This window comes from Clostridium sp. D5 (assembly GCF_000190355.1).
Classification (GTDB): Bacteria; Bacillota; Clostridia; order Lachnospirales; family Lachnospiraceae; genus Faecalicatena; species Faecalicatena fissicatena_A.
The window spans coordinates 252,534-310,204 of sequence record NZ_GL870812.1 but is presented as its reverse complement, the minus strand read 5'-3'; the positions used below and the strand labels follow the sequence as shown (position 1 = coordinate 310,204).

The following is a 57,671-nucleotide window of genomic DNA, read 5'->3' as shown; positions in this document are numbered from 1 at the left end:
GCCAGTCACAGCTAAAAGCCATTTACAAGGACAACGCCGATACCATAGTCGGCAACTGCGACACCACGCTTTTTCTTGGCGGCAAGGAGAAAACGACGCTCAAAGAAATATCGGAGATTTTAGGGAAAGAAACCATTGACAGCTTCAACACGTCCGAAACCAGAGGGCGGGAGCTTTCGCATGGGCTGAACTATCAGAAATTGGGAAAGCAGCTTATGACGGAAGATGAAATCGCGGTCATGGACGGAGGGAAATGTATCTTGCAGCTACGCGGGGTGCGCCCGTTCTTTTCGGACAAATTCGACATAACGAAGCACCCGAAATACAAGTACCTTTCCGACGCAGACCCGAAGAACGCCTTTGACATGGAGAAGCACTTGCGCCGCCGCCCCGCTATCGTCAAGCCCGATGAAGTCTTTGACTATTACGAGATTGACGCGGCAGATTTACAGGAGGACGCAGACAATGAATGAGCGTTCCCCAAAGGAGAAGCCGCGCCTTGTGCTGATTATGGGCGGGCGCATGGAGCAGCAGCGCGAGGAAGCGAAACGGCGGGCTGAAATCCGGGAATTTATCGCAGCTTGTGAACGGCTCTACGAAAAGAACCGCCAGAGAGAAAGGAGGGATTGCGATTAAAGGAAGAAATACAGGCTATGAGATACGCGCCCCTTGCGTCATGGAAATGTGGATAACAGGCTATTCCGCTATGGAAAACGCCATTCACAGCACATGGAAAAGCAAAGGGCAGCTTTCCCACGTCCTGCAAACAGCGTTTCCCACAGCTCCATAAGACAGCCAGTTACCCACATTCCCACAACGCCGACGACTACGGAAGCCCAACCTATCCTACCTGTCATTCAAAAAGAGATTTTTTAAGGAGCTGACCTAACATCAAGAACGTAAACACAGGCTACATGATACGCGCCCCCACTTTTCCGGCGCAGCACACAGCGGCAAGAGCCGCGCCCCTTACAACTGAATACCGCCGCGCCGCAGACACTTAGGCGGCGTGGGGAACCCGCCCAACCCGGCGGGCTTATGACCGCGGCAGTTATCAAAACTGACCGCCGTTTTTTATGCCCTTTTTCGGGCAGCCGCACACGCGGCAAGAAAGGAGAACTTTATGGCATTTTTTAATTCGGCAGTAGGCGTTTTGCAGACCCTTGTTGTAGCTCTGGGAGCCGGGCTTGGTATCTGGGGCGTGATTAACCTCATGGAGGGCTACGGCAACGACAATCCCGGCGCGAAAAGCCAGGGCATGAAGCAGCTCATGGCGGGCGGCGGTGTCGCCCTTATCGGCATGACCCTTGTACCGCTACTTTCCGGCTTGTTCGGTTAAGAAGCGCGGGTAAAGGCTTATGCAGAGCATACTTGACGCGATTAACGAATGGATAAAGGAAATCCTCATAGGAGCCATAAACGGTAATCTGTCAACTATGTTCGGGGACGTGAACGAGAAAGTCGGCACTATCGCCGCCGAGGTAGGGCAGACCCCGCAAGGGTGGAACGCGGGTATCTTCTCCATGATACGGACGTTATCGGAGAATGTAATCGTACCCATTGCGGGGCTTGTCATTACCTACGTCCTATGCTATGAGCTTATCAGCATGGTAACGGAAAAGAACAATATGCACGACGTTGACACTTCCATGTTCTTCAAGTGGGTGTTCAAGGCTTACGTCGCAGTCTACCTTGTGACGCATACCTTTGACATCACTATGGCGGTGTTCGATATGGCGCAGCACGTTGTTTCCGGCGCGGCGGGGGTTATCGGCGGCAGCACGAACATTGATGTTGCCGCCGCCCTTGCTTCCATGCAGAGCGGGCTTGACGCTATGGAAATCCCCGAACTGCTCTTACTTGTCATGGAAACAAGCCTTGTGAGCTTGTGCATGAAGATAATGTCCGTACTGATAACCGTTATCCTCTACGGGCGCATGATAGAAATTTACCTTTACTGTTCGGTATCGCCTATCCCGTTCGCAACAATGACTAACCGGGAATGGGGACAGATAGGGAACAACTACCTAAAATCCCTGTTCGCGCTTGGCTTTCAAGGCTTCCTCATAATGATATGCGTCGGCATTTACGCCGTACTGGTGAACAACATGATAATAGCGGACAATCTGCACAGCGCGATTTTCTCCCTTGCAGCCTATACCGTTATCCTCTGTTTCTCCCTGTTCAAATCCGGCGCACTGGCGAAGTCGATTTTCTCCGCGCATTAGCGGCGTGTCAAGGGCAGGGTGGAGATTTTCAGAGCGAAGCGGCGAAAATACTACCCGACCTTGACGCGGGAGAACCCCATAGAATAGGGACGGGCAAAGGGCATAGATTGACCTTTGCCTTGATTACCCCTATGGGAACTTACAGCAGCAAAAAAACCAGAGAAAGGAGGTTTCCACTTGGCGTATGTACCCGTACCCAAAGACTTATCCAAAGTCAAGACAAAAGTAGCTTTCAACCTTACCAAACGGCAGATTGTATGTTTCGCGGTAGCCCTCATTTTGGGCTTGCCGCTTTTCTTTCTGCTCAAAGACAGCACAGGCACAAGCCTTGCGTCTATGGCTATGATTGCCGTCATGCTGCCCTGTTTCCTCTTTGCCATGTATGAGAAGCATGGACAGCCCCTTGAAGTGGTGATAAAAAACATCATTCAGACAAAATTCATAGCCCCCAAAGAACGACCATACAGGACAGACAACCTTTATTCCGTCTTAGAACGGCAGAGAAAACTTGAAAAGGAGGTATCAGCGATTGCAAAAGGAAACACGAAGAAACAGCGCGGCGGGAAACGCACACGCAAAGGCTAACCCGCCCCGCAAGCTCACCCGCGCCGAGAAGAAGCAGATTGCGGAAATCATCAGACAGGCAAAGGGCGACGGGAAAGCGCATACCGCGCAGCAGACAATCCCCTATATCCAGATGTACCCGGACGGTATCTGCAAGGTTACGGAACGTAAATACTCAAAGACCGTCGCCTTTGAAGATATTAACTATCAGCTTGCACAGGCAGACGACAAGACCGCCATTTTTGAGAACTGGTGCGACTTCCTCAACTACTTTGACGCTTCCGTTTCGGTGCAGCTCTCTTTCATCAATCAAGGGACGCAGCGGGGCGAAGCGGAAAAGGCGGTCAATATCCCGGCACAGGACGACGCTTTCAACTCTATCCGCAGCGAATACGGGGATATGCTGCAAAACCAGCTTGCAAAGGGCAACAACGGGCTTGTCAAAGCAAAATACATCACCTTTGCCATTGAAGCCGACAGTCTGGGCGCGGCGAAATCCCGCCTTGCCCGTATCGAAACGGACGTACTTAACAATTTTAAGCTCTTGGGCGTAGCCGCCCGCCCCATGACAGGCTATGAACGGCTCAAAATGCTGCATGGCATTTTCCACCCGGAGTGCGGGCAGTTTGCCTTTGATTTTTCATGGCTTGCCCCGTCCGGGCTTTCCACAAAGGACTTTATCGCCCCGTCCTCTTTCCGTTTTGGCGAGGGGCGTTACTTCCGCATGGGGCGCAAAATCGGCGCGGTTTCATTCCTTGAAATCCTTGCCCCGGAATTAAACGACCGTATCTTATCGGATATTCTGGACTTGGAAACGGGCGTTATCGTCAATCTGCATATCCACAGTATCGACCAGACCGAAGCCATAAAGACAATCAAGCGGAAAATCACCGACCTTGACAAAATGAAAATCGAGGAACAGAAAAAGGCGGTACGCAGCGGCTATGACATGGATATTATACCGTCCGACCTTGCCACTTTCGGCAGCGAAGCGAAGAACCTCTTACAGGACTTGCAGAGCCGCAACGAGCGTATGTTTCTGCTCACGTTCCTTGTGGTGAACATGGCAGACACAAAAAGGAAACTGGAAAATGACGTGTTCGCGGCGGCGGGCATTGCACAGAAGAACAACTGCGCCCTCACCCGCCTTGACTACCAACAGGAAGCGGGGCTTATGTCCTCTGTACCGCTTGGGGAGAACCTTATCGCCATTCAAAGGGGGCTGACGACTTCAAGCACAGCTATCTTTATCCCCTTTATCACACAGGAGCTTTTCCAGACGGGCGCGGCTTTATACTACGGCTTGAACGCCCTTTCTAACAACATGATACTCTGCGACCGCAAGCAGCTCAAAAACCCCAACGGCTTAATCTTGGGTACGCCGGGAAGCGGGAAATCCTTTGCGGCAAAGCGGGAAATGACAAACGCTTTCCTCATTACGGACGACGATATTATCATCTGCGACCCGGAAGCGGAGTATTTTTCCCTTGTGCAGCGGCTTGACGGGCAAGTGATACGGTTATCCCCTACGGGCAAGGGCATTGACGGGAAGCCCCAGTATGTGAACCCTATGGATATTAACCTCAATTACAGCGAGGACGACAGCCCCCTTGCGCTGAAATCCGACTTTATCCTCTCCCTCTGCGAGCTTGTAATCGGCGGCAAGGAGGGCTTGCAGCCCGTCGATAAGACCGTCATTGACCGCGCCGTTCGGAACGTGTACCGTCCGTTCCTTGCAGACCCCGACCCGGAGAAAATGCCTATTCTGGGCGACCTCTACGACGAGCTTTTGAAGCAGCCGGAGCCGGAAGCGGCGCGTATCGCGGCGGCGTTGGAGCTTTACGTTTCCGGGAGCCTTAACGTGTTCAACCACCGTACCAACGTGGAGCTGAACAACCGCCTTGTCTGCTTTGACATCAAGCAGCTTGGGAAGCAGCTCAAAAAGTTAGGTATGCTCATTGTGCAGGACCAGGTATGGAACCGCGTCACCGTCAACCGGGCAGAAAGGAAATCCACCCGCTACTACATGGACGAATTTCATCTTCTCTTGAAAGAGGAACAGACCGCCGCGTACAGCGTGGAGATTTGGAAGCGTTTCCGTAAATGGGGCGGCATACCCACAGCCATTACGCAGAACGTCAAAGATTTGCTTGCTTCCCGCGAAGTGGAGAATATCTTTGAAAACTCTGATTTTGTCCTCATGCTCAATCAAGCGGCGGGCGACCGGGCTATCCTTGCGAAGCAGCTCAACATTTCCCCGCAGCAGATGAAGTATGTCACCCACACCGAAGCGGGCGAGGGGCTTATCTTCTATGGAAACGTGGTGCTGCCCTTTGTAGACCGCTTCCCGAAAGACACCGAGCTTTACCGGGTAATGACGACGAAGCCGGAGGAAGTGGGCAAAGCATGAACGGGCTGAAAACTGACACAATCATCAACCGGGACGCGCTCTATGCCTTGCGGGAGCTTCCAGAGGAAAGCGTACACTGTTGCGTCACAAGCCCGCCCTACTATGCACTTAGGGATTACGGGCTTGACGCGCAGATTGGGCGGGAGGACACGCCGGAGCAGTACATTGACAGGCTGACCGAGGTTTTCCGCGAGCTGCGCCGGGTACTGCGTTCTGACGGTACTTTCTGGCTGAACATTGCGGACACCTACTGCGGCACAGGAAATAAGGGCTACCATGCAGACCCGAAGAACCCCAAAGGGAGGAACGGGCAAGCCGTATCAATCGCAAGACAGGCGGCGGGCTGCAAGCAAAAGGATTTAATCGGTATCCCTTGGCTCTTGGCTTTTGCCCTACGCGCTGACGGGTGGTATTTAAGGAGCGATATTATCTGGCAGAAAGAAAACCCCATGCCGGAGAGCGTGAAAGACCGCCCTACCCGCTGTTATGAACATATCTTTCTGCTTACAAAGTCAAAGAAGTATTTCTATGACGCAGCCGCCATAGCCGAGCCGTTAGCCCCCACAACGGCGGCGCGGTACCGCACCGGGCGCAGCGCGGGACAGAAATATGCGGACGAAATACCCGGACAGGGGAAAGTACAGGGGCTTAACCGGGCGCGAAGCGGCAGCTACTACGACGAAGCCCTCATGCCGACCATGCGGAACAGGCGGGACGTGTGGCTTATCAATACCGTTCCCTACAAGGGCGGGCATTTCGCCGCGTTCCCGCCAAAACTTGCCGAAACCTGTATCAAGGCGGGCTGTCCGAAAGGCGGCGTTGTGCTTGACCCCTTTTTCGGCAGCGGCACGACGGGGGCAGCCGCAAAGCAGCTTCACAGGCATTATATAGGCATTGAGATAAACGCCGAGTATTGCGCCCTTGCAAGGGCGCGGATTGGAGGGACAGAAAAATAAAACAGTATCGAGCGCGTGAGAAAGTCACGCAGAAAATGACCCGCGAGGGGGCTGTCGAGGTAAACGCCGCCACCGGGAAAAAGAAACGTATCAGCAAGCGGATAAGGGACGCGGACTTTGCAAAGACCGAAGCACCGCAGCAGCCGGAACAGGCAGCGCAGACCATACCGGGCGGCGCAGCTCCCACGCCCACAGCAGCCGCGCCGCCGCTTCCCCATGCGCCGGGGGCAGAACGGGAACAGGACACCGCCGCAGCCGAGCGCGTCTTAGAGCGTATCGACGGGGCGCGTACCAGAAAGGCGAGCGAAAAGGCGGCGAGGAAAGCACAGGCAGAAGCCAAAGCAAAAGAAAAATCTTCCCGCTTGCAGTTTACCGACGAGGAACGGGCAACGCCGGAGCTTGAAAAGTATATCCGAAAATCAGACAAAGCAGCCGACCGTCTGGACGCTGCAAAGGCGGCTATCCCCAAAGAAAAGAAACTTGTACGGGAGCGCACCTTTGATGAAGCCACCGGGAAAGGCAAGACCCGCCTACGCTTTGAGGAACGGGAAAAGCCCACAGGAAAGAACAAACCCCACAATAACCCGCTATCCCGCCCCGCACAGGAAGCGGGTATTTTCGTCCACAACAAGATACATTCCGTTGAAAAGGACAATTCCGGCGTTGAGGGGGCGCACAAATCCGAAGAACTGGCAGAGCGCGGCGTAAAGTACGGGGCGCGGAAAGTCAAGGAGGGCTACCGCAGCCACAAGCTGAAACCCTACCGGGCGGCGGCAAAGGCAGAGAAAGCGGCGTTCAAGGCGAATGTGGATTTCCAGTACCACAAAGCCCTGCATGACAATCCGCAGATTGCGGGCAATCCCCTTTCCCGCTTCATGCAGAAGCAGCAAATCAAGCGGCAGTATGCAAAGACAGCAAGGAAAGGCGGCGCAAAAACGGCGCAGAAAGCCGCAGAGAACACCCGCAAGGCGGCAAAAAAGACCGCCGAGGAAACAAAAAAGGCAATCGCTTTTGTAGGGCGGCACCCGGCGGGCGTATGTATCGCCGTTGCCGCGCTGCTCTTATTCATCATGGTATCGGCGGGGCTTTCCTCTTGCGGTTCCATGTTCTCCGGCTTGATGAACGGCATACTTGGGACTTCCTACACGTCGGAGGACAGCGACCTTGTGGCGACGGAGAACAATTACGCCGCAAAGGAAAACGAGCTTCAGCAGCAGATTGACAATATCGAAAGCACCCACCCCGGCTATGACGAATACCGCTATGACCTTGACAGTATCGGGCATAACCCTCACGAATTAGCGTCCTACCTCACCGCCCTTTTACAGACCTACACCCCGCAGAGCGCACAGGCAGAACTAAACCGCGTCTTTGCCATGCAGTACACCTTGACGCTGACGGAAGAAACGGAAATCCGCTACCGCACAGAAACAAGCACCGACCCGGAAACAGGGGAAACGACCACCGAGGAAGTACCCTACGAATACCATATCCTCAACGTGAAGCTGACGAGCAAGCCCATTTCCGGGATTGGGGCGGAACTTCTAACGCCACAGCAGCTTGAAATGTACCGCGTCTATCTGGAAACAAGCGGCAACAAGCCGCTGATTTTCGGCGGCGGCTCCCCCGATATGGGCGCGTCCGAGGATTTAAGCGGCGTACAGCTTGTAAACGGCACACGCCCCGGCAACACCGCCGTTGTAGACCTTGCAAAGCGGCAAGTCGGCAACGTGGGCGGGCGACCCTTTTGGAGCTGGTACGGATTTAACAGCCGCGTGGAATGGTGCGCCTGTTTCGTTTCATGGTGCTACGGACAGACGGGGCTATCGGAGCCGCGCTTTGCCGGGTGCCAGTCACAGGGCGTACCCTGGTTCCAGTCACGCGGGCAATGGGGCGCGAGGGGCTATGAGAATATCGCCCCCGGCGACGCTATCTTTTTCGACTGGGACGGGGACGGGAGCGCAGACCATGTGGGGCTTGTTATCGGAACGGACGGGGAGCGCGTCTATACTGTCGAGGGAAATTCCGGTGACGCCTGCAAGATAAAGAGCTATCCCGTTAATTACTCCTGTATCAAGGGCTACGGGCTGATGAACTGGAACTAAAAGCAAACATAACACTGAAAATCTGAAAGGAGAAATTGATTTATGGCTATGAACAAAATTGAACGTATCGACAAAGAGATTGCAAAGACCCGCGAGAAAATCACCGAGTACCAGAACAAATTAAGGGGGCTTGAAGCGCAGAAAACCGAAGCGGAAAACCTGCAAATCGTACAGCTTGTGCGCTCCATGCGCCTTTCCCCGCATGAGCTTTCCGCTATGCTTTCCGGGGGCGGTATTCCGGGCATGGAAGCCGCGCCGGGCTACCCCGCAGAACCCGCAGACCATGACAACGAAGAAATGGAGGACACCGAGAATGAATAAGAGCAAATTTATCCGCAGCTTTTTTGTGCTGCTTACCACATTTATCTGTATGGGCGGCTTTTCCGTCACCGCCTTTGCACAGACCCCGGAGGGACAGGACGACACCGACGACAGCGGCGTTGTCTACGAGGAACCCGAAAGGGAAGAACCCCTTACCCCGGACGGGAACGCGACCCTTGTAGACGATTTCGGCGGCAACAAGCAGCTTATCACCGTAACGACCAAAAACGGCAATTACTTTTATATCCTCATTGACCGGGACGACGAGGGCGAGAATACTGTACATTTCCTTAATCAAGTAGACGAAGCCGACCTCTTAGCACTTATGGAGGACGGAAGCACCGAAGCAGCCCCGCCCGCCGTTTGCAGTTGCACCGAGAAATGCGAAGCCGGGAAAGTAAATGTGAGCTGCCCCGTCTGCAAGGAGAACATGACCGCTTGCAGCGGCAAGGAAGCGGAGCCGGAAACCGAAGAACCGCCGGAGCAGCCCAAAGAAAAAGGCAATGCGGGCGGGCTTGTGCTTTTCCTTGTCGTGGCACTTCTTGGCGGCGGGGGCGCGTTCTATTATTTTAAGTTTATGAAGCCGAAGCAAAACGTCAAGGGCGGCACCGACCTTGAAGATTTCGATTTTGACGACTACGACGAGGACGAGCCGGAGCCGGACGAGGGGGACGGGCTTTCTGATGAAGAACAGGAGGACGAGGAAGCATGACCCTGTTTACCGACAATCCCTTTGAAAAGATGATGATACAAAGACCGGGCGGGCGGCGTGACAATGCGCCGCCCGTTCCCCATTCCCCGGCTTGCGCTTCCTGTCCGTACAAAGGGCAGCTCCCTTGTGTGGGCTACTGTCTGAAACAGGTACAGGAGAAAAAGGCAAGTGAGCCGGAACGCTGAAAGGAGGATTTTTTCATGGCACTTAGACTTGTGATTGCAGAAAAGCCGAGCGTGGCGCAGACTATCGCCGCCGCGCTTGGCGTTAAGGAAAAGAAAGACGGATATATCGAGGGCGGCGGCTGCCTCATTTCATGGTGCGTCGGGCATTTGGTACAGCTTGCGGAAGCTGCCGCCTACGGGGAGCAATATAAAAAATGGAGTTTTGAGAGCTTACCCATTCTGCCGGAGGAATGGCAGTACGCCGTTGACCCGGACAAGGGAAAGCAGTTTGCGACCTTAAAGGAGCTTATGCACCGCGCCGACGTTTCGGAAGTGATAAATGCGTGTGACGCGGGGCGCGAGGGGGAGCTGATTTTCCGCTTTGTCTACGAAGTGGCGGGCTGCAAGAAGCCCATGCGCCGCTTGTGGATTTCCTCAATGGAGGACGGGGCAATCAAGGCGGGCTTTGCTTCCCTCAAAGACGGGCGGGAATATGACGCGCTCTTTGCGTCTGCCCTCTGCCGCGCAAAGGCTGACTGGCTTATCGGCATTAACGCCACCCGGCTTTTCTCATGCCTGTATGGAAAGACCTTGAACGTGGGGCGCGTCCAGACCCCGACCCTTAAAATGCTCACTGACCGGGACGCGGCTATCTCCCATTTCCAGAAAGAAAAATACTACCATGTGCGCTTATGTCTATCCGGCGCGGAAGCGGCAAGCGGGAGGATTTCAGACAAGGCAGAAGCCGACGCGCTGAAAGGGGCTTGCGAAGCGGGGAAAGCGGTATGTGTTTCCGTCACCAGAGAGAAAAAGAGCGCAGCCCCGCCGAAGCTCTTTGACCTTACCTCTTTGCAGCGGGAAGCAAACCGCATTTTCGGCTACACCGCGAAGCAGACCCTTGACCTTGCACAAGCCCTTTATGAAAAGCGGCTCTTGACTTATCCGAGGACGGACAGCAGCTACCTCACCGACGACATGGGCGGCACCGCAGCGGGCATTATCGCGCTGCTCTGCGAAAAGCTCCCCTTTATGGCGGGCGCAGACTTCACGCCGGATATTGCAAAGGTAACAGACAGTAAAAAAGTATCAGACCACCACGCAATCATTCCCACTATGGAGCTTGCAAAGGCTGACCCGGACGCGCTGCCGGAAAGTGAGAGAAATATCATCACCCTTGCGGGGGCGCGTCTGCTCTTTGCCACCGCCGAGCCGCATATCTTTGAAGCGGTTACGGCGGTTTTCTCATGCGCTGATACGGAGTTTACGGCGCGGGGAAAGACGGTTCTTTCTGACGGGTGGAAAGAGATTGAACGCAGATACCGGGCGACATTGAAACAGAAGCCCGACCCGGAGGACGGGGAAATCGAGGGCGTGACGCTGCCGGAGCTTTCCGAGGGACAGGGCTTTGAAAACCCCGCCGCAAAGGTAACGGAGCATACCACGACCCCGCCGAAGCCCCACAGCGAAGCGTCGCTTCTCTCTGCTATGGAGCGAGCCGGGAACGGGGACACCGACCCGGACGCGGAACGCCGGGGGCTTGGCACCCCCGCCACCCGCGCCGCCGTCATTGAAAAACTGGTAAAGGGCAGCTTTGCGGAGCGCAAGGGCAAGCAGCTTATCCCCACGCAGAACGGAGCCGCCCTTATATCAGTGCTGCCGGATATGCTGACTTCCCCGCAGCTTACCGCAGAATGGGAAAACAATCTGACGCAGATAGCAAAGGGAGCCGCAGACCCCGGCGAATTTCTGTCCGGCATTGAAGCTATGGCGCGGGAGCTTGTGCAGACACACGCCGCCGTACAGGAGGACAAAAAGAGCTTGTTCAGAGAGGAAAAGCCCTCTATCGGCAAATGCCCCCGGTGCGGTTCCCCCGTCCATGAGGGGAAGAAAAGCTACTATTGCAGCAACAGGGAATGTGCCTTTGTGATGTGGAAGAACGACCGTTTCTTTGAGGAACGCAAGACCGCTTTTTCCCCGAAGATTGCCGCCGCGCTCCTTAAATCCGGCAAGGCGAATGTGAAGAAGCTCTATTCCCCGAAAACAGGCAAGACCTACGACGGAACTGTCGTTTTGGCTGACACTGGCGGGAAATACGTCAACTACCGTATCGAAGTGCGGAAGAACTAAAAACTGGAATAGCAAGCATAGGAAGCGGGTACCCACTTCCGTAAATCCCCGTTGCGACGCTGCCGCGCCGGACGGGGATTTTGCTTGTTGGGAAGTTTCCCAAACCCTCTTTTGCGGAGGGCTTCACCCTCAAATAATTTTCAAAAATCTTTGGCAGAAATGCGGGCGTACCCGTAGTAGACCATGCAGCCAAAAAATGCAGCTTATGACGCTGCCGCAGAGAAAGGAGGTTTTTCACTATGGCAAGTTTACGGGACACCGTAAAGGACTATCAAGACGAGCTTAGGGACGGTATCGCATGGGTGGCGTTCTGGAAACAGGGGCGTTCATGGAACGCGGAATATTTTCATCTTGATATGGACGATACGCTCTACCCGGAGGACAGGAGCCGGTTAGAGGAAATCAAAAGCACCGACCCCGCCGCCGTTATCTTAAACGGCTACTACTGCGGGCATTTAGGCGGGGACATGAGCCTTGACGAGCTGACCGCCGGAGTGCGCTACCACTACGAAAACAGCATGAACGACATTGACGCTTTTATCGGGGCGCATGACGACAGGCTTCCCCCGGAGGTTATCGAGGAAGCGAGGGCAGCCGCCCATGAAGCGGGGCTTCCCTTTTCCGAAAAGCCCTACCGGGACGGGGCGGATTTTAACCCCTATGTATTTGACGGGAGCATGAGCATTGAAGATTTTGAGCTTATGCACCGCATGATTGAAAAAGAAAGGAGCGAACAAATGGCAGAACCGATTTTAAGCGGCTATCTTTCCAATCTTGGAAAGTACACCGAGGGCAGACCCGCGGGCGAATGGGTGACGTTCCCCACGACTGCCGAACATCTGAAAGAAGTCTTTGACCGTATCGGGATTGACTTCAAGCACTATGAGGAATGGCATTTCACAGAATTTCAATCCACTATCCCCGGCTTGACGGAACATTTAAGCGAGTATTCCCACCCCGACGAGCTGAACTATTTAGGGAAGCTCTTGGAAATGCAGTTTGACGACGACAGGGAAAAATTCATTGCAGCCATTGAATACGGCGACCATGCCGACAGCTTACAGGACATTATCAACCTTGCACAAAACCTTGACTGCTACTGGATTTATCCGTCCGTCCACAATGAAGAAGAATACGGGCATTATCTGGTTGATGAACTGGAAGAACCGGAGCTATCCGACGAAGTGAAACGGTATTTCATGTATGAGGAATACGGGCGCGACGCTTCCATTAACGACGACGGTATGTTTACCGAAAAGGGCTATATCTACAACAACCGCAACACCTTTACAGAATGGTACGACGGGCGCGACGTTCCACAGGAATACAGGGTAACGCCGCAGCCCCCGCAGCCGGAAAGACCCGACCCGTCAAAGGTAGAAATGGACGCAGCCGCGCCGGGGCAGAGAATGACACCGACCGCAGAGCAGCCACAGGAGCCGCGTCCGGTTATCCCTATCGTGCTGACGAGCGAGAAGCCCGCCGAAAAGCTCAAAGAGATTACCGACCGTCTGGAACAGGGCATTGCGGAACTCTTTGACAGCGAGCGTTACCGGGAATATCTGAAAGTCATGTCAAAATTCCATAATTACAGCTTCAACAATACGCTGCTTATCGCCATGCAGAAGCCGGACGCTTCCCTTGTGGCGGGCTTTTCCGCTTGGAAGAATAATTTCGGGCGTAACGTGATGAAAGGGCAAAAGGGAATTAAAATCATTGCCCCGTCGCCGTTCAAAATCAGACAGGAAGTGGAGAAGATAGACCCACACACGCAGAAGCCCATAATCGGCAAGGACGGGAAGCCCGTCACCGAGGAAAAGGAAGTCAAGATACCCGCCTACAAGGTGGTATCTGTCTTTGACGTTTCCCAGACCGAGGGAAAGGAGCTGCCGGACATTGCGGTGGACGAGCTGACGGGCGACGTTGACCGCTACAAGGATTTTTTCGCAGCCCTTGAAAAGACTTCTCCCGTTCCTATCGCCTTTGAGAATATCGGGGGCGGCTCTCATGGCTACTACCACTTGGAGGACAAGCGCATTGCTATCAACGAGGGCATGAGCGAATTGCAGACCTTAAAGACCGCCATTCACGAAATCGCCCATGCGAAGCTGCACGACATTGACCTCAACGCACCAAAGGACGAGCAGCCCCGCGTTGACCGCCGCACCCGCGAAGTCGAAGCGGAAAGCGTCGCCTATACCGTCTGCCAACATTACGGGCTTGACACGTCGGACTACTCTTTCGGCTATGTCGCCGGGTGGAGCAGCGGGCGGGAGCTTTCCGAGCTGAAAAGTTCCCTTGAAACAATCCGCAGCGCAGCCGCCGAGATTATCAATTCCATAGACGAGAACTTAGCGGAGCTGCAAAAGGCACAGGACAAGGAGCAGACCGCCGGACAGGAGCAGACCACCAGAGAGGGACAGGAAGCCGCACCGCAGCCGGAAGCCCCGGCAAAGGCAGATACAGCCGGGAAAGAGCAGCCGGAAGCAGCCGCACCGGGAAAATCCGGCGCACAGGAAAAGGCGGGCGCAGCCCCGAAAGAAGCCTTTACCCCGGAAACGATTTACAGAGTGCGCCGGAACCCTTACAGCGACAGCCGGGAAAACAGCCACCTCTTGCAAGCCTATGTGACACAGGAGAACGGGCGGGCGAAAATGGGCGACGTGCTTTATACGGGAACGCCGGAGAAATGCCGCGAGCTTATGGGGCAGCTCAAAGGCGGCGAGCTGACCGAGGGCGACGTAAAGCAGCTTTACGCAAAGGCACAGGAAACGGCGCAGACCGCCGGACAGGACAAGGACACCTTTTCCATTTACCAGATAAAGGGCGGGGACGAAACAAGGGACTTCCGCTTTGAGCCTTACGACCGCCTGCAGGCGGCGGGGAATGTGGTTGACAGGGCGAACTATGAGCTTGTCTATACCGCGCCCCTTGCGCCGGAAACTTCCCTTGAAGATATTTACACCCGTTTCAATATCGACCACCCCAAAGACTTTAAGGGACACAGCCTTTCCGTTTCGGACGTGGTAGTGCTTCATCAGAACGGACAGGACGCGGCGCATTTCGTTGACAGCGTAGGCTTCCGGCAAGTGCCGGAGTTTTTACAGGAGCAGAAGCAGCTTACCCCGGACGACTTGGAAACGGGCGAAACTATCAAGACACCGAGGGGGACTTTCCATGTAACCGCCATGAGCCGGGAGCAGATAGAAACCGCCGGATATGGCTTTCACCACCAGTCGGACGACGGAAAGTATCTGATTATGGGGAACGGGACGCGGGCGTTTGCCGTTGCCGCAGAGCAGCCGGAAAAGGAAAACCCGTTGAAGTACGTCGAGGACACCGTAGAGCAGAACGACAACAGCTTTGACGGTATCATCAACAACACCCCTACCGTTGACGAACTGGAAGCAAAGGTTAAGGCGGGAGAAACAATTTCCCTTGTTGACCTGGCTAACGCGGTCAAAGCCGACAGGGAGCGCGGCAAGGAAGCGAAGCCGGAAAAGAAGCCCTCTATCCGGGCGCAGCTTAGGGCTGACAAGGAAAAGGCGCAGAAGAAAAACGCAAAGCAGAAATCACAGGATTTGGAAAGGAGCTGACCCATGCCGGAACAGAGTAAATTTGAGGACGTGGATTTGTTCGCTTCCCTCAATGCGGTTATGAAGCAGAACACAGGCTTTTACCAGAGCGACTTGGAGATTGACAAGGAGATTATCGCAAAGGCGGCGGCAAGCCCCCGCAAGGAGGACAAGACCCTTTTGTGGTTCTGCCGCCCGTCCGGGACGCATTGCTTTAGGGAGCGCGACGTTTTCCTCAAAGACACCGCGCCCCACAACACATGGCGTTTCTACATGGAGCAGACGAGCGACCGCGTCCTTGCCTATGCAATCGAGCTGACGGGAACGGAGCGCGGGAAAATCAAGGGCAATCTGTACGAACTGGACTACGCTAAACACTATGAGCGCGTCAAGGAAAAGGAGCTGCCCGCCGATACGGTGAAGCTGATTTATGAGCATGGGGAACGGGAGATACCCGCCGGACAGTTTTTCAACGGCAATCCCGATTATGAGCTTGGGAAGTTTGAACGCTTTGAAGCCGTACCAAACGACCCGGACGCGCTGCAATCGCTCTTACAGGAAGAACGGCGCAGCCGGGAGCAGCTTCCACAGGGGGATTTCAAGGCGCATATCGCCGCATTGCGGGACGGGCTGATTGAAACGGAAGCGCGACGCATTGTGCGGGAAATGAAGCGGCACTATGAGCCGAACAGCCCCAACAAGACCCATTTCATGGTGGAGCTTTCCCCGGCGTTCATGCAGCTTGCAGCCACAAAGGACACTGACCGCCTTTTCTCCATGCTGCCTTACAAGACCCTTTCCTTTTCCAAAATCGAGGGCAGACATGGGACGTATGCGCTGATTGGCAAGGGGGAGAACCGGGACAGGGAGATAAGGAAGCCCCGCCCCTCTGTCCGGGCGCAGCTTAAAACAGACAAGGCAAAGACCGCCCCGAAAAAGGCGGCGGCGAAAACAAAAAATCACGATTTGGAGGTGTGAACATGACAAAACTGACCGTAGAGGAAACAAACCTTTTGAGCATTTACAAGACCGGGAGCCGACAGGGGCTTATCGTCGCCATGAACGCCGCGCTGCCCTTTATGGACGGGGAAATGCGGGGCTTTGCCGCCCGTACCCTTGCCAAAGTGGAGCGCATGGGCGAAGCGGAGTTTGCGGAGCTTCCCATTTACGCCGCTGATGAAGCATGAGCGAGATTAAGCGGCTGACGCCGCCCCAGAGCCGGAAAGTAAATGCGCTTGTGCGCCGGACGTGCTGCAACTGCGATAACGGGAACTGTATCTTACTGGACGACGGGGACGAGTGCGTATGTCCGCAGCTTATTTCCTATTCGCTTCTCTGCAAGTGGTTCCGGGTTGCGGTGCTTCCCGCCGACAAGTTGCTCTATGCGGAGCTTTACCAGACCGGGGACAGGAAGAAGTGTACCGAGTGCGGCGCGTTCTTTGCGTCAAGCTCCAACAGCGTCAAATACTGCCCCGACTGCCGGAAGCGTATCACCCGCAGACAAGCCGCCGAGCGCATGAGGAAAAGACGCGCCCCTGTTACGCAGTAGGCGCGGAAAATCCCTTGATTTACAGGGCTTTCCGGGCGTGAAAATCAGATAGGCGGTACTTTATACCTTTACCCCCGAAAATGGCGTTCTACTGCGTAACATTCACAAAAAAAGCACCCATAAAAAGACAGGGCGCGGAAGTCATATACTGGCTTTCCGCGCCCTGTTCTTTTTTTGCCCTTATCCGCGCTCTGTTCCCTTTTCCCGTTCCGGCTGCCTGTCTGCCTGTAAAATGCTGTCAATGTTCTGCTTGATTATATCGTATTCCCGGACTTTCTTTTTCAGCTTCCCATAGTCGGCGTAAAGGGCTTCTTTCTGCGCTTGGAGGGCTTCATATTCCGATTGCAGCGCGGCGAGGTTCGGGAGCTTCGCAATGCCCGACGCTTTCAGCGACCTTGCGGCGGCTTCATGTAGGATAATCGCCTGTTCCTGTCCGGCGCGGTACTTCTCCCTGTTCCTTGCCTTGCGGTATGCGTCATAGACGGGCTTTGTCTTTTGGTAGGTGGAAACATTCTTGATAAGCACCGCCATGTCCGCAAGCCGCTTTTCCGCGTTCTTCAATGCGTCTGCCGCCTGTCCGCTTTCCGCTGCCATTTCCTCAATCCGGCTGACTAAATCCGCGTACTGTTCAATCTTGTGTTCCGTCAAGAAATTCATGGTCTTTGCCGCCTGTTTCAGATTGTGGATTTTCGCCCATTGTTCGTAGCCCTTACTCTGCGCCGCCTTGATACTGTTCTCAATGTCGATAAGCAGCGAAACGCCGCGCTGCTCTCCGGGGGCTTTCGCCGCCTTTGCCCGTCTGCCCGCTATCCGTTCCCTTATGGCTTCCTCTGTATAGTCTGCGCCGAGGGTTTTTAGGCGGGTGAAGCGTTCCTGTCCGGGGGCGCGGCATGATACATATTTCCCCGGCTTTATCTCATAGCCCGCCGCCTGTAACCGCTGCAACAATTCCTCAAAACTGGAAACTTGGGGGATAAGCGCGTCAACGGCAATCTTTAGCTTGCCTTTCCAACTTGTACCCGTCTTTTCCGCTTGATATTCCGCATAGCTCTTTCCCTTGCTTCCCTTGCCGGGGACGACGACGGACAAGCCATTCTCCCGGCACAGCTTGTCGCTCATGTTCCGTATGCCGTAATAGCTCCTTTTGTTGGAATTGTACTTGTGGTGGTCTACAAAATTCACCGCGCAGAAAATAATGTGGTTATGGATATGCCCCTTATCAATGTGCGTCGTCACAACATATTCATGCTGCCCCTTTGTCACCGCGTCGGCAAGCTGTTTTCCGATTTCATGGGCTTTCTCATAGTCTACCTCTCCCGGCGCAAAGGACTGTATCAAGTGAAAGGCTAAATTGTTGCCCTTATCCAGTGCTTGCGAGAGGGTATAGCCGAACTCAATATCTGCCGTTTCATAGGAGCAGCCGAAAGAGGATATGAGCATTTTCCCGTCCGTTTTGTCCGGGTTTTCGATATAGTCAAGGGCTTTGCTTAGGGTGCTTTTAACAGGCTTAATCTTTGTAACCGCCATATCTCCGCAAGCACCCCCTTTATTTCCTCTATGTCCTCTTGGTATGCGTTCCCCGTCGCGTTCACGCGGCGGGCTATCTGGTTGACGTTGACACCGATTTTCTGTATCTCTGCGGTCATTGCCTTTATATCGGCGTGGTCTATCTGAATGATATACCCGTCAATGGCAATCTTCCGCAGATATGCCGCCATGTTCCGGGTGGGAACGAGCTTCATTTTTTCCAGTATTAAATCCCGTTCCGCTTCCGTCACTCTGAATTTGATTTGCACCGTCCTTTTCCGTCCGTCCATTGCTTCGCTCCTTTCCTTTCCGTTCCGAGGGTTTGGGACACTTCCCAACAAGCAATTTTCAACCGACGCGCCGCAGCGCGGGAGGGGGAAAATACGGAAGTGGGTACCCGCTTCCTATGCTTGCTATGAATATTTTTATCCCTTATGCCCTTATGCCTTACTACGGAGCTATGCCCGGTTTTGCCAAACTTACGCAAAAGAAAAACGCTGCAATCCTCAAAAAAGATTACAACGCTCTCTATACCCTGTTCACTTGTGACGGACACCTCTTATCTGCCCTCTGTTTCGACTTCCGCTATCTCCTTTGCCGTTGCGCTCACAATCCGTATGCCCTTATCGCTCATACCGTCAAGGAGCGCGTCAAGCTGCCGCCGCTGCGTGTTCTTTTCCGGCGGCGTTTCCAAAAGGAACTGGTCTACGGATATATTGTAGCGGAGCATAAGCTCAAAGAAAATCTGTAAACTTGGGTGCTGCCCCTTGTTCTCAATGTTCGCAAGGTAGCGCGGCGAGATAAACATTTCGTCGCTCACTTTCTTGCGGCTCTCCTTGCGCCCTGTCCGCGCCGCCTTTATCGCTGCCCCAAAAGCCTTGAAGTCGTATTTTGGTACTGGTCTTTTTGCCATAATTATTCACCCTATTACATTTTACTGTTCACCTTTCTTCTTGGATATGTCTACACTGTTCTATTAGTTAGCCAAAATAATTCATATGTATATGTTGACAACTATCCGCTTTTTTTGTATAGTATTATTAAAAGGGGGAAATGTTTATGTTACATAGCATGCGTATTCGATAAGCATTGAAATCAAAAAAGATTTTTCCCATTTTCAATATGGGCTTTTTTGTCATGCTTATTTTGCGTATGCTATACAACAAAACTAACGATGTATAGACATAGTATAAAAACTATGCCTTAATTTTGTTGTAGTGTTATATGTATAAATGCAGGTCAATGCTCATGTTGAGAATTGACCTGTATTTTTTTGCGCAAAAGGAGAAATATTATGCTTGAAAAATATTGGATAAAATGTCCAATTTGTAACGGAAAGACGAGGGTTCAAGTATTTTATAATACGGTATTAAGAAATTTTCCTCTTTTCTGCCCTAAATGTAAATTAACACATATCGTTGATGTTGAAAAATTAGAAATCATAATCAAAAACTCTGAAAAACAAACTTTTTAATTTTGAAAAGGAAGGATATTAAATGAAACACTTACCTAAAAGTACACCTACGGAAATATTGAATGACCCATACGGATTTACTTACAAAGAAATGTCGGAAGTAATTGGAGAGGATAAAGCAAGAGCCTTATATACGGAATTATATAAACAGCCATTTCACAAAAAAAATCTATCAATATCAACAAAAAAAGTCTATAAAAGTAGCGATACTGAAAAGTATGTTTATGAATTGAAAGACAACAGGTATATCGAAACGGTTTTTATTAAACGGCGAGATGGTGGGACTGTTTGCGTAAGTACGCAAGTTGGTTGTTCTGTTGGCTGTATTTTTTGTGAGTCCGGACGCAATGGTTTTGTTCGTAATCTAACACCGTCTGAAATTGTGCAGCAGGTCATATTGATACGTCAAAAAGTAAATCGTATCGTTTTTATGGGAATGGGAGAACCTTTATTCAATTACGACAACTTGATTGCAGCAATCCATATTCTTCGAGATAGAAATGGACTTAACTTTCCAACCGACGGCATTACCGTATCAACAGTTGGTCCAGTTAATCAATTAAAAAAATTGCGCGAAGAACATCTAAAAATTCAGTTGACAATATCTTTACATGCAGCAACACAGGCTGCGAGAAACTGTATCATTCCTCATATGCACATGTACGCTATTGAAGATGTTGTTAAGCAAGCATTGTCCTATTCACAAAGGCATAATCGAAAAGTGGTATTTGCGTATTTACTTTTACCAGGTATAAATGACCGTTCCTCAGATATAAGGCAACTTGCAAAATGGTTTAAGGGCAAAAATGTTATGATTAACGTGCTGCAATACAACCCGACGAGTAATTCAAAAATTAGAGCACCACAAAAACAAGAAATGGTTGCGTTCAAACATCAATTAGAGCAAACAGGACTTGAAGTTACCATGAGAGTTTCTCATGGTAGAGAGATTAAAGCAGCTTGTGGACAATTAGCTAATACATATAATAAAGCCAAAAAACAACAAAAATAATTTAATTAAAAGAGCCAGACGCACAGACGCAGAGCCGATAATATGCAGTTTGAAATACTGCTGTTATCGGCTCTTTTTTGATTTTAATTTGTGCCCCCAATAACCATATTGGAGCAAAATCAGAACTGTTGCTTGTCGTTCTTTGATTTCCGCAGCAGCTTTGAAAAATCAAAGCCGCCGTTTCTTTTTATTTTCTGATGAAATGACGCGGTATCACTGTTAAAAGCGGCGGCTAAAGGAGGTAGCCGCCATGAAGCACATACCCTATCGACAAAATCCGACGGTCATTGACTTATCAAAAAAAGCCCGACCACCGTCGGGAACCTCTCCACCCTTGAATATGAACTGTCTAATCATCTAAATACTACTTACAATACCTATACGCCTGTCCGGGCTTTTCGGACAGGCGTATTTTGCTGCTCAAAAAATTTTTTGAAAAAAATCCGAAAATCTTCGGCGTTTTTTTCAAAAGGCAGTATTGCCCCGCGAAAAGGGGGAAGCACCACCAACTTTCCAACGAGAAAGGGGGTGAGAATGTGGAACCTAATCGCAGGGAGTTTATAAAACAGTGCGCTTTCCAGAAGTTTTGCAATACGGTACTGCACAATGAAGCGTGTGACGCTCACAAAGAGCTGCACAGGCATAAGGCAAAGGAGATTACCTTTTCCGACTTGACCTTAGAAGAAGCGCGGCAGCTTCATACCTTTGATGAATATTTCAAAGGGGAAACCGCCTTTGAAAGAGCCGGGAAGAAAATCACGCCGAAGCTGCTTCTTGAAGCAATCCGTACTTTGCCGGAAGAAAAGCGCAAAGCCGTACTCCTGTACTATTTCGAGGGAATGAACGACACCGAGATTGCGGAGCTGTTCGATACGTCGAGAAGCACGATACAGTACAGGCGGACAAGCTCTTTTGAGCTACTAAAAAAATATCTGGAGGAAAATGCTGATGAATGGGACGAATGGTAACGAACCCGGCTACCCGGAAAAAGCCCTTGTTCCCTATCCTGTCATTTTGGCAGCGACAAAGGGCGACCCGGACGCTATGAAGATTGTCTTGCAGCATTTCAGCGGCTACATAGCCCGCCTCTCCATGCGGAAGCTGTACGACGAGCGCGGGAACGTCTATTTTGGCGTAGACCACGACATTCGGGAACGGCTGCAAGCAAAACTGATGATGGCTGTCCTCACCTTTAAGGCAGAGGAATAAACCGCAGCGGCGGCGGGACGCTTTCTCTCTCCCCCTTTTCCGTTCCGCTGCTGACGCGGCAGCAAAGCCATTCTGAACCTTGACAAAGAAAGCGGCGCAAGATAACGGCGGCGCAGCATAGGGCAAATCGGATACGTTCCTTTTGCGCCGAGCCATACGGCGGGTGCGCCATGACGCTATCCGGGTGAGGTTATCCCCACCCGGACAGCCGAGCGACCAACACCGCGCCGGAAAGCAAGTGTAGCGGCTTGCGGGCGACGACACGCAAAATATACAATGATACTTCCTTACAGCCACAGTCCGAGCGTTAAGAGCGTCGCAGGCAATGGGTAGGGCTGCATGAGAACCATGCGGGGGTGCAATTCCCATGAGGTTATGCTAATAACCGTCCGATTAAAGCTCTCTTTCTACTTTTGAAACTATTGTACTCTATTGAAAGGGGGACATTTTAATGAATATTACTGATGTGCCTATCTGGGAGAAGTACACGCTCACCATTGAGGAAGCGTCAAAATATTTCCGTATCGGGGAAAACAAGCTGCGTAAATTAGCGGAAGAAAACCCGGCTGCCGGGTGGGTGATTATGAACGGCAACCGTATTCAAATCAAGCGAAAACAGTTTGAAAAATTCATTGACACTTTGGAAGTTATATAGTGAAATCGAGCCTTGAATGTGGTATAATAGATACAAGCATATCAAGGCTCTTTCCGTCATGGAAAGGAGCATGACGAACAATGTCGGAGAAAAGACGAGATAACAGGAACCGCATTTTACGCACAGGAGAGAGCCAGAGAAAAGACGGAAGATATGCTTACAAATATATAGATACCTTTGGGAACCCGCAATTTGTTTACGCTTGGAAGTTAGTACCTACCGACAAGACCCCGGCGGGAAAACGTGAAGATATTTCGCTTCGGGAAAAGGAAAAAGAGATACAGAAAGACCTTGACGACGGGATTGACACGTTGGGAAAGAAAATGACTGTCTGCCAACTCTACGCAAAGCAGATAAGGCACCGGGCAAATGTACGGCATGGCACAAAACAGGGGCGCAAGCAGCTTATGAGGATTTTGGAAGAAGATAGTCTTGGAGCTTGCAGCATTGAGAGCGTGAAGCTGTCCGACGCGAAAGAATGGGCTTTACGCATGAAAGATAAGGGCTATTCATTCAAGACAATCAACAATCACAAGCGTTCTCTGAAAGCTGCCTTTTACACAGCCATACAGGACGATTGCATTAGGAAAAATCCCTTTGACTTCCAGTTGAACACCGTTTTAGAAGATAACACCGAACCAAAGGTACCTCTATCCCCAACACAGGAAGCGTCTTTCCTGTCCTTTGTGCAGAGTGATAAAGTCTATCAGAAGTATTACGACGAGATTATCATACTGTTAGGAACAGGGCTTCGCATTTCTGAACTCTGCGGACTGACTGAAAGCGATATTGACTTTGAGCATAAGCTAATCAACGTAGACCACCAGCTTTTGAAAGTATCGGGAGTTGGGTATCATGTTGAAACGCCAAAGACAAAAAGCGGTATCAGACAAATTCCAATGAGTACCAAAGTCTATGAAGCGTTCAAGCGTGTGCTGAATGACAGGGGACGGGCAGACAATTTTATTGTCGGCGGTTACAGCAGATTTTTATTCCTTAACCGGAACGGGCTACCGAAAGTAGCAGTCAACTTTGAAACCATGTTCCGGGGGCTTGTGAAGAAGTACAACAAAAGCCATGAGGAAGCCTTACCGAAAGTGACAACGCCCCATACCCTACGCCATACGTTCTGTACCAATTTAGCAAACGCCGGAATGAACCCGAAAGCATTGCAGTATATCATGGGACATTCCAACATCAACATGACGCTGAACTATTACGCCCATGCTACCTCTGATAGTGCAATGGCAGAAATGGAACGGCTGATTGCTTAGTAGTAGATAGAGGTTTTACTACTTGATTTACTACTTTTGGACGCGAAAACATGAGGGGAAATGAGAATATATAAGAGCTTCTTCCGATTTGAAAAATGCCGGAAAGCCTGTAAATACAGGCTATACCGGCTTATGAGAACTTATAAAGAGATAGTCAAAAACTATATTTTGATTTAATTTAAATATATAGTAAATTTTTCGGGATGAATGAATCACTGCATCTGCCCCTTACATCAAAGAAGGTATGCTCCGGCTAAAAATGTTCAACCGTAGCATACCTCTTTTTGTTTGAATTCTATATAGAAAAAGTAATTAAAGAATCAGCCCCATCTTCTTCAGTCTGCTGCGTATCCCGCCCTCAGAACGGTGATGAATCTCACTGATCTCTTTTATCTTTATCCCCAACTTATATTCTTCTTCAAGCTGTTGTTCTTCTTCCTCGGTCCATGCGGCATAGGCCTGAACAACGCCCTGTGCTACAAGGCTGTCGCGGTAATTCTCGAAGCCGTCTTTCAGGGTTATCTTTTTTTCTCCCTGTTCTTCCCCTTCATTCTCAGATTCCGCATCATGATGCTTCGATTCGATGCTTTCCGGCTGTATCCCGTTTTCCTCCATATATTCCTGAACCAGCCCCATGAATTCTATTCCGTACTTCTCATACTTATTTGTACCCACTCCATTGATTTCCAACATGGCCGTCTTTGTCGAGGGCAGGTATGTACTCATTTCTTTCAGTGTCTTATCGGAGAAAATAATGTACGGAGGCACATGGTTCTGCTGTGCCAGTTCATACCGTTTCTGGCGCAGACGCTCAAACAGATTCGGATATTTTACATCCACTGCCTTCTGCTTCTTCTCTCCCTTTTGTTTTGCCGGAGCCTTTTCCACTTCTTTTGGAAGCTTCAGAATGATGGGTTCTCCCGCCTCTTCCCTGAGAAATTCGCGTCCCTGCTCCGTCATTTTTAATACCGGATATTCATTTGTCGTAAGGAACAGATATCCCTTAATCAGCAGATCATTCATAATCTGTCTGATCCGGACCACTGTTGTTGTTTTCAAAGCTCCGTAAAATGGATTCCTGTCCAGACGGAACTGGCGGACTTTCGCATTTTCCGAACCATGCACGCCGTCAATCATGGCATTGATGCCGTAACGCTCACCGCTGGTTCTCACCATATTGATGATATTCGCCGCCTCGTTTGTCACATCGATATCTTCAAATTCTTTCAGGCAGTTTTCGCAGTTCCCGCAGTAATTGCCGCCGTATTCTCCGAAATAACGCAGGATATAATCACGCAGGCACTCATTGGTGACACAGTAGAACGTCATCTTTCTAAGACGCTCATTATCCCGCTCCCGGATCAGTTCACGCTCTTCATAATCTAACTCTTCATTCTCCGTCTGCTTACTGATCAGGAACTCATTGATCTTTACATCCTGACCGGAATACAGAAGGATACACTCTGACGGCTCCCCGTCACGCCCGGCACGTCCTGCCTCCTGATAGTAGCTTTCAATATCTTTGGGCATATTATAATGGATGACAAAACGCACGTTGGACTTATCAATTCCCATACCAAACGCATTTGTCGCTACCATGATCGGCTTAATATCGTAGATAAAATCCTCCTGATTCTGCTTTCTCGCGGAATCAGACAGGCCTGCATGATATTTTGCTGTGAGATATCCTTCCTTCAGCAGAGCCTCATGGACTTCTTCTACATTTTTCCTCGTATTGCAGTATATAATCCCGCTCTTGTCTCCATTCTTTTCCATATATGCCAGCAGTTCCGCCATCTTGTTCTTCGGCTTCTTCACTGCAAAATACAGGTTCTTCCTGTCATAGCCTGTCACAACAACCGTGGGGTCCTGCAGCCCCAGTATGCAGGAAATATCTTCCTTTACAACCTTTGTTGCCGTTGCCGTATAGGCCACGATAACCGGTCTTTTGGGAAGCATATTAATAAACTCTACAATCTTCAGGTAACTTGGGCGGAAATCCTGCCCCCACTGAGAGATACAGTGGGCCTCATCCACTGCAACCATAGAAATATCCACATTGCTGACCAGCGATAAAAAAGATTCTGTCATCAGACGCTCCGGCGCCACATAGATGATTTTGTACTGCCCGTTCCTGGCATTATCCATCGCCTTCCGGTACTGCCCCTCGGTCAGTGAACTGTTGATATATGCCGCATGGACACCGAGCTGGTTCAATGCGGTCACCTGATCCTTCATCAGGGAAATCAAAGGCGAAATAATGAGGGATATGCCCTCAAATAAGAGGGCCGGAACCTGGAAACAGATCGATTTTCCAGCTCCCGTGGGCATAATCCCGAGAACATCCCTCCCCTGCAGCGTGCTTTCCACCAGTTCCTCCTGTCCGTCTCGAAATTCATCGTATCCGAACACTTCTTTTAAAACTTTATACTTATCCATTTGATTCCTCTTTCTGTATAACTTCCTATATTTGTTAATGACATCCTCAATACCCGGGCTCTCAGATATTCCTTCTTTCAAATTCTTCCCGCAGCCACAGGGCATTGTCCATTGTATTTTTCCATCCATATTTTTTTAAATCTACTCTCAAGCCCTCTTCTGTCCAAAGCACCTCTACGCCCTCTTTTTCCAGCATCTGCTTCTGTAAATCCGGCGTGGCAAAGGAAGCGGCTCCGCTTAATATCCCTTTTGCATTCACCACCCGGTGGGCCGGTGCATCTTTCCCGGCAAGGCCCCGGCTTAACGCGTAGCCTACCTGCCTGGCATTCTTTGGTTTTCCGCACAACAGCGCTATCTGCCCGTAAGTGGATGCTTTTCCTTCCGGAATCATGGTGCATACCAGGGCTGCTCTTTTATAAAAATCCATAATCACACCTGCTTCAGGCCGCACAGCTCATCTTCCTGAACCGCTTCACTGGCCTCATAAAGTTCTTCACTGCCTAAAAGTAAAATATCTTTTATCATAACATCTGACCTCTCTGCATCTAAACACAATCAAAATCCCTTTGGTTTTTAGTATATCTCACTCATTGCCAAACTGCAATGCATTACTGCCATAGAAAATCAGGGATATGTTACCGTTTACGCCCTCCAGGCGCGCACGGCACGGTCTGAACAGTAACAGGGATATTGCAGATACCATGCAGCAAGAACATGGCACTGAATGAACGGCACTCCGGGATAACGTACGCATAACGCTGTATGAAATGGTATGGCTATTGGTACGTCTATTTGCTATAATAAAATAATATGGTACATACATGCACGAAATTGTGACCCCTGCCGGCATAATTCCATCATGCTGTGAAATAAAACTTTCTGAGAAAGGAGGGTTTTCTTATGATACTCTGCATTGGCAGAACTCCATGCAAGGTCTGAGACGGACGATACTGCATGGAGATTAAAATAGAAATGCTTTCAATATCTGCCCGGTTTTGCTGCGGCGGTGAAGCTTTGCTATTTTTCGTCCAAATGGACTTTGCATTTTTAATATGACACTTTATGACGATTATTAAAAAGGAGCAAAGTCACTATGAAAAACTTTAAAAATTTATTTCAGGGATTACACTCATTCATTCTTTTATGGGCAACCCAGTCATTTTCTGAACTTGGAAGTTCTATGACCAGTTATGCGCTTGTCATCTGGGCTTACCAGCAAACTGGTTCTGCACTCACCACCTCGCTTTTGACAGTATGTTCGTATGCTCCATATGTGCTGCTGAGCATTTTTGCTGGGGCTCTGAGCGACAGATGGAACAAAAAGCGGACCATGCTGGTTTGTGACAGTCTTGCGGCGGCCAGTACTTTACTTGTATTCTTTTTCCTTGGCACAGGACGGCTGGAAATCTGGCATCTGTATCTGATCAATAGCTTTAACGGATTAATGAATACAATCCAGCAGCCTGCATCGGATGTGGCGGTCAGCCTGCTCACACCTAAGATGCAGTACCAGCGGGCCGGAGGGATGCGCGCGTTTTCAAATTCACTCATCACAATACTGTCACCGGTCATTGCCACCGCCTTTTTTTCGCTTTTTGGTATGACGGCTGTCATTGCTTTCGATTTTCTTACATTTGGAACCGCATTTATAACACTGGCACTTTTTATTCATATTCCATCTGTCAGGGAGGAAGCCGGTAAAGTACAGGAGACGGTACTTGAGTCCGCCAGAAAAGGGCTGTATTATCTCGCCGAGAATAAAGGAATCTTTTACCTGATTCTTTTTCTGTCGGCTATCAACCTGACCGCTTCCATGTATAATGCAGCACTTCCGGCAATGCTTCTGTCGCGCAATGGGGGCAGTGAAACAGCATTGGGACTGGTCAATGCCTGTTCCGGAATTGCAAATGTAGCGGGGAGCCTGATTGCTTCTTTTAGTCCCAAACCGAAAAGCAGAGTAAGAGTGATTACCAACGCCCTGTTGTTTTCCATGAGTACAGAGAATTTTCTTCTGGCTCTGGGGCACAGCACGCCGGTATGGTGCCTGGGCGCACTGCTTGGATGGCTGTTCATCCCGATTATGAATACGAATATGGATGTACTGCTTCGGACTTATATTCCCGTAGAGATCCAGGGACGTGTTTACTCCATCCGTAATACCTTTCAGTTCTTTACGATTCCAATCGGTTATTTTCTGGGAGGGATCTGCGTAGATAAGGTATTTGAACCATACATGAGCACCCGGACGGCCAATAGCCTGCCGGGGATATTGTTCGGCACCGGAAAGGGAAGCGGGGCGGCAATGCTGTTTTTAATACTGGGATTTATCGGCATGGCTACCTGCCTGATATTCAGAAAAAATAAACACATCTGGAAGATAGAAAAATCAATGACTCCGTAGCGCGCTGCGGCAGCGCCAGTACATGCTCCGGGATGTCTCTTATATTATTCTATATAGAATGAAAATAGGCTTTCTCAATATTTATATATGAGAGTAAGCCTATTTTTCATTTTCTGCGATTTGGAATAACTTTAGAATTCTCCGTTTACTTCATTACACGAGTTAAACTACCCGGCCCTGACGCCTTCGACTGTGATCTTGGGCATCTTAAAATATGTTGTATAACCGAGTTTCAGAGTATCAGCGAATGCCATCCTTGTAGGCGGCAGATAGACAACGCCCAGTTCGCTTGATACCTTTTTGTATCCTTCTTCTTCGAGTTTCTCATTCTTGCCGGCAAACCTTGCCAGTACATCCATGTAGGAGCCGCCTCACGTGCTGCACATATCAATGTACAGTACGAGGTCTTTCTGACCAAGCTCGTTCATGTATTCTTTTAGCTTCTTGTCCAATATCACTTTCATATTACGACCTCCTTTGCTTTTATGGTATTATTATACACCACCCAGCCAGGAAAATCTGTGATTAAATCACATTAAAGGGGTCTGACCCCTTTGCGGTCCGTTTTCAGAATATTCTGTCTTTTCACCTCTGGGGCATTTTGAATTCCTTCAGGGCCTGATTTAAATAGGCATTGAATGGAGCCATGAGGCGGAACCGCTCTGCTGCATATTGGATAAAGGCATCTGGATTCTCCAGTTTTTCGTCTTTGAAATTGTCTTCGATGTACCAGCTTTTGTTTTTCAGATACTGGGCCATGGAGTGTTCCTGGTTGTATTCTTTCGGGACGTTTTTCAGGGCAGTTCCTTTAATTTCAAAACTAGTATTACTGTCTTTAAATTGAGGCGATTCCAGAATATCTATGAGCTCTTCCCCATGGCTGCTAATGTAATCTCTCACCATGGCTGTCGCGTCCCGGAACATATCGGCAAATAATCCGCCGCCCAGGAAGGATCGGTCTCCCGGACTTATGAAGAGGAAAAACCCGACTGGCACAGGCAGTTTGCCGGCAGGAGATATATGACAGCGAAAGGCCGGATTGTATGGGGATTTATCATGGCTGAATCTGGTGTCTCTCATCAGCTTAAATGAGAGTTCTTTCGGCTGGTAGTTCAGTATCCCGGCATCGTCTTTTCCCAGTTCGGCCATCAGCCCGGCGATAATCTCTTCAAACTGGGCAGATGCTTCCTGGTACTCAGCCTTATGCGCATGAAACCACTCACGGTTATTATTCTGTTCCAATTCTTTAAGGTAGGAAATCATCTTTGACATGGTGCACCTCCTAATATTCCTGAATCTTTTCCATATGAGAAGAACGCAGGACCATTTCCATTCTTTCCCTTACAGTATCCGGGGTCTGGTATATCGGCAGCTCGTCAAATACCTGCGAAAGCTCGTCCAGTTTTTCCATTTCATCTTTATATTCCTCCAGCACATGGGAATCAAGGGGATGAAGCTTTAAGTATTCCAGACGCTCCGGGCTGATCCTTTTTTGTTTGACCGCATATTCCACCCTCTTTTTACAGCTGCACATGCCCACACCCGACAGTCCGCAGTATTCCGCCAGAAATGCGGCTAATTTAACTCTGATTCTGGACAGTTTCTGCCGGAAATTTTCCGGCGTCATCTGCAGGATCTCCCCTGCGGTACGGCTGTCTATCCGGAACATCGTCCCCAGAATAAAGATACACCTGCTGTCCGCATCCAGACACTGCAGCATCACATTCGTACAGGACATTTTCAGTTCCTCTGCCAGCTGCTGCCGGCTTTCCTCCTCGATCATGCCCTCCGTCTCGTCCAGAACCGCATATCTGATATCATTTCCGTAGAATTCAAAGTCCAGAGGCTGATGCGCAAACATGGATTTTTTATAATTCAGCAGATAATTAACTGCGATACGGTAAACCCATGTATGAAAGTTACTTTCCCTGCGAAATGTCCCCAGATTTGTCATAACTCGCACCAGAATCTCCTGTGATGCATCTTCTGCATCCGGAATGGTTCCCAGCATCCGCAGAGATAAATTAAACACCATGTCCTGAATCCCGCCCAGAAGTTTCTCCAGTGCTTCTGCATTTCCTTCCACCGCAGACTCTAAAAGCACATTTTTGTTTTCGTTTTCTTCCTTCATCAAATTTTTCTCCTGTCAGTATATTTTGTTTTCCTTTTAATTAGACAGCATTTATTCCCTGCTGTGACAGATATTCCTCAATTTTTTACAATCCGATTCATTTTATTATAACATTCCACCTGAATTTGTCTCCTGTAATTTCAAGGCATCTCGCCCCTTCACCCCCTTGACTTTTTACCGATTAATGATATACTAAAAAACAGATTTAGCAATACAGTTAACGCGAAGACAGGAAGAGTAAGCTGAGTAACCATTCAGAGAGAAATGCATCTGGTGTGAGACATTTCATGGGACATCATCCGAAGACCACCCTGGAGCGGCTTTAACAGAGCCCGGCCGACACCGTTATCGTCTAATGAGTGGCACTTGCAAAAAGGGTGGAACCGCGGTATCAAAGTCTATCGTCCCTGAACAGTTTTTCGGATTGTTCAAGGGCTTTATTTATTTTAGGAGGAAGATAAAATGAAGATAACACTGAAAGATGGATCAGTAAAAGAATACGCTGAAAGTAAAACCATCATCGATATCGCTTTTGATATCAGTGAAGGACTGGCAAGAGCGGCCTGTGCCGGGGAAATAGACGGCGAAACTGCAGACCTGAGAACACTCATTGAAAAGGACTGCACTTTAAATATCCTGACTGCAAGGGATGAGGCAGGACTCCGGGTTGTACGCCATACCTGCTCACATGTGCTGGCAGAGGCCGTAAAAAACCTGTTCCCGGATGCAAAGCTAGCAATCGGGCCAGCAATAGACACTGGATATTACTATGATTTTGATGCAGCACCGTTCTCCAGAGAAGATCTGGACAAAATAGAAAAAGAAATGAAAAAGATCATTAAAAAGGGCGCTAAATTAGAAAAGTTTACGCTTCCCAGAGAGGAAGCCATCGCCTTTATGGAAGAAAAAGGAGAGCCATATAAAGTGGAGCTGATCCGCGATCTGCCGGAAGATTCCGTAATCTCCTTCTACAGACAGGGGGATTTTGTAGATCTGTGCGCAGGCCCTCATCTGATGAGCACAAAAGGAATCAAAGCTTTTAAGCTGACTTCCTCTTCCGGTGCATACTGGAGAGGGGATTCCAATAAAGCAATGCTCCAGAGAATCTATGGAAGCGCTTTTGCCACCAAAGATGAACTGAACGAATACCTGCAGTATCTGGAAGAGGTGAAGAAGCGTGACCACAATAAACTGGGACGTGAGATGGAGCTGTTTACTACTGTCGATGTCATCGGCCAGGGACTGCCCCTGCTGATGCCTAAAGGCGCCAAGATCATCCAGACACTCCAGAGATGGATTGAAGATGAGGAGGACAATAACTGGGGCTACATCCGTACCAAGACACCGCTGATGGCAAAAAGCGACCTGTACCAGATATCCGGGCACTGGGATCACTATAAAGACGGAATGTTCGTGCTTGGAGACGAGGAGACAAATAAAGAAGTATTTGCCCTTAGGCCTATGACCTGCCCGTTCCAGTATTATGTATACAAAGCAAGTCAGAAATCCTACCGTGATCTTCCGCTTCGTTACAGCGAGACTTCAACGTTGTTCCGCAACGAGGATTCCGGAGAAATGCATGGCCTGACCCGCGTCCGCCAGTTCACGATCTCTGAGGGACACCTGATTGTCCGTCCTGATCAGATGGTAGAGGAATTCAAAGGCTGCCTTGCCCTGGCTAAAAAATGCCTGACAACGCTGGGACTTCAGGATGATGTCACCTATCATTTATCAAAATGGGACCCGGACAATACTGAAAAATACATCGGCGATGCTGAAGTCTGGAACGAAACAGAGGGTCATATCCGCAATATCCTGACCGAATTGGAAGTTCCTTTCGTGGAAGATGCCGGCGAGGCTGCCTTCTACGGACCAAAGGTAGATATCAACGCCAAAAATGTATACGGCAAGGAAGACACCATGATCACCATCCAGTGGGATGCACTGCTTGCGGAACAGTTTGACATGTATTATATTGACCAGAACGGCGATAAAGTCCGCCCTTATATCATTCACAGAACTTCCATCGGCTGCTATGAGAGAACCCTTGCATGGCTGATTGAAAAATATGCCGGCATGTTCCCGACCTGGCTGTGTCCGGAACAGGTGCGTATCCTCCCTGTTTCCGACAAATATCTGGACTATGCAGACAAAGTGGAAAACGAAATGAAAGCAAACAATATTCTCTGCACCGTGGACAGCCGCTCAGAAAAGATCGGATACAAGATCCGCGAAGCCAGACTTGCCAAAATTCCTTATATGCTGATTGTCGGTGAAAAGGAAGAAGCTGAAGGCACTGTATCCGTAAGAAGCCGTTTCCTCGGCGATGAAGGCGCGAAAGGCCTGCAGGGATTCATTGACGATGTATGCCGGGAAATCAGGACAAAAGAAATCCGTAAAATCGAAGTGCAGGAACAAAAATAAAAGTTCCTCAAAAATATAAGTCTGTACCTGCCACTGTTTTATGACAGCAGCAGTTGAAATAAAATGCCCGCCGAAACTGCATCACAAACAGTTCGGCGGGCATTTTTTCAGGTTCAGGCGGATACGATATCCTGCTTCAATCCACGTTCAGTAATTTCACAGAGTACGACTACATCTTGAAATGGTTATAAAAATCCTTGAGATCTTCTTTTACATCAGGAGGCAGCTGCGTCTTCCTGATACCGCGTATCGCCCCCTCCAGTGAATATAGCCTGTGGATGCAGGCAGACGGGTCGATCTCCTGTATTTTCAGCCATGCCTGTCTGCTTCCCATCTCTTTCAGCTGCTCAAACGTAATGATACCGGCCTGCTGAAGCTGATCTTCCACTACGGGGCCTATATTCGGCAGTTTCGATAATTCTCCCATGATTCCATGCCTCCTGTCCTTTTGTATATTTGATCCTATTATACATCACACATGCAGAATGCGCCACCTTCCTGTACAGGATTCGTTACCGTGCACGCCCGAAGGGTGTGAACAGTAACAACAGCAGACATTATTCTTCCGTACAGTAACGCCGGTACACGTATAAAAAGACGGCAGCCAGGACGCACAGATTCACTGCGATAATCCCCCATGCCTTAACTGCTGCATTTCCTTCCCCTCCGCCGCTGATAATCATATATACCTGCTGGGAATAAAACACAGTCGCAAATTTTTTAATCGTATGATTGAACGTTGACAGCATTGGCAAAAAGGATAAGACCATCATAACCGGTACCGTCAGTGAAGTTGCGCTCATCTGGCTTTTGCACGCAATCCCGATAATTGCGCCTGTCAGGACAGAGAGAATGATTCCCGCCATCATCGCAGCAGAGAACTTCAGAAATTCTGCACCGGAAAGTGAAGCCGTCAGGCCAAAACAGGCCGTCCCCACCAGACAGGCAAGCAGAACAGATCCCCCCACCGCCGCCAGGTACTGCGGCATCCTGACATTTGCCATCAGCAGCGCCTTTAACGTATGCTTTTCCTTTTCTTCCGACAGCACCTCCGTCACTGCAATCAGCGGCGCCATCCCGATATACATGGATGCAAACATATAAACAAAGTAGTTTTCCGGCATGCCCGGCATCTTCACTGCAAATGTCATCAGAACCGCTAATGCCGGAAACATGACAAACTGAATCAGGACATTTTTATTCTTTAGAGTATCCTTCCATTGTTTTCTTAAAATCGCAGTTACATTTCTCATACTTGCCTCCTAAAATACCGGGCGTCACCCGCGCACATTCCTTTGACTTACAGTTTCAAAGTAAAACGTGGCCGCTTCCACCTTATATCAGGCTTCTCCCGGTCAGTTTCATAAACACAGTTTCCAGATCCGGCTCCGTAGAATGGATGCTCTCGACCTCATTCTTCTGGAAAGAAGCAGAAATTGTCTCTGCAGATTCCGGAGAATTGGGCAGCGTCACCGTCTCTCCATTCTTGAATAAAATCTGTATCTGATTCAATTCGTTATACTTGCGGCACAAAGCATCCGGAACGCCGTATTCCACGATCTTCCCCTGGTGGATCAGCCCAATATGGTCACATAGTTTTGCCGCTTCCTCCATATTATGGGTCGTCAAAAATATGGTCGCCCCTTTTTCCTTCTGTTCTTCGATCAGCCCGTGTATCTCCGCTGTCATCGCAGGATCCAGAGCACTGGTCGGTTCATCCATAAACAGCAGTTTCGGTTCCTGCAGAATCGCCCTTGCAAAGATCAGGCGCTGCCGCATCCCCTTGGACAAGCTGGCAGATATAGTTCGTTCCTCTCCGGACAAGCCTACCTGCTTCAGCACCTCCCCGATTCTACTCTTGTTAATTCCGTAAATATCTGTAAATAACTTCAGATTATCATAACAGCTCAGCCGTTCGTAGATACCAGAGTCATCCAGCATCGCCCCCATCTGGCTGTAAATTTTCGTTCTTTCACTAACCGGCAGCCCCAATACCCGGATCTCTCCCCGATCTGCCTTTATCTGCCCGGTAATCAACTTGATCAGCGTGGTTTTCCCTGCACCGGAAGGCCCCAGCAATCCAAAGATTTCTCCCTTATGGATATCCAGCGAAATTTCCTTCAGCACCTGCTTCTTCTGAAATGATTTACTGATTCCCATGATACTAACTGCGTTTTCCATCCTGCTCCTCCTTCCATTTTTCCTTCAGATACTCCAGATTTTCCTCCAGCTTCTGGTTCTCCATCCGGTTCTTGACTGACATAATCCATACGCTGACTCCAAAGCATGTCGCAAAACATAGAGCAAACATGACCCACGCTTCCCACATAAGAACAGGAAACCATTTAAAAATAATAATAAAAAGCACAATAACCAAAACAGAACAGCACAGCATCAGGCAAATGCGGTATAATTCCGGCATATATTTTGCGGCTCTTTCCGAGAAGAAAATATAACGTATTCCCGTGATCAATACAGCCAGCCCCAGATACTGCCCCATGGTCTCCAGTGCAATACCACTGCCTCCGAGCCTGAACATCGAGGAAAGAGTACGGGTTTCTTCACCGAAAAGGAATGTAAAAACCATCATCAGGATCATCATAAATCCAAACGTACAGAGTACATTTTCCGCAAAATCAAAAATATTTTTTCTTTCTTCCATTTATTTCACCCCCAGCTTCTTTCTCACATAATCCGCATACTGTCTCGACACCGTCAGCTGTTCCCCGTTCGTCATTGTTACCCGGAGTTTCCTGTCCAGTTCTGCGCGGATCGCCTGAATCTGCCGCAAATTAATAATGCAGGACTTTCCCGCCCGGAAGAAATCAAATTCTTTTAACTCCTCCTCCAGCTCATATAACTTCAAACAGGACTCATAAACATCATCCTTCGTATACATAAAAGTTTTCTTATCTGCCGTATCGATGTACAGGATTTTGGAAATATCCAGAATATAGGATTCTCCATCCTTTTCCCCCAGCATCTTAAAATCCAGAATCCGCAGCATGGAAATTACCTTTTCCAGCTGCGGGGTCAAGTGCCTGCAGGTTATCTGGATTTCCGTCTCTTCGGCCTGACTGTCTGTGTGGATTGAGATTTTCAAATAACCTTCCCCCTTTTCTTGTTCTTTCACTACTATACGGGTTCCTGAGGGGGAAAACAAGACCCATAGCCTGACATGCCAAAAATGGGGGCTAAGTTTCCAGGGGAGGGGGAGAAGGGACGCCTGACGTGGGACGGGGGGCAGACGGAAGCATATATCTGTATGGAATGCTGGCCGCTGTGCTAAGCAGCAGTAAAAGGAAACACACAAAATCAGCCAGCATCGTACGCATTCACCGCCTGCTCTGATGAGTAGACGGCTCAGGCGTACTCAAAAGTTGATTTGGTGATCAACTTTTGGCCGGCTGATTTTGTGTGTTTCCTCTAACTGCTGCTAAGCTCGCTTTATGCATCCCATACAGATATATGCTTCCGTCTGCCCCCCGTCCCACGTCAGGCTGGTTCATCCAACCATCAGGCTGGAATCCGTTACACGGTGAGCACTCCTCGTCTGTTCATCCGCTAGCTCAATTGCTGATATATGCCTCAATTCCATCAGCGATTCCCTCGGCCATTTTTTGCTGAAACTTGGGGTCTGCCATTTGAATATCGTCCTGCTGATTGGTCATAAATCCCATTTCCAGGATTATGACCGGAATCTTGCTCCAGTTTATTCCTGTCACTGTGTCATCTGTCTGCACACCTCTGTTATAAATGCCGGTAGCCGTGCAGTATGAATTCAGAACATCCTCTGCCAGCTTGAAGCTCTCATCGTACAGGGTACCGACAAAGGGATTCTCCGGCGACATGACCAGACACAGAGCTCCGGCGCTTTCGGGACTTTCACTGCCATTTGCATGGATTCTGACACATAGTTTTGCACCGGAATCATTGGCGATCTTTGCTCTGTCCTGGTTGCTGACAGATGTTTCGTGATTTTCACGGGTCATCACGACCTGATATCCCCTGTCTGTCAGGCAGGTTTTTACCTTTTCAGAGATTTCCAGATTGAGCTGATATTCGGCAAGTCCGGTGAAACGCCCGGTCGTCCCGGACGTTGTTTTTGCCTTCAGGATACCGGAACCTGGTCCGTCCTCTTCTTCTCCGCTCATTCCGGCCTCAGGTCCCTGATGGCCGGGGTCCAGCGCTATTATAATCTGTTCTTCAGCCTTCTTGGGTTCTGCTGCCGTCTCTGGGTTCTGGGTACCTGCAGCGGGGATTTTTGCCTGGGATGACGCCTGATGGCTGACCTGGTCAGTCATGACCTGTTTTCCGGCTGCCTGGTTCGGCTTTATTCCTGAATAAAAACAAACTCCAGCCACAAGCACTGCCAGAACTGCGGCCGTTACTGCCATTCCTCTGATACTCTTTTTGTTCATATTTCTCCTTTTTGGCCGCATTTCGGGCACTATTATAAGTATGGAATAGTATATGCCCTGCTTGTCCTTATTATGAACAATAAGAATGGATCAGTCCTCTTCCTGTGTTTTTATCTGATTTTTAACTCTGTCTTACATGAAGTCAAAGAGGCTCATCTGTTTTCCACTGCCTGCGTTTTTACGCTTGTCGGCCCGCTCCCGGCAGATTCCTGTATCGGGCAGTTCTCCGAGAAATTCAGATTCGTCCTGCGATGTTGTCAGTATCAACTCGTCCTTCGCCCTTGTCATGCCGACATAGAATAGCCGCCGCTCTTCTTCCAGATCGACTGTCTCATACTTTTCAAAGGGAATCAGTCCCTTTCTCACACCATAAATGAATGTTACGGGAAATTCCAGGCCCTTTGCACCATGAAGCGTCATAAGTGTGACCGCTTCTCCGTTATAGCGTCTGTCTCCGCAGCGTCTTAAGTCGCTCTCCACGCCCAGGCTCAGAGCTTCCATAAATTCGTCCATGCTCCTGTAAAAAAGTGTCATGCCAGCCAGTTTTTTCATAGCCGTGCTTTCCTGCATCTGCATTTCCTCTATCCACTTCTCCAGGAACTTCTGGGGCTTACTCTTTGCATAGAGAGGACGGAATTTCTCTGCCATAGACTCAAATACGCTTTCCGCCACTACATTTGTGTCCAGATCCCATAAAAGCTTCAGACATATTTTCCGCGAAAATTCATCCGCCGGATTGGCAAGGCATTTAAAAAAGGAAATACTTCCTCTGACTTCATACTCTGTAAGAAACGCCTCTCTTCCGGTCGTTACATAAGGAATGCCTTCTTTTCTGAGGCATTTCTCCAGGAGATCCGCCTGCCGGTGTGTACGGTACAGTACGGCAATATCACCGAAACTCCGTACTTTCCCGCTCCCGGCTCCAATTTTCTGGGCCTCCAGCATACCGATTCCGCCGGCAAGTCTGTTAATTTCTTTTGCTGTAAATATAGCTTCCGCCATCTCGCTCCCTGCTCTCACCACACGGACAGGCATCTCCTCCTGCCGATGGGCCAGAAGCTTCCTTTCCGGACCCTGATTGTGTGAAATAACGGACGCCGCCGCATGAAGCACCGCCGGCGCGCAGCGGTAATTCCAGGCAAGCCGGATCTCCTGCATGTCCGGATAATCTTCTTTCAGCTTCTCAAAGCAACGGGCATCTGATCCCCGAAAGCCATAGATAGACTGATCCGGATCACCTATCACAAACAGCTCTCTCCCACCTCTGCTCCAGGCCTGAATCAACCGGTACTGTATGGGACTGATGTCCTGGAATTCATCTACAAGCAGATAAGCAAAACGCTTTTCCCAGCCATCCTGCACACTTCCCTGTTCAATCAGCTTTAAGGTCTCTAAAAGCAGATCATCGAAATCCAGCAAATGCTGTTCCCTCAGAATTCTCTGGTACGCTTTTGCCCCCTCATTCCAGTTCTGGGGCATCTCCTGCGCCTCTTCATCCGCATCGTTTTGCGCCATCCTGGTCTGCATTTCTTCGGGATCCATTCCTGATTTGAGAAGGGATGCCACGCGGAGCAATTCTTTGGGCTTCATCTTCAGTCCTGTTTCATCAAGGGCTCTTCCCGCCGCCTCAAGTGAGGCCGCATCATCTGCCAGTGAGAATTCAACGCCCTGGTTCTTCAGGAAATTCAGACAGATTGCATGGAACGTCCCCACCTGCATTTTATTCAGATTTCTTGATCTGCCGATCTCCTTTTTGATTCTTTCCATCAGTTCCCCTGCCGCCTTATTAGTAAATGTAACAGCAGTAATTTCTGAAGGCTTTACTTTCCGCACTTCCAGCATGTAAAGAATCCTAGATATCAGGGTTTTGGTTTTTCCGGTGCCAGGTCCGGCAACTACAGCTACCGCACTGCCCAGGGCACGAACCGCCTGTTTCTGCTCCTGATTGAGGTCTGCCGGTTTGTTTGGGCCTGCTGCCCCCTCTGCATTTTCCGTTTCAGCGGTCTGATTCCCTGAACTTATATTTTCACCAGTTATTCCCTCCAACGGTTCAGATCCATTATCAGAAATCTGCCTCTTGTCACCAGTTTTCCCACTCTCACTGCCATGTTTTTCTTCCGTGTTGATACAGAGAGCATCAAAAAAGCTCATCTGTCCATCCAGTCTGTCAATCTCGTCCTGCGTAAATAATCTCACAGTCCCGTATTCTCCGTCAAACCCGGGATTGCGTTCCACCTTGCCGGCACGCAGTCTTCGGATTCCTTCCGCAATCAAATGGCCTGATGTCTTCTGCACATCTTCTTCCGGAACAGACCGCAGTATCTCAAATTCCGGCCCCAGCCTGCGCAGCATATTCTGGTATTCCTTCTGCACTTTAGTGCTGGCTGCAGAATGTCCCAGGGAGGCGCCTATGACTTCCGGCAGAGGCACCAGACTTTCAAAGCCTTTCGCATCAGTCCTGACATACCCTTCTGTTCTGTCAGCCAGCTGCTCCACCCGATGTGATACACCAATCGTCAGCTTGCGGCCGCATACGGGACAAATGCCATCGTATTTTATCGTTTCTGCAGGCGCCAGGCAGATGCCGCATTTCCGATGCCCGTCAAAATGATATTTTCCTTCTTCAGGGAAGAATTCGATTGTCCCATGCAGACCTTTTCCTGTTTGAATTGCTTCTCTGAGTTCCGAAAAAGACAGACCCGTATCCAGAAGATTAGCTTCGCGGCCCAATTTGGCCGGAGAATGTGCGTCAGAGTTGGAAATCAGCTGGTACTTGTCCAGAGCAGATATCCGCCAGTTCATAGGCGGATCAGAGGACAATCCGGTCTCCATGGCATGGATGTATCCGGATAAATCGCCAAAGCATTCTTCCACTGAGTCAAACCCTGAGAAGGCACCAAACAGTGAAAAATGGGGCGTCCATATGTGGGCAGGGACATAAATTGCTCCCGGGCAAAGCTCCAGCATAATTTCCAGCAGATCATGACAGTCCAGCCCCAGTATGGGACGGCCGTCTGAATGGATATTTCCGATGATCTCCAGCTTCCTTGCCAGAATCTCCGCGTCCTCCAGACCCGGCAGTAAAATCAGGCTGTGCACCTTGCGGACTCGGTCGTTCTTTTTATAAATGGAACTGATTTCTCCCGTAATCACAAACCTTGGTACCATCACATCGGCTACAGAATCGTCCACTATGCGGTATTCTTTTTTCAAGGTATAAAGACCTTCCTCCGCCGGTTCGAGCTTTTCCTGCATCTCTTCCCGCCAGGCCGGATGGGTGAAATCACCGGTTCCGATCAGGTGGATTCCCTTTCTTCTCGCCCACAAATCCAGATTCTCCAGATTACAGTCCCGGCTGGTTGCACGGGAATAATGCGAATGAATATGTAAATCTGCTATGTACATATAAACACCTTCTCTTCTGAATACTATCTAAAACTACTGGTTTACTTTTGCCGGTTTCTCTGCTTGCGCCTGCTGTTATTCCTCGAGCTCTGTGGCGGACTGCTGCTATTCCTCGAGCTTTGCGGCGGGCTGCTTCATACTTAGTCGTTCATTATAATGGGTGATGTCATCAGAAAGCCAGTCTATTGCATCCTGCCATGTATAGAATACCGTGCTGCCTTTTCGTCTCATCAGCTGAGAAAAATACGTGCTCACCACCGCCGCCTGGCCCCTGCTTCCGGGAGATGTCATCATGGGCTCTATCGGAAATCTTTCGAGGATCTGATGATACCTCTTTTTCTGGTAAATGGGATTTCTGCTGGAAAGCAGTGAGATTCTCTGGTTTCTCTCCTTTCCGTTTTGGTTCGGATATTTATAGATTTCAAAAAACAGTTCCAGTGCTTTCCTAACTAAATCCGGAGAGCGGTATACACCCAAGGAACAGGATACAACTTCTCTTGTATCTCTGCTGAGAATAGCACAGAGATAGATGTCTCCATCCATCTCTGTTTTATATTGTCCTATTCCTATGCATAATCGGTCTGGGATCGGGGCTTTCGTTTTGAACCTTCCTGACGTCGCAGGCTGCTCTTTTTTCTGAGACTGCTCCACTATTTGAAACTGCTCCGCTCTTCTAAGCCAACCAGCTCCCGGCTGCAGTTCTGCATCATCCTTCCATCGAAGAATGTCGTCAGATATTTCTTCGTAATCTTCCAGATATAGTACAGGATTTAACTGCTCAAACCTCATGCTGTTCCTCCTTTTAACCGGTTATGCTTAGCAGCTATACTCTGTCATTTTCCAGGATATGTAACAGCAGCCCTTCGCATCCTTCTACTATATCATCGTATGTTCTGTCGAAATTGCCTGTATACCACGGGTCGGCTATGTCCCTGGGGCTGTCGGTAAAATCAAGCAGGCGGTGTACCTTGTGATCCGGATCGCTTCCGATTATGCGGAGGATGTTGCGGATATTGGGGTACTCCATCCCTATGATGTAATCATATGCATCATAATCTTTCTTTTTCATCTGAACTGCATATTTACCGGCGGTGCTGATGCCCTGCTGCTTTAACTTCTGGACTGTCCCGTAATGTACAGGGTTGCCTTCTTCCTCGCGGCTTGTGGCGGCCGATGCTATGGAAAATGAATTGGCCATTTCCCTTTTTTGGACCATGTCGCGGAAGATGAATTCTGCCATGGGGGAACGGCAGATGTTGCCGTGGCATATAAATAATATTTTTATCATGATTTTATAATCCTTTATATGTCTTCAAACCCGCTTATTTCCTAGCGTTTTGACACTTCCTCTATTTTTTCTCATTTCCCAAAATTCATGAAAATCTACGTAAATCTTCATAAATTAACGGGCAAATGGTGTAGTAAATGGTGTAGTAACCAATCCTTGATTTATCCTGATTTTCTCTGGGTTTCCGGCATTGCAAGCGGTGTGAAATTGACGATTTTATTCATCTGTTCTGCCGCAAGGTCATAATTCGCATGGGTGTAGACGTTCAAAGTCACTCCCACATCCGAATGTCCCATAAGGTATTGAAGATTCTTGATATCCATACCTGCGTTCGCCATATTGGTGCAAAAGGTGTGACGAAATACATGCGGTGTGATATGTGGCAATGGCTGATCCGGATGAAGCTTATCATACTTCTTCATACCCCAGCGCATGGCATTTTCAATATGCAGAGCCACTTTAGGATTGTCATTCTTGTCCAACATGATAAATCCCTTATAGCCATCCACAATCATTTCTTTCTTCACTTTCGGACGTTTGGCAAGGATATTCTGCAAGCTCTGGCAAATCTCCTCTGTCATAGGAAGAAATCTGCAACCACTCTCGGTTTTTGTCTTCTCCACATAATACTTGCCCCCACGTTCTCTTACCAGCTGATGGTCTACCCGGATTCTCCGATTCTCGAAGTCCAAGTCTTTTCTGGTCAAACCACAAAACTCACTGACACGCATGCCAGTATTTAAGAGTACATTGAATTCATCATAGTACTTCGAATAGGTCTTGTCGTTTTGTACAAATCCCATCCACATTTCCTGCTGTTCTGCAGTCATGGCGATACGCTTTTCCGAATCATTGACGATTACATCGGTCAGCTTGAATTCAAACGGATTCCTGCGAATGGCGTCTTCATTGTAAGCCATCTGAAATGCTGGTTTTACCACACCTCGCACACTGGTAATGGTGCTGTAACCTCGTCCGTCTGCCTGTAGCTTCATTACCACTGCTGGGCATCCGATACCTTGATATCCTTGATTTTCTTTCGTCCAAAGGCTTCTCCCTTCACCAGATTCAATACAAAATTGTATCCAACCTTCGTGTTATAGCGAACTCCCTGTTTCAGACTGATATACCGTTCCAGTAACTCAACCACGGTCATCATTCCAGAATTATAATCAATTCCATCATCCAGTTCTTTTTGAATCTCAACTTCCTTTTTGCGTAATGCCTGCAGATTCGCATCATAAATGCACTGCCGCTTTCCTCTACCATCTTTATAGCGATATTGATAAATCAGATCTTTTCTCTGGCTCTCTCCTGTTTTCAGGATGCGTCCTTTATTGTCTTTTCTCTTTTCGGACATTGTCAAACTCCTTTCTGAAATAGAAAGAGCCTTGATATGACTGTTTATATTCTAGCATACCAAGGCACCATTTTCTATTATAAATCTACATATATTAGCTTCTTTTAGATGGAATATGCCTGCTCCACGTACTGGTCGAACAAACGTCTTTTGATCAATCGCTTATTACCAACCCACAGCACGAACTTACAGCTCTCATCATTTGTGATTTCTCTTAATTTATTGATCCCGATACCGGAGTAAGCCGCTGCTTCTTCCAGTGACAGGTTACTCTTTTCCCAAATTGGTACATTTTTTTGCCATAGGCACTTCCCCCTTCCAACAAATATCATGCCTGACAAGAAATATGGTTGGTTTTTCTTTCATTTTTCTGATGTCAACCAAATCCATGTCAACCGGTCATGAAAACCCTGAAATATCCTTTCAACTTTTCATGATTCCTTTCTTCTTTTTCTTCTATTATTAGGTTGACATGGTAGACAAATAAGAAATAGTGCCTATATATCAGGCTTTCCGATGTCTACCAAGTGTCAACCAACACGCCTACCTCACTGTCTACCACTTATCTATACAAATGGAATTTCCATCTGTACCACTTCCTCTTCCGTTACTTTTCGAAAACCATCTCCGTCCTTTGGATATTGGTAGACACGCTCCCAACCTTTCTGAGAGCCATATTTTTTATATCTTTTAGGATTCTTATAGGCTATCCAGCCTTTAATGGTTCCATCTGCAATCCCGGTATTCATAATCTCACAGATTGCTCTAGTCTCCCAATCTGCCGGGGAATTGCCTTTATCAAATGCTTCTGCGTATAATTGCTTTGAGCAGACTCTTTCTCCCTGGTAATCCTCCAGATATGCATAAATCATCCCCGCCTGTGTATCCTCCTGCATAAAATCTCTCTGATGTTCTTTCAGAAAAGTATTCATCTCAGTACTGAAAGACAACTGGTATCTACCACTTCGATAGATCTCCATTGCCTCAGCCCACAACTGATCTATGTATGCCCTAGATGCCTGTTCATCATCTAAAATATGAACCTCTGCTTGTTCAGGACAAATGGTTACCGGAATGAATCTCCGATTCCCTGTGCGGTCTCTGGGAAGAAAATCTAATCGGTTGGTAGTTCCACCAAATACACACTGACGCAACCTATCTGCCGGGTGTGTTTCGTATGGAATTTTGTATGTCTCTTTCTGTCTGCTAAGAAAGGATTTAATCTCTTCGATACTCTTCGCACTTGCAGTGGCTATCATTTCCGACATCTCTATAATCCAGTGTCCTTGCAGTTTTCTATAGACATTCTCATCATCCAACTTTCGAAGATCATCGGAGAACCATTCATCCTTCACTGCAAGCAAGCGAAAGAATGTAGATTTTCCGGCGCCCTGTCCACCTACCAGGCAGAGCATAACTTCGAACTTGCATCCTGGATTCATAATTCTTTTAATTGCTCCCATCATAAAAAGCTTCAATGCTTCATATGTATAAGCATCTTCCGCCGCACCCAAGAAATGATGTAGGCAATACCGAATTCGTTCTTTCCCATCCCATTTCAATTCATCCAAATAATCCCGAATGGGATGATATTGATTTTCATTTGCTATGATTTTCACTGCATGTTCTACTTTCTTCTCGCTGGTCAAACCGTACTGCTTTTCTAAATACAAAAACAGATATTTCATATCCATATCTACCAAGGTAACCGTCTTTCGCTCCCATCCAAGTGGTTTCACAATATCCGTGCGTTCAGACAGAATATTGTAGCAGATTGCACCTTTCAGCAATGGATCCTGTTGGAATACTGTCACACAATTTGCCAAGCTATTCTTCACTGTACCTTTCTCTGTAACCTCTAATCTGTCACGAATCTCTGGAACTGTTTGAGGAGATTCCATTGCATCCATCGTTCGAAGCAGTTCTTCTTGTGTCGCCAACTTTAATTTTTGAAATTCGTTGTTCAAGTTCATTCACCTTCTTTCCGTGTCCTATCATCCACATTGCTTTTTCTTCAAATAATCCATATTGCAAAATATCCAACTGGTAATTTATGTAGGTAATCATCGCCAGAGCTTCCACGAATAATGGATGCCAATTCTCATCATCTGGTTTTGGTGCATATTCCTCTTTCCAACTTCGAAGCCACAGCATGTAATCACACAAAACACCAAAACTATGTTCCACCATCTCTTCTAATCTTTCCTCTAATTCCGTATATTTTGGCGAACCTCTTTCTGCCTGTTTTGTCTGTTTTCTCTTCTTCCCATTTTTTTGAAATTGTTCATTATCATATAAAATCCCAAAATCAAGAATCAGTTTTTCTGCTGCATCTTTTTTCCCTAGTCCAAATAACGAAGACACAAAATCAATCACATCTCCTGTCTCTCCACAACCAAAGCAATAGTATCTTTGATCAACTTTCATACTTGGTGTCTTGTCTGGATGAAATGGACAACAAGCCATTCCACTTCTATTCACTTTTATTCCATAATGCTCTGCAGCCTGCCTTGTAGAAATGTTCTGTTTTGCTGTTTCAAATAAATTCATCACGTCCTCCAATCTGTCAAAAAATATTTTTTAGTTTTAAGTTTTTCCCTTTCTGTGAAAGTTGCGTCCAAATAAAATTGGAGCCAAAGGGTAGTTTTTGAAATGCGGTATGGGAGCAAAATCCCATCAAGTTGCCAGGTGACCAAATTCATAAAATGAATTCGTGTCATACGCGGGCGGATCTTGCTTTAGAAAATTCCCCCTTACACTAACCCCGCTTTTCAAGTCCCAAAAGTTTACCTAAAATACTAAAAAAATTATTTTTGTGAATAATTACCAAATCTCAGCGTGTATAAACACATGTCATCTCATTTACTTTTTTATCCCTCCACTTATCGTAAAGGTGTTAGCTGTTATGGACGGATGTTTCGAAAAATCGTTAAAAATTTTTTGCTTTTCACTTATAAAAGTACACAAAAAAACAAGCATATTTTTTAAAATTGAAAAATATACTTGTTCACTCTATTTCTTCTACTATAACTTTTAAGGGTAATCAAAGTTTTAGAGAACTATTTATTATGCTTGCCCCTCACGACGAATCCTCAATTATATTGGCAAACCCTCAAATAGTTTGATTACCCTACTATTCGTGCTGATTGTATGGGCGAATATTAACTTTGATTTTATTGAGTATAAGTTCTTCGTTTGAAGGTGCTAAATTACTATTTCTAAAAATTATCAGTTCGCTTGCCTTGCATTTTGCAGAAACGCTGTAATTCAAATCATAGAGATATAAATCGTATCTGGTATATATCTCTTCAATTTCTGGTGCATCATCATATGTAATAATCCAGTCACAGTGAACATGCTCTCTGATTACAGTTTCGATACGAACATGATCCTCGCGAGTAAAGAAATTCATATAAAGCTGTTTGCCTTTTTTATAATAAGGCGGATCAAAATAAATGAGCGCATTATCTTCATACATAGGAACGTAATGAGTGATAAAACTGTTGATGTCTTTATTATAAAGTATGATGTCCTTTTTTCTCGCCGCAATACTCTGAATCCTTTTGATTAGTTCTTCACGGTTAAAACGAACATCCATCGTCCAGCTTCCTGCCTGTTCTAGTCCCCCTATTACGCCGCCTTTAATGATTCCTGAACGATTTGTTCTGTTCATATAAAAAGTGGCAAATCCAAGTTCAAAACTGTACTTATCATTCTGAGAAACCATAATCTCTCGCTGTCTATGCCATTCTTCCATTGTGAGTGGAACGGTTCTTACTTTGTCAATAAAACGATCATTTTCTGTAAGTATGGCTTTCCAAAAAGACCATACACCTTTGTCATAATCGTTTATAACGATCCTGCTTACAACATCCTTGAGAAGGAGTTCAATCGCAATACCAGCACCACCAGCAAAAGGTTCGATATACGTTCCGCCCTTATGCTCAAGTTTAATTATCATATACTCCATGAATGAAGCTAATTTTCCTTTTCCACCTGGATAACGCAGTGGGGAATAAAACATACATCTCACCTCCTTGCTAGATATAATAACTACTCGTTAATCTTTCCCAAAAACTCCATAAAAGCATTTGGGAGCCAGTCAGACAGGTTATATGGATTAAGATACATCTCACCTGCATCATCACGGATTCGCTTTCTTAAGGATGGAATCACTTCAAATCTAATGCTTCCATCCAATGTGATTCCTTTCGTTTCAGAAATAAGTTTCTTCAGAGGAACAAGGTATTTCTCCTGCTCTTCCTGTGAATAATCTTCCGGATATTTTCCATCCAGAGCATATTCAAAAAGCTGTACAGCAAGTGTCCTGTCAAATATATCATGATTTCTTTGATTGTAGAAGTTATCAAGACAGTTTCTACAGGACTTTGAACATGAACAGCCGCTTAAAATCTCTCGTGTACGTCTGAAGACATCATCAAGAACTTCATCTTCTCCAATCAGCGATGAGTAACCAGCACCGCTTGTCAGGTTATCATAGAAGAACATCTCGATATGTGCTTCGCCATTATCTTCATATCGGGTTCTCCATCCTCCATTGATTTCGTTATAATCGATATCCAGAGAGAGTGAAACCGCTTTTTTGATCGCCTCATGAAGGGTTGTTGCTGCTGAACGAAGAATATTCTTTTCCTCATTATCGAAATTGGATACAAGTCGCCGAGTATCATATTTGATGTCCAACGTAAACATATCTGTCAGGAATTCGTAACCAAGGAAAATGTTTGTTGCTACAGTGCCTTCATGTCTGCATAAACATCTGTCATGATATGGCTGTGAGAAATAGTAGTTTCCGGACGGTACCGGTTCTGCAACTTCCGCGCCACCACATTTTGTACAGATATTAAAGCCGTTTTTCTTTTTTCCCATATTTACAGTAAGGACATGACGGTTCTCAAGATTAGCATATCGAATATGGCTATTCTTGTAACCCTGCATTTCGGTTTCCTTTGGAACATAGGAGTAATAAGGCGCCTCTGCATATGTTTTCTCTTCTTCTTCATCCTCAAACTTAACCGGATCACCTTTTACTGGTGCGAATCCCCACGGTTTGATCATTGGATGTCTTTCTATTTTTGCATGACAATACGGACATTCGGCATACTCTTCCTGACCTTCTCCAAACCAGTTACATTCTGTACAAACGATGATTTCTTTTTTGTAATCTTTGCTTGTAAAATAGTACTCAGCCTGATTGCCTTCAAATCCCTTTGGTCTAGGATTTGCATATAAACCGCCGCTCTTATAAATCTTTTTATCAATCGTGATAAATCTTCCAGGTGCATATTCGCTGATTGCAACAGCAATATCTCTTTCAGGGGCATACTTTATCTCTAAAGAAGATCTTCTTCCAGAACCCATCTCGTTTTCCACGAAAAATCTTACAACATTCTTAGGGAAAGAATAAGATGGAATAAATCCTTCAGAATAAAAAACATCAAAAGCGGGTGTTTCTTTATCCCCATTGAAATACTCATTTCTCTTTCCTTCGGCAAGTACCATATCTCTGATCTTGCAGATCATCTCTATTGTACCGTCTGTCGGGAAATCAAGAATTTTAGCATGCTCGATAAATGTATCTGTCAATTTCTCACAGAAAGTAACAATACCTACCTTGACAATACTGTCGTAGAGCCCCTTCATCGCATCGGTAGACATAAAACTATTCAATGCTTTCATATTATAGTGGCGCTGAAAAATTTTGGGATTATTTCTATCGATCCAAGGTTTTCTTGGTTCTCCGGAAATCATCTCCTCTGGGTGCTTAAAATAATGACTATCATGCACACCACCAAATGCATATGTAACGATTGTAGAGATTCCAGCATTCTTTCGACCTGCACGACCTGCTCTCTGCTGGTAATTTTCTCTCATAGGAGGTATATTTCTTAAGCCTACTGCAGTCAAAGAACCAATATCAATACCTACCTCCATAGTTGTTGTACAGCTTAAAACATCAATAGATTCTTCACCGAACTCACCGACATCAATATCCTGGAAACGAATCTCATAATCTTCTGTTCTGCTCAAGATATCGCTAGTGGTTTCTTTATGTGACAGCTGTGCAGTATGTTCCTCTGTATCAATAGTGTGGACCTTTTCCCCTTCATTTAATGAAGCCAGTACTGGCTTTCTCCAGAAATCAAAACGAGTCAATTCTTCACTATTGAGAAGATGAACTTTTTCCGAATCAAAGCAGGAACCACACTTGTCTCCAAGCTTATACGGAGAAATCTTTCCACATTTTTCACAATAATACCAGTTAAAATCATCGTCTGTAATAATAATTTTAACCGTATCTAGCTTAAGATAATACCTCTGACTCGTTTCTGAACCAGTGCCAAAGAAGTTCCTTTTAATACAGTCTAAAAACTTGCCCACCTGAGTATCATTGAGACCTGTTATTGCTTTTACTCCTGTAATAAATTTTTTATCAACAGATTTCATGAAATCACCATCAAGACCAAACTCCTGATTTTTACTACGTCCAGGCAGTTTTCTTCTGATATCGTCCTCAATAGCGTTTCCTAATGCAGCACTTCCATCCATGACATCCCAAAAGAGAAGAACCAATAAAGTTCTAAACAATTCCTCATCGATAACGATATCATAATCGTCTTCTAATTCGTCCAGGCATTCTTCCAGGCAACTATCCATCGGTGCAAGAAATCCAAGTCCAATATCTTTGAATGAACGAGGACTCTCTGTAAAGAACGTGAGAAGCTGTTCATAATAATCGGACGGAAGTGGTTCGAAATCCATTCTTGTAATATTTCGATTTCTTCTGATTTTTGTTTTTGCAGTGTCAAGATGCTCTCTAAATTTATCACTGCTATTTCCTGTAAAGAAGTATAATCTTTGTTCAATACAAACGGCAAGGAATATATTATAAAGTTCCTTCAGAGAATGTTCTTTTCCATCTTCTGCAATCTTGTTTGCTGCAAGAATAATACACTGTCTGAACCCATCTGCATCCGATGATTTTGAAAGATCTAATGCCAGTTTCGCCGCGTTCTGTCGTGAGTCAGAGAATAACAGGACTTTTTTACTCTCATTAATAAGTTCTGATCTCGGAGGCTGCAATTCGAACTGAGCTTTTGTCAGATTATAAAATGGAATATTACCTTTTGTTGCAAAATCTGTTGGTTTCTTTAATGGCATAATCTTTTTGCACTTCGGACATGAACCAAACATATATCGATCATGTTTTTCATCATAATCCGGATATAATACTTTAAGCAGAGATTTATCACTCTGATAGTCTAAGTAGAGTTTCCCTGTAATTGGATCAAGATAACCCAACTTGTCTTTTTCTCCTAATTCATAATCATCCGGACAAATATAAAGAAGCATCTCTGTGAGATCATACGCTCCTCCACTAAGTCCTTTATTAGGAAATACGTACCAGTATCCTGTACCAGCTGTTTTCTGTACATATCCCTTAAAGTAAAGCGCACCACACTTGACATGGTTCACAAGTTCATACATTCTTGCACCGCACTCACACTTTTCACGCGGAATAGATATTACTTTTCCAAGTGGGAGTTTTTCTTTGTCAGAATACTTGGCACCGCAAGTACATCTTGGATTAGAACATGCATATAATCCCTGAAGACCTCTTACAAACATATGCAGACGCACAGGGAAAAGGATATTTCCTTCTTTTTTCGCAAGAGAAGCAACAATAAGAAGTGCATCTAATGCTACACCCGCATATTCACTGTCGCCAAATATCTCTTTTCGCAATAATGAATATGGTTTTGCTCCATCTCTACAAAGTTTATGAAGAACAACATAGGCTTCATAATTTGGAAGATTATCAAAAAGCCACACCTGCGCATCTGATGTTGATAATCCTTCAGAAAGGTCTACCTGAAATACTTTCTTTGCAAAAAGACGAATTCTATCACTAATCTCAGCTTCAGTCACCTGACTTGTTCCAACAGATGCAAGCGCTTCTGCATCTGTATTGACTTTAAATTCGGTCTTTACCTCATCTTTATCACCGAAAAGAGGTACACACTTGGAATATTCCTTTCCGGTAAGGCCGTTAAAGAATCCTGCAATTGCATCGTCATCAGACGGCATACTTGCAGTTGTAAGAATAAACTGTACTTTATCAAGGGTGATTCCCAGACGTGAAAACAGTCTGTCCAAAAGAAGTGCGATCTCACCACCTGATGAACCTCTATACATATGAGCCTCATCAAGAACAATCATAAAACGGTTTTCTTCTGATTTCTGCAGCCATTCTTTCGTATCATCCCATATACCTGCTTCAAGCTGACGCATAAGCATGAACTCCAACATGGAATAGTTTGTAATCAGAATATCTGGTGTATTCTGCTGCATTTCAAAACGAGTAATATATTCTGCATCGAATGGACCTGGATTATGAATACCGTTTTCCAAATTATCAATAAAAAGCTTAAGGCCTGCGTCTCCGCCATATCTTGCTGGATACTTGTTAATACTCTTAAATCCTTCGATTTTTCTTTTCTGAGCCTTTTGTTCGCTTGGTGAAGCAGTTTCATCGACCAGATACTGAGCCCGGAATGTTTCTGCAAGCTTGATGTTACTCTGTTTCTTTGCATCTCCTGAATATGGAGTTCTTCCTGTATACATTCCAAAATGGGGGATGCGATCACTCCCAGAAGATGTAGTAAAAATCTCCATAAATTCTTCTGCACCCATAATTTTTCTGAAACGAGCAAGCTGATCGGATACCAGAGCATTCATTGGATAAATGATAAGTGTTCTAACGGCCGGAAGTTTAAAATCCTCCGGTCTATTTAAGGATTCCTCAATTTCACGTGCGATGATTGACCAGAGGAAACACTCTGTTTTACCAGAACCAGTCCCAGTTGATACAAAAAGATCTTTTCCATTTAATGCGCTGGTGAGAGCTTTCACCTGATGCACAAACGGTGTGGAATAAATGCCAAGCTTTGCATCAACAAGTTTTAAAAGAACTTCTTTTACGTTTTCGGCAATATCGGCCGTCTTAATACCATCCATCAGTTTCTTGTAGGATGACGAAGTCTCAATATATGGTTCTTTTGCAATATTGATATCGTCACCGCATGCTTCACCAAGAATATCATCCGCATATAGAAGCAGAGTTTCGCTGTTTGCAAGATAGTCTGATTTAATGTAGTTTGCTAATCGACTTCTTATTGCTTGGTAGTACTGCTGTACTCCATTCGTATTTCTATCCATAAAACTCACCTTCTTTCGCTGTAAATCCAATATCTGTTAATATCTTTACAGCCTGTGTGGTTAATTCATTTCGTATTATAAAGTTATTTCTGTCGCTGAAAATTCTTTTTGGCCATGCGTTCAGCAGCATGTAATAATACTCTCTGTTCGGAAGTTGCCCGAGGATTCTGATATGTGTATAGTTTTCATCAATTGGGCATATGAAGGCAATCATTGGATTAAGGTAGTATTCCTTAAGCGCAATATAGATTCGTCTAAACTCAGCACCTGTTTTAGAATCTATTTCATCATTATTTTTTTCCGGAGCGAAAACTAGATTACTATCCTCATCTACCATTACTCTATAGAACGGTCCACTTGGACTTTTTCTCGTAATAGTCATATCTGCATTACGATATTTTTTCCACGCCTCGGAAAGTTTACCTCTGTAAAACGGATTGAAAAATTCCAATTCAGAAATCTCCACATCCTTTTCATCAAAATCACAAGAATCAAAGCAAGACAATAAATATTCTTCTGGCGAAAGGTTATCGCGTACCAGATATTCTTTTAAATCTATCTCGCGTCCATTATCCTGAGTGTGAATGCCTAATCCATTAACACAATATTTATCCTTTGGAATTCCAAGAAATAGATATTCTTTTTCGGATACTTTTATGCTTTCTCCACCCTGATTTAAAACATTGCGGTTGTTATCAAGCGTGACAAAATACCCCATTTGTTCATATAGATTACGGATATGAATTGCTATATCTGCTGTTCTTGAGCCCGCAAGAAATCGTTTTGCCAAGGGACATAACTTCAAATAGTTTTCTAACAATCCATGTAAAAGTATTGTCTGGGTGTTTTTGCTGATCTCTTTGATTCCGTCTGCTTCATTTAATGATGATGTAAGACACCATAATCCTAAGGCCGAGTATAATACCCTATAGCAATATGACTCATCCGACTCGCCCGAATAGTGAGGAATATTCATGTCTTTTGCCATTATTTCAATAAGTTTATTCACTACCCAAACCACCTCATTATTGTCTCTTTATTCGGACACCTTCCTGATTCTCCAGCATACTTCTGAAGTCTCTTAGAACAGTTATATGGATTCACTCCAATTACACTGACTACAAAAGGCAACAGTGTAAAAAGAAGAATTCTGTTCATCGAAGCCTCATCTTCAATAGAATCTGTCATCGCACTTGCTGTAGCAAAATCAATTCCACATTCCTGAGCGATTTCCATGAAGATCTTTCTACTGCGATTATCCTTACATTTATTCTGATTTGGAGAGTCCTTTTCCATAATTTCAGATGAATCTTCCGTTATATCTTTTATTTTCATCAGAGCATGGAATCTATCCATACTGATAAAACAAAAACTCGAAAGAATTTCTACAGGTACATATCTCAGAGTTTTATCATACATATATGTCAGAACAATAATTTTGTCCCGGTGCTGCTCAAGAATTGGAACAAGTTCAATTTCATTACAGGTTCCAATAAATCCGTCAATGCAAATCACTCTGTCATTATTATCTGCTAGCAGCTTTTCAATCTCCGACAATTTCATCCCGGATTTGTAAGAGAAAACCCTTGCATGGCTTTGACCATAAATTGTATTAGCAAGGCAATTTGCAAGATTTATACCAGGACCTCGTTTAATCAAAAGAGGTACCCCTCGGAATACAGTTTGTTTAACATAATCCACAAGCTCATTTGCAGCTTCATCGGTTTTATCAAACCCAATATTTGTGAAGTTATATGAAAAACACTCATCAAAATCATCCATATCAACAGGGCACTTAGGGATTGTATACAGCAACGCCTTTTTTGTTTCAATACAAACGTTCTCAACAGAAAGTGGCATATTCTTAACTACGACTTCTAATTCTTGAACCGCTGATTGAAGTTCATCGTTATGAGCATTTAAAGCAACATTTTCTTCTCTTAGCTGCTGTATAAGAATATCTAAATCCTTCTTTTCTGCTAGTAGATCAGCAACCTTCTCTTCCATTTCGAGAATTCTTCTTCTAAAAACAAGAATTTGTGCTTCCAAATCTCTGTTAACCGCTTTAATCGCTTCGGATCCATCCTTGGACGATGCAATTTTTTCTCTGTATTCTGTTATAATACAATCTGCTTCTTCTAGGCTTTTTTGAAGGTCTTCAATTTCTTTCTCACGCGACTCGGATTGCTCGATGATGAGCGATGTTTTTTCAATAAACTCACTTGCCTTTTTTGCTCTTTCTTTTTCAGCCATTTCGAGTTTTTGCCTTAAAGATTCTATTTCATCTGCTAATTCAGAATTTCTTTTTCTTTCAGTCCAAATAATCGAGTCCTTTTCCTCAAGAGCAGCTTTCATATCTAAAGCATTTTTTCTTAATCTCTCAGTTTTCTTCTCTTCTTCCAAAAACTTATCATTAAGTTCTTCTACTTTTTTATCAATTTCGGCCCCTTTTTTCTTCATCTGACCGATTTCATCCCGATTGTTTTTGATTTTATCCGCCTGATATGAAACAGCAGCGCTCAAGATAAGAAGATAATCTTCAGATTTTTCTTCTTCTTTGATTTTAAAATATAGCGGAACATTTTCGGCGAAAAAAGACTGTGGAAGAACATCAATATAAGCAGTCTCTGTACTTTTTCCTTCTTTTATCGCTTTTTCAAGTTCTTCATCTATTTCTTTTATCCATTGCCTGATACATTTAATGATGAATGTTCTTATGAAATCCCTTGAGCGAAAATCAAACAAAATTCTGGCAACAGATTCCTCATTTAATGATTTAACCCTGAATCCAGGACGTATCGTTGTAAATTCCTTTGGATATCTTCTAAAATACCCAGTGACAACCGCAAAAGGGATTGACTTGCAGATATATTTTATTTCTTCCTTTGTAAGTTCAGTTAAGTAATTCAAATCTATTTCTCCATAATAAATCTTTTAACGACACTATTTATCATTCCTGTTCTATAGCATGTTTCAAGATATTCTAAGATAGTTTCATTTACGTCTACATCCATATAATCATCTGGATTAAATGGTTCTATCTGTGGATGATACTTCAAGATATCCCTTAGCCGTTCTTCAATTGACTGCAATGGTCCATCCATGCTGTGTATGTATGTTTTAACATGACCGTTTTTATATCCTATAATCTGATCTTCTTTCGCCAGATATACTGTAGAACCCACATTAAGTCTTGTGCATCCACTGATGTCAAAGCAGAAATACTCATAGTCGTCTGGAACTATAAACTTATCAGTATAAATGATTTCCGGCTCTACATGGAAATATTCAAAAGTAACTTGATAAGCCTTCTGGATTACAATATCAACATTTTTTTCATAGATGGCGACTTTATCATCGATACTAATTTTACTAATATCACAATCAATCTCTTCTATCTTGTTTCCATCAATATCTACATTTCCATGTGGAATCAGTTCAAAACTAGATATAACATATACTTCGCTATCAGATGTGACCGCTGTAGAATCTATCAAAGTAACCGGCGGCCATAATATATCAAAGTTTTCCGATGATTCTATTTGGCAATCATGTTTCAAGAAATATAATTTCAAATCCGAATTTACATATTTGATTACGAGTCTAAGAGCAAAAAATGTCTTACCTAAGGTAATGAAAGAAAACGATTCATCTATTGTTTGCACTCCCTGTAATGAAATCAATTCTTTAATGTTATCTTCACTCTCAGAAATTACTACATACTCTGTATCCATATATAGTATATCGGATGTATTTCTTTTGTAATGTTCATCCAGCTGGTTTACCCTATATACATTTAGTTTTCCCCCCTTCTTCATTACTTCTGGATATGAATACTTCATATTTCCATCGTCAATAGAGGCATAATAATCATTCGAATACTCAGTAATAGTGAAATAATTTGCAATATTTGGTCTAAGTACAGTTTTACTGATTGGAATACCGAAAAATGGTTGAGAATAATATTTCGAATATAGATTCAACTTCGTTTGTGTCTGTGAGTAAAATTCAATTTCTTTTGATGATAATGACAGACTCATTTCAAATGTTAATCTGTCTATATTGAAGCAGAATCCAATACGCGCTTTATTTCTTTGTCGCCGAATAGAAACATATGATTCTATTGCACCTGGCTGTCCAAGATATTGCTCGCAATCAATATCATTGTTCCCTCTCCTATGTCTGAAGTGAGGAGATTTTTCAGTACTTTCTGCTGCCGCTAAATATACCTCTTCACCACAACATAGACACTGATATCTAAAACGTTCCCCATATGAACGATATGAAGTTTTTGCTATAACCGTTGCATCAACTTCTGATTGAAACACAACATCAAAGGCTTTATCCATGAAGCATCCATTCCTTTATCTACTAAAAATTATAAATAATTATATCATATTTTGTCCATTTTTTCACTTTGTAAATTTTCAAAGTAAATGCAACCCCTATGTCCATTACCGGTTGCATTTACTTTAAGAATCCGAAATGTTGCATTAAGTGTGACAAATTTTGTATGATTCTTCCAGTCGTGTCTGGGAATACGATTGGAGGATTTCATTATGAAGAAAACACATTTATCATTAGAAGACAGAATCACAATCTCACAAATGCTTTCCGAGCAGCAGTCCTTTAAACAGATTGCCACCGCTGTAGGCAAGAACTGCACCTCTATATCCCGTGAAATCAGAAACCATTTGGAA

At 46.4% G+C, this 57,671-nt stretch carries 50 protein-coding genes and 1 pseudogene (1 of these 51 only partly in view); 24 read left to right on the top strand and 27 right to left on the bottom strand.

Annotated elements, in window-relative coordinates; all coding sequences use genetic code 11:
* The 16 genes and pseudogenes from HMPREF0240_RS11555 to HMPREF0240_RS11485 all read left to right on the top strand — a co-directional run.
* Positions 1 to 473, top strand: a pseudogene (locus HMPREF0240_RS11555) (TraM recognition domain-containing protein) (its annotated part extends 586 nt beyond the left edge of the window); the annotation flags it as partial.
* Positions 466 to 636 (top strand): hypothetical protein, encoded by a 171-nt coding sequence (locus HMPREF0240_RS24665; protein ID WP_002590563.1) that lies wholly within the window; start codon positions 466 to 468, stop codon positions 634 to 636. The pseudogene HMPREF0240_RS11555 and the gene HMPREF0240_RS24665, both read left to right, overlap by 8 nt.
* Positions 637 to 1,123: 487 nt before the next feature.
* On the top strand, positions 1,124 to 1,339 hold the full coding sequence (locus HMPREF0240_RS11550) for a Maff2 family mobile element protein (protein ID WP_002590564.1): 216 nt from the start codon (positions 1,124 to 1,126) through the stop codon (positions 1,337 to 1,339).
* 19 nt (positions 1,340 to 1,358) lie between these two features.
* The gene (locus HMPREF0240_RS11545; protein WP_002590565.1) at positions 1,359 to 2,228 is read left to right on the top strand and encodes a VirB6/TrbL-like conjugal transfer protein, CD1112 family; all 870 of its coding nucleotides are present in this window, start codon (positions 1,359 to 1,361) and stop codon (positions 2,226 to 2,228) included.
* A 177-nt stretch (positions 2,229 to 2,405) separates the two neighbouring features.
* Positions 2,406 to 2,813 (top strand): PrgI family protein, encoded by a 408-nt coding sequence (locus tag HMPREF0240_RS11540; RefSeq protein WP_002590566.1) that lies wholly within the window; start codon positions 2,406 to 2,408, stop codon positions 2,811 to 2,813.
* Positions 2,758 to 5,202: a VirB4-like conjugal transfer ATPase, CD1110 family gene (locus HMPREF0240_RS11535; RefSeq protein ID WP_002590567.1), complete on the top strand. Its 2,445-nt coding sequence runs from the start codon at positions 2,758 to 2,760 to the stop codon at positions 5,200 to 5,202. The genes HMPREF0240_RS11540 and HMPREF0240_RS11535 overlap by 56 nt, the downstream gene beginning before the upstream one ends.
* Positions 5,199 to 6,158 carry a site-specific DNA-methyltransferase gene (locus HMPREF0240_RS11530; RefSeq protein ID WP_009003588.1) on the top strand — a complete coding sequence of 320 codons (960 nt, stop codon included), beginning with the start codon at positions 5,199 to 5,201 and terminating at the stop codon, positions 6,156 to 6,158. Before HMPREF0240_RS11535 ends, HMPREF0240_RS11530 begins: the two co-directional genes overlap by 4 nt.
* Positions 6,159 to 6,193: 35 nt before the next feature.
* Positions 6,194 to 8,263 (top strand): CD1108 family mobile element protein, encoded by a 2,070-nt coding sequence (locus HMPREF0240_RS11525; protein ID WP_009003587.1) that lies wholly within the window; start codon positions 6,194 to 6,196, stop codon positions 8,261 to 8,263.
* A gap of 42 nt (positions 8,264 to 8,305) precedes the next feature.
* Entirely contained in the window at positions 8,306 to 8,584 is a 279-nt protein-coding gene (locus tag HMPREF0240_RS11520; protein ID WP_009003586.1) for a DUF4315 family protein, read from the top strand.
* Positions 8,577 to 9,296 (top strand): DUF4366 domain-containing protein, encoded by a 720-nt coding sequence (locus tag HMPREF0240_RS11515; protein ID WP_009003585.1) that lies wholly within the window; start codon positions 8,577 to 8,579, stop codon positions 9,294 to 9,296. Before HMPREF0240_RS11520 ends, HMPREF0240_RS11515 begins: the two co-directional genes overlap by 8 nt.
* Positions 9,293 to 9,481 carry a hypothetical protein gene (locus HMPREF0240_RS11510; RefSeq protein WP_004607959.1) on the top strand — a complete coding sequence of 63 codons (189 nt, stop codon included), beginning with the start codon at positions 9,293 to 9,295 and terminating at the stop codon, positions 9,479 to 9,481. Before HMPREF0240_RS11515 ends, HMPREF0240_RS11510 begins: the two co-directional genes overlap by 4 nt.
* A gap of 15 nt (positions 9,482 to 9,496) precedes the next feature.
* The gene (locus tag HMPREF0240_RS11505; protein WP_009003584.1) at positions 9,497 to 11,587 is read left to right on the top strand and encodes a DNA topoisomerase 3; all 2,091 of its coding nucleotides are present in this window, start codon (positions 9,497 to 9,499) and stop codon (positions 11,585 to 11,587) included.
* A gap of 239 nt (positions 11,588 to 11,826) precedes the next feature.
* Positions 11,827 to 15,183: an antirestriction protein ArdA gene (locus tag HMPREF0240_RS11500; protein ID WP_009003583.1), complete on the top strand. Its 3,357-nt coding sequence runs from the start codon at positions 11,827 to 11,829 to the stop codon at positions 15,181 to 15,183.
* A 3-nt stretch (positions 15,184 to 15,186) separates the two neighbouring features.
* Positions 15,187 to 16,140, top strand: a complete 954-nt coding sequence (locus HMPREF0240_RS11495; RefSeq protein WP_002590575.1) for a hypothetical protein — start codon at positions 15,187 to 15,189, stop codon at positions 16,138 to 16,140.
* Between the two features lie 2 nt (positions 16,141 to 16,142).
* Positions 16,143 to 16,349, top strand: coding sequence for a transposon-transfer assisting family protein (locus tag HMPREF0240_RS11490; protein ID WP_002590576.1), 207 nt, complete (start codon positions 16,143 to 16,145; stop codon positions 16,347 to 16,349).
* Positions 16,346 to 16,711 (top strand): cysteine-rich VLP domain-containing protein, encoded by a 366-nt coding sequence (locus HMPREF0240_RS11485; protein ID WP_002590577.1) that lies wholly within the window; start codon positions 16,346 to 16,348, stop codon positions 16,709 to 16,711. The genes HMPREF0240_RS11490 and HMPREF0240_RS11485 overlap by 4 nt, the downstream gene beginning before the upstream one ends.
* A gap of 180 nt (positions 16,712 to 16,891) precedes the next feature.
* Here the strand turns inward: HMPREF0240_RS11485 and HMPREF0240_RS11480 are convergent, their stop codons facing one another.
* The 3 genes from HMPREF0240_RS11480 to HMPREF0240_RS11470 all read right to left on the bottom strand — a co-directional run bounded on the left by HMPREF0240_RS11480 (position 16,892) and on the right by HMPREF0240_RS11470 (position 19,151).
* Positions 16,892 to 18,238 carry a relaxase/mobilization nuclease domain-containing protein gene (locus HMPREF0240_RS11480; protein ID WP_002590578.1) on the bottom strand — a complete coding sequence of 449 codons (1,347 nt, stop codon included), beginning with the start codon at positions 18,236 to 18,238 and terminating at the stop codon, positions 16,892 to 16,894.
* On the bottom strand, positions 18,199 to 18,528 hold the full coding sequence (gene mobC / locus HMPREF0240_RS11475; protein WP_002590579.1) for a plasmid mobilization relaxosome protein MobC: 330 nt from the start codon (positions 18,526 to 18,528) through the stop codon (positions 18,199 to 18,201). The genes HMPREF0240_RS11480 and mobC overlap by 40 nt, the downstream gene beginning before the upstream one ends.
* Before the next feature lie 269 nt (positions 18,529 to 18,797).
* On the bottom strand, positions 18,798 to 19,151 hold the full coding sequence (locus HMPREF0240_RS11470) for a helix-turn-helix transcriptional regulator (RefSeq protein ID WP_002590580.1): 354 nt from the start codon (positions 19,149 to 19,151) through the stop codon (positions 18,798 to 18,800).
* Between the two features lie 381 nt (positions 19,152 to 19,532).
* Here HMPREF0240_RS11470 and HMPREF0240_RS11465 point away from each other — a divergent pair, with 381 nt between their 5' ends.
* The 6 genes from HMPREF0240_RS11465 (at position 19,533) to HMPREF0240_RS11440 (ending at position 23,862) form a co-directional block, all read left to right on the top strand.
* Positions 19,533 to 19,712: a cysteine-rich KTR domain-containing protein gene (locus HMPREF0240_RS11465; RefSeq protein ID WP_002588768.1), complete on the top strand. Its 180-nt coding sequence runs from the start codon at positions 19,533 to 19,535 to the stop codon at positions 19,710 to 19,712.
* Between the two features lie 22 nt (positions 19,713 to 19,734).
* Complete coding sequence (rlmN, locus tag HMPREF0240_RS11460; protein WP_002590581.1) at positions 19,735 to 20,724, top strand: 23S rRNA (adenine(2503)-C(2))-methyltransferase RlmN; 990 nt, start codon at positions 19,735 to 19,737, stop codon at positions 20,722 to 20,724.
* Between the two features lie 536 nt (positions 20,725 to 21,260).
* Positions 21,261 to 21,692, top strand: coding sequence for a sigma-70 family RNA polymerase sigma factor (locus HMPREF0240_RS11455; RefSeq protein WP_002590582.1), 432 nt, complete (start codon positions 21,261 to 21,263; stop codon positions 21,690 to 21,692).
* Positions 21,673 to 21,933 (top strand): helix-turn-helix domain-containing protein, encoded by a 261-nt coding sequence (locus HMPREF0240_RS11450; protein ID WP_002590583.1) that lies wholly within the window; start codon positions 21,673 to 21,675, stop codon positions 21,931 to 21,933. Before HMPREF0240_RS11455 ends, HMPREF0240_RS11450 begins: the two co-directional genes overlap by 20 nt.
* A gap of 451 nt (positions 21,934 to 22,384) precedes the next feature.
* Positions 22,385 to 22,588 (top strand): excisionase, encoded by a 204-nt coding sequence (locus HMPREF0240_RS11445; protein ID WP_002590584.1) that lies wholly within the window; start codon positions 22,385 to 22,387, stop codon positions 22,586 to 22,588.
* Positions 22,589 to 22,668: 80 nt separating this feature from the next.
* Entirely contained in the window at positions 22,669 to 23,862 is a 1,194-nt protein-coding gene (locus HMPREF0240_RS11440; RefSeq protein WP_002590585.1) for a site-specific integrase, read from the top strand.
* Between the two features lie 312 nt (positions 23,863 to 24,174).
* Here HMPREF0240_RS11440 and recQ read toward each other — a convergent pair whose 3' ends face one another.
* Entirely contained in the window at positions 24,175 to 26,301 is a 2,127-nt protein-coding gene (recQ, locus tag HMPREF0240_RS11435; protein WP_009003579.1) for a DNA helicase RecQ, read from the bottom strand.
* 61 nt (positions 26,302 to 26,362) lie between these two features.
* On the bottom strand, positions 26,363 to 26,728 hold the full coding sequence (locus tag HMPREF0240_RS11430; protein WP_035313140.1) for an MGMT family protein: 366 nt from the start codon (positions 26,726 to 26,728) through the stop codon (positions 26,363 to 26,365).
* A 666-nt stretch (positions 26,729 to 27,394) separates the two neighbouring features.
* Between HMPREF0240_RS11430 and HMPREF0240_RS11425 the strand changes: the two genes are divergently transcribed.
* Positions 27,395 to 28,702, top strand: coding sequence for an MFS transporter (locus HMPREF0240_RS11425; protein ID WP_009003577.1), 1,308 nt, complete (start codon positions 27,395 to 27,397; stop codon positions 28,700 to 28,702).
* Positions 28,703 to 28,869: 167 nt separating this feature from the next.
* Here the strand turns inward: HMPREF0240_RS11425 and HMPREF0240_RS11420 are convergent, their stop codons facing one another.
* The 3 genes from HMPREF0240_RS11420 to HMPREF0240_RS11410 form a co-directional block, all read right to left on the bottom strand.
* Positions 28,870 to 29,061: a hypothetical protein gene (locus tag HMPREF0240_RS11420; RefSeq protein WP_009003576.1), complete on the bottom strand. Its 192-nt coding sequence runs from the start codon at positions 29,059 to 29,061 to the stop codon at positions 28,870 to 28,872.
* A 226-nt stretch (positions 29,062 to 29,287) separates the two neighbouring features.
* The gene (locus HMPREF0240_RS11415) at positions 29,288 to 29,974 is read right to left on the bottom strand and encodes a DUF2461 domain-containing protein (RefSeq protein ID WP_009003575.1); all 687 of its coding nucleotides are present in this window, start codon (positions 29,972 to 29,974) and stop codon (positions 29,288 to 29,290) included.
* Positions 29,975 to 29,984: 10 nt separating this feature from the next.
* The gene (locus tag HMPREF0240_RS11410) at positions 29,985 to 30,833 is read right to left on the bottom strand and encodes an RNA polymerase sigma factor (protein WP_009003574.1); all 849 of its coding nucleotides are present in this window, start codon (positions 30,831 to 30,833) and stop codon (positions 29,985 to 29,987) included.
* Positions 30,834 to 31,295: 462 nt separating this feature from the next.
* Between HMPREF0240_RS11410 and thrS the strand changes: the two genes are divergently transcribed.
* Positions 31,296 to 33,257 (top strand): threonine--tRNA ligase, encoded by a 1,962-nt coding sequence (gene thrS / locus HMPREF0240_RS11405; RefSeq protein ID WP_009003573.1) that lies wholly within the window; start codon positions 31,296 to 31,298, stop codon positions 33,255 to 33,257.
* A gap of 169 nt (positions 33,258 to 33,426) precedes the next feature.
* On the opposite strand, the gene HMPREF0240_RS11400 is transcribed toward thrS, so the two are convergent.
* From HMPREF0240_RS11400 to HMPREF0240_RS11315, 19 genes are all read right to left on the bottom strand, one after another.
* A complete protein-coding gene (locus HMPREF0240_RS11400) occupies positions 33,427 to 33,684 on the bottom strand; it encodes a TfoX/Sxy family protein (RefSeq protein ID WP_009003572.1) in 258 nt (85 codons plus the stop codon).
* A gap of 130 nt (positions 33,685 to 33,814) precedes the next feature.
* Positions 33,815 to 34,510, bottom strand: a complete 696-nt coding sequence (locus HMPREF0240_RS11395) for an ABC transporter permease (protein WP_009003571.1) — start codon at positions 34,508 to 34,510, stop codon at positions 33,815 to 33,817.
* A gap of 82 nt (positions 34,511 to 34,592) precedes the next feature.
* Positions 34,593 to 35,438 carry an ABC transporter ATP-binding protein gene (locus HMPREF0240_RS11390; protein WP_009003570.1) on the bottom strand — a complete coding sequence of 282 codons (846 nt, stop codon included), beginning with the start codon at positions 35,436 to 35,438 and terminating at the stop codon, positions 34,593 to 34,595.
* Positions 35,422 to 35,919: a hypothetical protein gene (locus tag HMPREF0240_RS11385; protein WP_009003569.1), complete on the bottom strand. Its 498-nt coding sequence runs from the start codon at positions 35,917 to 35,919 to the stop codon at positions 35,422 to 35,424. The genes HMPREF0240_RS11390 and HMPREF0240_RS11385 overlap by 17 nt, the downstream gene beginning before the upstream one ends.
* Positions 35,920 to 36,360, bottom strand: a complete 441-nt coding sequence (locus HMPREF0240_RS11380; protein ID WP_009003568.1) for a LytTR family DNA-binding domain-containing protein — start codon at positions 36,358 to 36,360, stop codon at positions 35,920 to 35,922.
* A 466-nt stretch (positions 36,361 to 36,826) separates the two neighbouring features.
* Positions 36,827 to 37,678 (bottom strand): N-acetylmuramoyl-L-alanine amidase, encoded by an 852-nt coding sequence (locus tag HMPREF0240_RS11375; RefSeq protein WP_009003567.1) that lies wholly within the window; start codon positions 37,676 to 37,678, stop codon positions 36,827 to 36,829.
* Positions 37,679 to 37,810: 132 nt separating this feature from the next.
* Positions 37,811 to 41,083 (bottom strand): UvrD-helicase domain-containing protein, encoded by a 3,273-nt coding sequence (locus HMPREF0240_RS11370; protein WP_009003566.1) that lies wholly within the window; start codon positions 41,081 to 41,083, stop codon positions 37,811 to 37,813.
* A gap of 105 nt (positions 41,084 to 41,188) precedes the next feature.
* Positions 41,189 to 41,872, bottom strand: a complete 684-nt coding sequence (locus HMPREF0240_RS11365) for a hypothetical protein (protein WP_009003565.1) — start codon at positions 41,870 to 41,872, stop codon at positions 41,189 to 41,191.
* A gap of 34 nt (positions 41,873 to 41,906) precedes the next feature.
* A complete protein-coding gene (locus HMPREF0240_RS11360) occupies positions 41,907 to 42,371 on the bottom strand; it encodes a low molecular weight protein-tyrosine-phosphatase (RefSeq protein WP_009003564.1) in 465 nt (154 codons plus the stop codon).
* 161 nt (positions 42,372 to 42,532) lie between these two features.
* Positions 42,533 to 43,366 carry a site-specific integrase gene (locus tag HMPREF0240_RS11355; protein WP_347462586.1) on the bottom strand — a complete coding sequence of 278 codons (834 nt, stop codon included), beginning with the start codon at positions 43,364 to 43,366 and terminating at the stop codon, positions 42,533 to 42,535.
* Positions 43,366 to 43,731, bottom strand: a complete 366-nt coding sequence (locus HMPREF0240_RS25315) for an integrase DNA-binding domain-containing protein (RefSeq protein WP_347462585.1) — start codon at positions 43,729 to 43,731, stop codon at positions 43,366 to 43,368. Before HMPREF0240_RS25315 ends, HMPREF0240_RS11355 begins: the two co-directional genes overlap by 1 nt.
* A gap of 104 nt (positions 43,732 to 43,835) precedes the next feature.
* The gene (locus HMPREF0240_RS11350; protein WP_050794534.1) at positions 43,836 to 44,063 is read right to left on the bottom strand and encodes an excisionase; all 228 of its coding nucleotides are present in this window, start codon (positions 44,061 to 44,063) and stop codon (positions 43,836 to 43,838) included.
* A 234-nt stretch (positions 44,064 to 44,297) separates the two neighbouring features.
* A complete protein-coding gene (locus tag HMPREF0240_RS11345; RefSeq protein WP_035313137.1) occupies positions 44,298 to 45,641 on the bottom strand; it encodes a virulence-associated E family protein in 1,344 nt (447 codons plus the stop codon).
* A complete protein-coding gene (locus HMPREF0240_RS11340; RefSeq protein ID WP_009003561.1) occupies positions 45,598 to 46,281 on the bottom strand; it encodes a CHC2 zinc finger domain-containing protein in 684 nt (227 codons plus the stop codon). The genes HMPREF0240_RS11345 and HMPREF0240_RS11340 overlap by 44 nt, the downstream gene beginning before the upstream one ends.
* A 583-nt stretch (positions 46,282 to 46,864) precedes the next feature.
* The gene (locus HMPREF0240_RS11335) at positions 46,865 to 47,755 is read right to left on the bottom strand and encodes a DNA adenine methylase (RefSeq protein ID WP_009003560.1); all 891 of its coding nucleotides are present in this window, start codon (positions 47,753 to 47,755) and stop codon (positions 46,865 to 46,867) included.
* 29 nt (positions 47,756 to 47,784) lie between these two features.
* Positions 47,785 to 52,971, bottom strand: a complete 5,187-nt coding sequence (locus tag HMPREF0240_RS11330) for a DEAD/DEAH box helicase (RefSeq protein ID WP_035313135.1) — start codon at positions 52,969 to 52,971, stop codon at positions 47,785 to 47,787.
* Positions 52,964 to 53,980: a hypothetical protein gene (locus HMPREF0240_RS11325; RefSeq protein ID WP_050794533.1), complete on the bottom strand. Its 1,017-nt coding sequence runs from the start codon at positions 53,978 to 53,980 to the stop codon at positions 52,964 to 52,966. The genes HMPREF0240_RS11330 and HMPREF0240_RS11325 overlap by 8 nt, the downstream gene beginning before the upstream one ends.
* A complete protein-coding gene (locus HMPREF0240_RS11320; RefSeq protein WP_035313134.1) occupies positions 53,980 to 55,881 on the bottom strand; it encodes a hypothetical protein in 1,902 nt (633 codons plus the stop codon). Before HMPREF0240_RS11320 ends, HMPREF0240_RS11325 begins: the two co-directional genes overlap by 1 nt.
* A 2-nt stretch (positions 55,882 to 55,883) precedes the next feature.
* Positions 55,884 to 57,320 carry a hypothetical protein gene (locus HMPREF0240_RS11315; protein WP_009003556.1) on the bottom strand — a complete coding sequence of 479 codons (1,437 nt, stop codon included), beginning with the start codon at positions 57,318 to 57,320 and terminating at the stop codon, positions 55,884 to 55,886.
* Positions 57,321 to 57,671 lie beyond the last annotated feature (351 nt).

Bases quoted from the DNA above. Each gene is read 5' to 3' on its own strand.
- HMPREF0240_RS11315 (WP_009003556.1), bottom strand. From the start codon at position 57,320: ATGGATAAAGCCTTTGATGTTGTGTTTCAATCAGAAGTTGATGCAACG.
- HMPREF0240_RS11485 (WP_002590577.1), top strand. From the start codon at position 16,346: ATGAGCGAGATTAAGCGGCTGACGCCGCCCCAGAGCCGGAAAGTAAAT.
- HMPREF0240_RS11550 (WP_002590564.1), top strand. From the start codon at position 1,124: ATGGCATTTTTTAATTCGGCAGTAGGCGTTTTGCAGACCCTTGTTGTA.
- HMPREF0240_RS11530 (WP_009003588.1), top strand. From the start codon at position 5,199: ATGAACGGGCTGAAAACTGACACAATCATCAACCGGGACGCGCTCTAT.
- HMPREF0240_RS11545 (WP_002590565.1), top strand. From the start codon at position 1,359: ATGCAGAGCATACTTGACGCGATTAACGAATGGATAAAGGAAATCCTC.
- HMPREF0240_RS11445 (WP_002590584.1), top strand. From the start codon at position 22,385: ATGAATATTACTGATGTGCCTATCTGGGAGAAGTACACGCTCACCATT.
- HMPREF0240_RS11465 (WP_002588768.1), top strand. From the start codon at position 19,533: ATGCTTGAAAAATATTGGATAAAATGTCCAATTTGTAACGGAAAGACG.
- HMPREF0240_RS11375 (WP_009003567.1), bottom strand. From the start codon at position 37,678: ATGAACAAAAAGAGTATCAGAGGAATGGCAGTAACGGCCGCAGTTCTG.
- mobC (WP_002590579.1), bottom strand. From the start codon at position 18,528: ATGGACGGACGGAAAAGGACGGTGCAAATCAAATTCAGAGTGACGGAA.
- HMPREF0240_RS11505 (WP_009003584.1), top strand. From the start codon at position 9,497: ATGGCACTTAGACTTGTGATTGCAGAAAAGCCGAGCGTGGCGCAGACT.
- HMPREF0240_RS11410 (WP_009003574.1), bottom strand. From the start codon at position 30,833: ATGAAGGAAGAAAACGAAAACAAAAATGTGCTTTTAGAGTCTGCGGTG.
- HMPREF0240_RS11470 (WP_002590580.1), bottom strand. From the start codon at position 19,151: ATGGCAAAAAGACCAGTACCAAAATACGACTTCAAGGCTTTTGGGGCA.
- HMPREF0240_RS11415 (WP_009003575.1), bottom strand. From the start codon at position 29,974: ATGTCAAAGATGATTTCCTACCTTAAAGAATTGGAACAGAATAATAAC.
- HMPREF0240_RS11330 (WP_035313135.1), bottom strand. From the start codon at position 52,971: ATGGATAGAAATACGAATGGAGTACAGCAGTACTACCAAGCAATAAGA.
- HMPREF0240_RS11425 (WP_009003577.1), top strand. From the start codon at position 27,395: ATGAAAAACTTTAAAAATTTATTTCAGGGATTACACTCATTCATTCTT.
- HMPREF0240_RS11490 (WP_002590576.1), top strand. From the start codon at position 16,143: ATGACAAAACTGACCGTAGAGGAAACAAACCTTTTGAGCATTTACAAG.
- HMPREF0240_RS11390 (WP_009003570.1), bottom strand. From the start codon at position 35,438: ATGGAAAACGCAGTTAGTATCATGGGAATCAGTAAATCATTTCAGAAG.
- HMPREF0240_RS11400 (WP_009003572.1), bottom strand. From the start codon at position 33,684: ATGGGAGAATTATCGAAACTGCCGAATATAGGCCCCGTAGTGGAAGAT.
- HMPREF0240_RS11515 (WP_009003585.1), top strand. From the start codon at position 8,577: ATGAATAAGAGCAAATTTATCCGCAGCTTTTTTGTGCTGCTTACCACA.
- HMPREF0240_RS11510 (WP_004607959.1), top strand. From the start codon at position 9,293: ATGACCCTGTTTACCGACAATCCCTTTGAAAAGATGATGATACAAAGA.
- recQ (WP_009003579.1), bottom strand. From the start codon at position 26,301: ATGGATAAGTATAAAGTTTTAAAAGAAGTGTTCGGATACGATGAATTT.
- HMPREF0240_RS11350 (WP_050794534.1), bottom strand. From the start codon at position 44,063: ATGATATTTGTTGGAAGGGGGAAGTGCCTATGGCAAAAAAATGTACCA.
- HMPREF0240_RS11440 (WP_002590585.1), top strand. From the start codon at position 22,669: ATGTCGGAGAAAAGACGAGATAACAGGAACCGCATTTTACGCACAGGA.
- rlmN (WP_002590581.1), top strand. From the start codon at position 19,735: ATGAAACACTTACCTAAAAGTACACCTACGGAAATATTGAATGACCCA.
- HMPREF0240_RS11340 (WP_009003561.1), bottom strand. From the start codon at position 46,281: ATGAATTTATTTGAAACAGCAAAACAGAACATTTCTACAAGGCAGGCT.
- HMPREF0240_RS11525 (WP_009003587.1), top strand. From the start codon at position 6,194: ATGACCCGCGAGGGGGCTGTCGAGGTAAACGCCGCCACCGGGAAAAAG.
- HMPREF0240_RS24665 (WP_002590563.1), top strand. From the start codon at position 466: ATGAATGAGCGTTCCCCAAAGGAGAAGCCGCGCCTTGTGCTGATTATG.
- thrS (WP_009003573.1), top strand. From the start codon at position 31,296: ATGAAGATAACACTGAAAGATGGATCAGTAAAAGAATACGCTGAAAGT.
- HMPREF0240_RS11335 (WP_009003560.1), bottom strand. From the start codon at position 47,755: ATGTTTTATTCCCCACTGCGTTATCCAGGTGGAAAAGGAAAATTAGCT.
- HMPREF0240_RS11420 (WP_009003576.1), bottom strand. From the start codon at position 29,061: ATGGATGTACTGGCAAGGTTTGCCGGCAAGAATGAGAAACTCGAAGAA.
- HMPREF0240_RS11480 (WP_002590578.1), bottom strand. From the start codon at position 18,238: ATGGCGGTTACAAAGATTAAGCCTGTTAAAAGCACCCTAAGCAAAGCC.
- HMPREF0240_RS11365 (WP_009003565.1), bottom strand. From the start codon at position 41,872: ATGAGGTTTGAGCAGTTAAATCCTGTACTATATCTGGAAGATTACGAA.
- HMPREF0240_RS11520 (WP_009003586.1), top strand. From the start codon at position 8,306: ATGGCTATGAACAAAATTGAACGTATCGACAAAGAGATTGCAAAGACC.
- HMPREF0240_RS11395 (WP_009003571.1), bottom strand. From the start codon at position 34,510: ATGAGAAATGTAACTGCGATTTTAAGAAAACAATGGAAGGATACTCTA.
- HMPREF0240_RS11360 (WP_009003564.1), bottom strand. From the start codon at position 42,371: ATGATAAAAATATTATTTATATGCCACGGCAACATCTGCCGTTCCCCC.
- HMPREF0240_RS11385 (WP_009003569.1), bottom strand. From the start codon at position 35,919: ATGGAAGAAAGAAAAAATATTTTTGATTTTGCGGAAAATGTACTCTGT.
- HMPREF0240_RS25315 (WP_347462585.1), bottom strand. From the start codon at position 43,731: ATGTCCGAAAAGAGAAAAGACAATAAAGGACGCATCCTGAAAACAGGA.
- HMPREF0240_RS11495 (WP_002590575.1), top strand. From the start codon at position 15,187: ATGCCGGAACAGAGTAAATTTGAGGACGTGGATTTGTTCGCTTCCCTC.
- HMPREF0240_RS11500 (WP_009003583.1), top strand. From the start codon at position 11,827: ATGGCAAGTTTACGGGACACCGTAAAGGACTATCAAGACGAGCTTAGG.
- HMPREF0240_RS11370 (WP_009003566.1), bottom strand. From the start codon at position 41,083: ATGTACATAGCAGATTTACATATTCATTCGCATTATTCCCGTGCAACC.
- HMPREF0240_RS11450 (WP_002590583.1), top strand. From the start codon at position 21,673: ATGAATGGGACGAATGGTAACGAACCCGGCTACCCGGAAAAAGCCCTT.
- HMPREF0240_RS11345 (WP_035313137.1), bottom strand. From the start codon at position 45,641: ATGGATGCAATGGAATCTCCTCAAACAGTTCCAGAGATTCGTGACAGA.
- HMPREF0240_RS11430 (WP_035313140.1), bottom strand. From the start codon at position 26,728: ATGGATTTTTATAAAAGAGCAGCCCTGGTATGCACCATGATTCCGGAA.
- HMPREF0240_RS11355 (WP_347462586.1), bottom strand. From the start codon at position 43,366: ATGAAGCTACAGGCAGACGGACGAGGTTACAGCACCATTACCAGTGTG.